The sequence below is a fragment of the Lacimicrobium alkaliphilum genome (genome assembly GCF_002591895.1).
Taxonomy (GTDB): domain Bacteria; phylum Pseudomonadota; class Gammaproteobacteria; order Enterobacterales; family Alteromonadaceae; genus Lacimicrobium; species Lacimicrobium alkaliphilum.
Map to the genome: position 1 here is coordinate 56991 of NZ_NISX01000013.1, position 57551 is coordinate 114541.

Here is a 57551-nt window from a genome sequence, read left to right on the forward strand (position 1 = left end):
CATAGTCTCTGCTTTCCAGTGGAATATACACCAGATCATCGTCGCTATAGCCGTCGTATACGGCCATCAGAGTACTAGTGTCGGCATCATAAACCTCGATGAGTATTTCGTAGTCGTCGCTGACAAACCCTTCTACCAGTGTTGTTTCAACTTCAAAGACATCGTTACTGTCTTCACCGTATAGGGTGAACATGGAGCTGTCGTGATACTCGCGAAACTCTTCATCGACACCCAGATACAGTACAGCATACACAGCCGCACTGTTGTAATAGGTATCAGCATCAAAACTCACTGTAAAACCTGAATAATAACCGTCATGATCCTCGTCCAGCTCGAGCGTTACCCAGGCGTCATAGATCCAGATATCTTCAGTGCCGTGATATTCGGGTCTGCTTGTGGTTGATTTTGCCTTTGAGTCTGCAGCTAAACTATTTCTCTGACTGGTATTGCTGGCCGTAGTGTTGTTGAGTTTCTGTTGTGACTGGTACTCTGCTGAATCTGCTTTCCAGGTCTGTGCCTGACCGATAGTACTGAGCGTCATAAGACTGATAAAAATAATGCTTTTCATGTTATGCCTCCTGGTTTGCATAGGCAAAGTCTGGGCGACAGGAGGTGAACGGAAACTGAATCCAGTCTGACCCAGGCTTCAGAAAGCATGATTAAGCCAGACTGCTGTAAACGAAAGAGGTCGATATTCTATGGTAAGTTAGTACCAACTAACGATGTTAGTGTTTACTATTTTCCAATAGATGCGTATACTCCCAATAGTTCATTAGCCGGTATTAAACCTGTTTTTAATCCGAAAGGTGCAAACACCGCATTGAGATTATGTGCTGTTGGATGGCTTCGATCCTGCTCCAGATCAGACAGAGATCTTCGGCTGATACCTACTAATTTGGCGTAATCAGACTGTGTCATCTCGAGCAAATCTTTGCGCATTATTTTAAGCATCTGGCCCAGAGTCAGTTCATCATTATAATAACTATTGAGTAATTCCGTGATCAGTTCGTAGTCTTCTTGATGAGCAAATATTTTCACATTGTTATCTTCTATAGTGCGGGAATATTAAAAACGAACAGAACAAAATCTGCATGAAAGTTAATATTTAACCTTGTCTATTCTAGCACTTTATGTGCAATTATTTACACTAAAAGTGTAAATGCATTTCTTCTTTTATCCTTCATTGATAAAGGAGAACACGGTTTAATTTGGTTAGGGTAATGCACTACCTGATCTGAAAAGTATACTTTAACCTATTGATTTAAAAGTAATGTGAAGTTATTTGCACTCATGGTTACTGTGAAAATATCGGACGAAAACGCAACTGATGAATGGCGAGCAGGATACCCAGACAAGTGGTCTGCACGAGCAGAGGCTGGATAAGGTTTTTACGCTGGTAAAAAGCACCGGGGCAACACAGGTACTGGATTTAGGCTGTGGTTCGGGCTCTTTCCTATGGCGTTTACTCAATGATTATCAATTTCAGGATGTCGTTGGTTTGGAGCTATCCGGCGAGTCTTTGCGCCAGGCAAGAGCAAAACTTTCTGTATATCTGAATTCCGATTTTCCCAAAAATAATTCTGCCAGCATGAGGCTTAAACTGATTTGTGGTTCGTATACCGAAGCGAATCCTGAGTTGGCCGATTTTCAGATTGCCGTCATGATTGAAACAATAGAACATGTTCATCCTGGGCAACTTTCCGTGGTGGAACGTCAGGTATTTTCCCAATTACAACCCAGGCAATTGATTCTGACGACGCCCAACAGTGAATACAATTGTCTTTATGGTTTGCAAGCCGGAGAGTATCGCGACCCGGACCATAAGTTTGAATGGGATAGAGCAAAGTTCAGAAAATGGGCCAGAGGTGTGGCCAGCAGAAACCAATATCAGGTCAGATTCCTGGGCATCGGTGAGGAGCATTCCGAACTTGGGCCACCCTCTCAACTCGCCTGGTTTGAAAAAATTATTTGATAAACTGTTTTAGAATTAGATTCTTGATACGAAATCGCGGATTGATGGATTCAGATTGATACATAGAGTACAGTTGCACGATGTAAACCGGGTAATCCTGACCTATGTCAATAGACCTGAAATCGTTCGACGCCCGGCTGATTAATCTGATGCTCGATACTGTCTTTGCAGTCGATGCAGATAATCAGATAGTTTTTGTCAGTGACGCCTGTAAGTCGCTGTTGGGTTATGATGCCGAAGAGTTGTTAGGTAAAGCTATCACAGACTATATGCATCCTGATGACCTGGAAACTAGCCGTTCCTCCATTGTTAGGGTCATGAGTGGCAAGCCTCATCTGGATTTCCGCAACCGATATATCCGCAAAGATGGCGGAATCGTTCATATTCTCTGGTCTGCCCGCTGGTCGGAGCAAGACAAGCTCAGAATCGGTGTTGCAAGGGATGTGACAGCGCTGGTGCAGGACGCCATTTTCTCTTAACCCCACTGTGTTTTGAAGCGACAGAATTAAATCTGTACCACCCTTTATTAATCAACAGATTAAAACGGCGAACTACTGTTGATTAGTCAATACCTGTGAACCTTACTCAATATTCTGGATCTGCTCGCGCATTTGCTCAATCAGCACTTTTAGCTCCACTGCGGATTGAGTGATATCAGCATTGATAGACTTGGATGCCAGAGTATTCGATTCGCGGTTAAATTCCTGCATCATAAAGTCGAGACGCCGGCCGATAGCTCCGCCTTTTTTGAGAATCTTACGGGTTTCGCTGACATGGGAATCAAGACGGTCGAGTTCTTCGGCCACATCCATGCGCTGAGCCAGCATAATCATTTCCTGTTCCAGCCTGCCAGGGTCCAGTTCGACTTTGGCTTCGGCAAAACGGTTGCTGATGCGTTCTTTCTGCCACGCCATCACAGCCGGCATTTGCTTGCGCACATTAGCCGTCTGTTCTTCTATGGCGTCAATGCGCTGTTCTATCATGGTTTTTAGATTATTTCCCTCTGCACCTCTGGCATCGAGAAAATCCTGAAGACATTGATCAAATGCACTGAGAATCTCTGCCTGGACCTTATTCATGTCGGCTTCTTCAGAGGAGATCACCCCTGGCCATTTCAAAACATCAAAGGGATTGATACCACTGGATTGTCCGTGAGACTGAACCCAATCTGCTGCATCGATCAGTTGCTTTGCCAGCGGCTCATTGAGGGTGACTTTGCCTACGGCGCCATCATCGGCCTGATAACGCAGCGTGCATTCCACTTTACCCCGCTGAAGGGCTTTACGGAAACGTTCTCTGAGAACAGGCTCAAGGCTTCGAAACTGTTCCGGCAGACGAAAGTGAGTCTCCAGATAGCGCTGGTTAACGGAGCGAATCTCCCAAATAGCATTGCCCCATTTGGCTTTGTGCTCAATACGGGCAAAGGCTGTCATGCTATGGATCATTTGCAGAAATTCCTTGTTGGTTTTGGCCGCCAGTATAACCTATTGTCAACAGAGTGACAGACATGCACGAACAAGACCCATCGCTTATTCTGGTATGCAAATCACTAAAGGTGACGAAACTGACACTCAGAGGTTACTTGGGTATAATGCCAGCCAATTCGACCTCAAAATCAAGGATTCCAGAATGCGTCCAAGTGGCAGAACCGCTAATCAGATCCGCCCGGTAACCATAACCCGGCAGTTTACTCAGCATGCGGAAGGGTCCGTACTGATTGAGTTTGGTAATACAAAAGTTATTTGTACGGCAACCGTTGAAGAGGGTGTGCCTCGCTTTATGAAAGGCCAGGGTAAAGGTTGGGTGACGGCGGAGTACAGTATGCTACCGCGTTCAACCCATACCCGCAGTCAGCGCGAAGCTGCCAGAGGCAAACAGGGTGGGCGCACGTTGGAGATTCAGCGCCTAATCGCCAGAGCTTTGCGCGGAGCGGTGGATTTGAAACTACTGGGTGAGAATACCGTGATCATCGATTGTGATGTGATTCAGGCCGATGGCGGTACCCGCACTGCGTCAATTACCGGTGGCTGTGTGGCGCTGATGGATGCCCTGACCTGGATGCGTAGCAAAAAATTGATTAAGGCCAACCCGATGAAATATATGATTGCCGCAATTTCAGTGGGCATATATAAGGGTACGCCTATCGCTGACCTGGAATATCTTGAAGATTCTGCCGCTGAGACGGATATGAATGTAGTCATGGCCGACTCCGGTCAGTTGATTGAGGTTCAGGGTACAGCCGAAGAGGCTCCCTTTAGTTTCGATGAACTGCAGGAGATGATGGAGCTGTCAAAGCACGCCTTGCGGGAATTGTTTGATATCCAGCGCGCTGCCTTAAACTGAGGGTACCCGTATGCAGGACTACCAAAAAGCCTTTATCAAATTTGCCCTTGAACGGCAGGTATTGAAGTTCGGCCAGTTTACGCTCAAGTCAGGCCGTACCAGCCCCTATTTTTTTAACGCTGGGTTGTTTAATACGGGGCTCGATCTTGCACGTCTTGGCCAGTTTTACGCGGCGGCGTTGATCGACTCCGGTATTGATTACGATCTGCTGTTTGGCCCGGCGTATAAAGGTATTCCTATTGCTACCACTACGGCTGTAGCACTGGCCGACAAACATGGTATTGATAAGCCTTACTGCTTTAACCGCAAAGAAGCCAAAACCCACGGTGAAGGTGGCAATCTGGTGGGTAGTCCCCTTCACGGAAAAGTAATGCTGGTAGATGATGTGATCACCGCAGGTACTGCCATACGGGAGTCGATGGACATTATCCAGGCGCATGGTGCCAGCCTTGCCGGCGTGCTGATTGCTCTGGATCGTCAGGAAAAAGGCAAAGGTGAGCTTTCCGCTATTCAGGAAGTGGAGCGGGATTTCGGCACGAAAGTGGTTTCCATTGTCAGTCTGGAGGATGTCAGCCGTTATCTGGAACAGAGGCCTGATATGAAAGAGCATCTGGCTGCCATCTCTTCCTATCGGGATCAGTATGGCATCTGATTTCGACCATGCTGATCATAAGCTGGATACACTGGGGCTGCGTTGCCCGGAACCGGTAATGATGGTGAGGTTGCAGATGCGTAAACTGAACAATGGTGAGACCTTGTTGGTGTTGGCAGATGACCCCGCTACCACAAGAGATATACCCAGCTTCTGCCGTTTTATGGAGCATCGGCTGGTACACACCGATACAGAAGGTCAACCTTATCGTTACCTGATCCAAAAAGGGCTTTAGAACTTAAATCTCGTTCAATAGGTTCTGCCAACACAGCCTAACAGCAGCCGTCTGAGCCGACAGGCACTGCCGTGATCGCGGCAATGCAAATCTTCAGCGTGCAGATGATGGCGGCTCAACAGCCTCAGCAGGGTATCCTGATGAATGCGCAGATTGATAAAGGGATCCTGTCCTGTAACCTTTGTCGGATGCTCGTTGTTTTTAGCGCTGGAAGCCATGAGTGCCTTCCTAGTGTGTACTGATATTGATGGGTAAATGCCCGGATTCCGCTTTGGATTTGTCATGCCACAGCTCCCGCATTTTACCAGTGACAAGCGCAATACATCTGAACAGGGCTCCCAGCCGTGGCTTGTCACCCGTTATCAATTCTTTATTCAGCCGTTGATAACATAAATGTAAAACCTGCAGTGCTTTGTCATTATTCTCCAGTTTATCGAAGGTATCGCTGAGCAATATAGCGGAGGAAGTATAAATGACAATGGGATGCAGAGATTCAGCGTATTTATCGAGCAGAATTTCTGCAACCTCAAAGGCACTACCTGCATAAGCCAGTGCCACTGGCCAGGCATGATACTTACGGTGATGCTGCGTTGCTCCGAGAGACTGGTAGAAATGAACACGAGCGAACTCCGGATGGCGGTTAAACCAAACCCGATGAGAAGGGCAAAGAAAGTGAATCTGCATATCAGGCTCCTTGAAATACTCAAAGTACAATATCAAGTCTACCTAAATGATAATGATTATCAATAACGAATGTAAATAAAATAATAACACTGCGAGGTTTTCAACGAGGCTCGGGAAACGTGGGCGTAATGCTCAGGAAGGAACTAATGTCTGCCCTTCATCCCTGGACATCGCCGGGAACTTGTTCCTTACAATCCCGGCATACGACCGCCATGGAGGGCGGAAGTGCAGGTCATGCATGGAGCGATTACCTGCCCGTCCATCCCTGGACATCGCCGGGAACTTGTTCCCTACAATCCCGGCATACCGTCCATCCCTGGACATAAAAAAGCCGGCGCAAAAGGCCGGCTGTTAAATTCATATGATAATTCGTTGTGTTATTGCATAGCCCTTAGCATCCAGGCGGTTTTCTCGTGGATGCGCATCCGATCTGACACCAGTGCTGCAGTGGATTCATCATCCGCATTCTGCGCCATTTTCAGTACTTCACGAGAAGTTTTAACGACCTGTTCATGGCTTTTGGTGAGAATTTCAACCATGGCGCCAGCCCCCGGTACATCCTCGACTTCCTCTATAGATGTCAGTTTGGAAAAGGCCTTGTAGGTGCCGGGCGCAATCACTCCCAGCGTACGAATCCGTTCTGCGATATCGTCTACCGCCTCGGCTAATTCAATATAATGTTCTTCAAACATCAGGTGCAACTCACGGAACTGCGGTCCGGTTACATTCCAATGGAAGTTATGGGTTTGCAGGTACAGGCTATAGGAATCTGCCAACAAACGTTTCAGCCCTTCAGCGATATCCTGTCTGTCCTGTGTCGTAATACCAATATCTATCTTACTCATCTAAGTCTCCTTTTTGCGGGACATCTGGCTAAAGTATTTCAGCCAGAAAGTGAATTGGCTAATGGATCATAGCAATAGACTTAATCGTTTTTATTAATCGAGCTCAATATTTTTGCAATAAAAACTAATCAATCAGGGATTACAGCCTTCTCAGATTGGAGATAAACGGTGATTCGCCAGGGACGGATAATCGCGGCAATGCCTGTTTTACAAAGTCCAGAGCAAAGCGGGAGGGAAACGTAGTGGTAAACTTGACGATCTTGTCTTCCTGTACGAAAAAGAAATACGAGGCATAAAAAGGCTCGAGGCCATCTTTTTCTATCTTGGCATCCAGGTAGTAACCATTGAACTCTTTGTCCATCATGTTCCAGCTCAGGCGGATGTCATCGGTCATATGCAGCGGGGGGAGATTGAGGTCTGTTGCAAAGTCAGTGAGATTGTCTCTGAGTTTTTCTGTTTCTTCCTCCAGAATGGCATGAGTATCTTCAATATCACTGGTAGGAATAGGATAAACAGAGACCTCAATTTTATCATTGCTAAACGAGGGATCGCGGTAGGTCAGCATCGAACCTTCCAGCGGGTCGTTATATATTCGCCGTTCACTTAGTGAGAAGTTAGACACCTGTTCTGGGGCCTTGAGATCATCCTCGTAATCTTCTGACTTGAGGTTATGAGCGAGAAAGCCTGGACTAAACGCTTTTTGTTTTATGGCATCCTGCAAAAACTGACTAACCAGTTCTCCTGCAAAGGCTGCGTCATCACGTTTGCCGGTGCGGGAAATGATGTACTCATAATTTCTCAGTGGTAATCCTCGCCAGGCCAGCGTTACACGAGCCTGCATCTTGTTGCGTTTTTCCCTGTAGCTAAGGCTTGTAATCAGCAACTCATAGTCGGCGCCAGCCTCATCCGCAATAACCATCGGAAATAATGCCGTCTGTTGCAGGCTTTGCTGGAACAGAGCAGGATCCAGATCGTTTATCCTGCAATTCTGACGAGCCGGCTTGCGCTCACAGATTCGTTGTAATTCTGTGGTAGCGTCCTTATAGAATACCCCCAAAGCTGGCATCTCCTTTGCGTTGGCAACAGGAGGTAACTGAGCCTGCTCCTTCGTTGAGCTACAGGCTGTCAGAAACAGAACCAGTAATGGTGCTGCGAGTTGTATTCGGGGGGAAAATTTCATCCTTGAGCCTCTGATAATAGTGCGATGATGGATTCTATAAGCTGATGATTAAATATACTACAGATACTTGCCTCACAAAGATAATATTGAGCGTTAATCCCTGAACGCCCAATAGTGTTTTCATAAGCCTTTGGATCAGTTCATTTTAATAATTTGTCCATCTTTCATCACGAAACTGATATTGGTCATCAGGTTGATATCATCAACTGGATTACCTTTTACCGCTACCAGGTCAGCGAGTTTCCCTTTTTCGACGGTACCCAGGCTGTCCTGTACACCCAACAGCTCAGCTCCATGGTAGGTGGCGGCACGAATCGCTTCGATTGCAGGCATTCCTGCCTCCGTCATTAATCTGAATTCCTGACCGTTATCACCATGGGCCGATACGCCTGAATCTGTCCCAAACGCGATATTCACCCCGGCTTTATAGGCTCTGGAGAATGTTTCTTTAATTAACGGTCCGATGGTAGCGGCCTTGGGGCGCACCAGGTCCGGAAAGAATCCGTCAATTTTTGCTTTTTCAGCTACCCAGTCACCGGCCAGAACCGTAGGTACATAGTAGGTTCCATGCTTCTTCATCAGCGCAATGACTTCATCGTCCATATAAGTGCCGTGTTCAATAGAATGAACTCCGGCCTTTATGGCTCTGATCATGCCTTCTTTGCCATGTGCGTGCACGGCCACTTTCATATCGTAATCTTTGGCGGTATTGACGATAGCTTCCAGTTCATCGGTCATAAACTGTGGATTCTGGCCGCTTTTAGCCACACTCAGTACACCACCTGTGGCAGTAATTTTGATCAAATCGGCACCGTCTTTATAGCGTTGTCTTACCGCTTTTCTGGCATCCGCCACGCCATTAACTACCCCTTCCTGTGGGCCTGGATCGCCCATTAATACCCTGGCTCTTCCGTTGGTAGGGTCGGCATGGCCACCTGTAGTGGCGATGGATTTGGCGGCTGTATAAATGCGGGGGCCCTGCACCAATCCATTATCAATGGCCTTTCTTAATGCCACGGATTCATTATAGCTGTCTCCGAGGTTACGGATGGTGGTGAATCCCGCCTGCAACGTTTTATCGGCGTAATGTACGGCTTTAAAACTGTAATCTGCTTCATTAAGGGTGAAACGCTCCATATAAGCGCCCGGACCTTGCTGTGAACTGATATGAGTATGCATATCCATCAGGCCAGGCATCACGGTACTGTCTGAAAGATCCACAAGCTGATCATCATTTCCGGCTTTGGCGAAGCCTTGTTTAATATCAATGATGCGATTTTTGTCGACAATGACAGTCGCCTTTTCCAGGACCTTATTGTCTTTGGCAGTAATCAGCTTGCCGGCATGAATATAAGTAGCAGCATGAATGCTCAGGCTGCCAGACAACAGCGCCGCACTCAGGATAAGAGGAGTCATTTTCATATTGTTATTCTCTATGGTCAGTTAAGTGTTCCCGCTTCACATTAGGCCAGTTGTTGTGCCAGATCAAAGTCCGTTGTCGCAGTAAACAGTAGAATCAGGGCATTTCAATAATGGCGATGGTGAAGAATAATGTCGGTACTACAAGGGCAGCTTTTAAACAAATACAATCTGAGTGGCCCCCGCTACACTTCTTATCCAACCGCATTGCAGTTAGGCGACATTGACCCTGAAGTACTGGTTAGCAAATGCCGTGAAGCAACAGCCGGGTCTTTGTCCCTGTATCTGCACATCCCTTTTTGCCATTCTCTGTGTTACTACTGTGGCTGCAATAAGGTGATTACCCGTCAGGTTCATAAAGCTGAAGTCTATATGGGCTACCTGATGCGGGAAATCAGTGAGCAGAGTCAGGCCTTTACTGATAAAAAAGTCACCCAGATCCACTTTGGAGGAGGTACACCAACCTACCTGAGCGATGAGCAATTCACCAGACTGATGGCCCACATAAGAACAGCTTTCAGGGTCAGCGGGAAGGCGGAAATCAGCGTGGAAGTTGACCCGCGGCAGATGGCATTACCTCGCTTGCAACATTTATATGAGTTGGGTTTTAACCGCCTCAGTATCGGAGTTCAGGACTTTAACCCGGCGGTACAGCAAGCGGTTAACCGGGTTCAGGATGAGAGTCACATTTTTGCTCTGGTGACACTGGCCCGTGAGCTCGGTTATGCCTCTGTCAGCCTGGACCTAATCTATGGCTTACCACACCAGACACCGCAAAGTTTTGCTGAAACAATTGATAAAGTTCTGCAGATACGCCCGGACAGGCTCTCGGTTTTTAATTATGCACATATGCCAGATAAATTCGCTGCACAGCGCCGCATCGATGACAGCGTACTTCCGGACAGTGCTCAGCGCACTGCTATTTTTGGCACGGCCAGTGAATTACTCACCAAACAGGGTTACCTTTGTATTGGTATGGACCACTTTGCTTTACGGGATGACGAACTGGCAATCGCTCAGGAAGAAGGTTGTCTGCATCGTAACTTCCAGGGATATACGACACAGGGGGAATGCGACCTGCTTGGCCTTGGTGTCTCTGCAATCAGCCAGATAAATGGTTTGATCGTACAAAATGAAAAAGATCTTAAAACCTATTACAGGGCTATAGATGATGCCGGTAGCGCAACGGCGAAAGGCTACGAGCTCAGTGATGATGACAAAGTGAGAGCGGAAGTCATCAAGCAATTGATTTGTCATTTCCGGCTTTCATTTCAGTCCATTGAACAATCTTTTAACATTCGCTTTGGTGACTATTTTGCTGAGGAAATGCAGCGCTTAAAACAAATGGTTGCGGATGGCCTGTTAGATGTATCAGACAAAGAAATTAAAGTCTCCCAGGCAGGTCGGGCGCTGATCAGAGCAATCTGCATGCAGTTTGATCGCTATCTTCCGCTTTCCCGGCAAAAGGCATTCTCGCGCATTATCTGAGCTGCATCAAAAACTACCCGCTGGACACCTAATGCAGCAAATAGTGGCACGCCCTGAGCTGATCCTGCTCTCTCTCAACTTACTGTATCGGTATTAGCCAATCTATGCCGACGGACTTAAAATTTGCGGAACTTGTCTGGTAACCTACTGGTTTATCGTAATTTTTTGCTATGCTAAGGGGCTGTTTTGATGATTTTTACAGCAATAGGCCCCTTAAATGCGTCGCAATCAATCCCTGATTAATGAAGAGGTACCGTTCTCAGAGCAAGAGGAGCTGGTTTCCACTACCGATTTACGCGGTATTGTTACCTATGCCAATGACGCTTTCTGTCGTGTAGCCGGGTATGACAAAGATGAACTGGTGGGTAAAAATCATAATCTTGTACGCCATCCGGATATGCCCAAACAGGCGTTTAAGGATTTGTGGGACAAGCTCAATCAGGGCAAGGCCTGGCGGGGAATGGTTAAGAACCGTTGTAAGGATGGCCGTTATTACTGGGTTGATGCCTATGTCACACCGGTCTACCACAACAATGACAAGGTAGGGTATCAGTCAGTCAGGACTAAGCCGCAGCGTCAGTTGGTGGACAAAGCCGAACAGGCATATCGGGCGATTAACCGCGATAAGTTCAATGCCAGAGAAGTTGCCATCAATCAGAAATACCTGTTGGCTGGTGCCATAATCCTTACGGTATCTGCTTTGCTGTTCTGGTCTGGAGGAGTTTGGAGTGGCTTGTCAGGGTTGGTAATGGCCGCTGCATTGGGCGGCGTTTTCTGGGCCGAGATTATCCGCTCTCCGGCACGGGCAGCGTCTCTCCGGCAAGATTATGACAGCATCAGCCGCTTTATATATAGTGGTAAAGGCAGCCAGGGCGTATTTGATTTTCACCTGGGGTTGGGTAAAGCCAGATTACGCACGGTACTGGGCCGTATGCAGGATGCTTCGGCAAGTCTGGCGGGCGTGGCTCAACAGACCAGCACATCGGCTCATACTACCGCTCAGGGTATCGAACAGCAGAAGTTTGAAGTACAACAAATTGCCACTGCGATCACCGAAATGGCGGCAACCAGCCAGGAAATTGCCCGGAATACGGTTGAGACCTCAGGCAAAGTCAAAAATGCCAATGATCTTTGCGCCGGAGCTAAAGACAGTGTACTCAAAGGCAAGGGCAAGGTATCAAGCCTGGCGGAAGTCGTGGACCGGGCTGCCAGTTCTGCAAATCAACTGGTTGAGGAAGCCGATAAAGTTGCCAGTGTAATGGGCGAAATCGAAGCCATCGCTGACCAAACTAATCTGTTGGCGCTTAACGCTGCCATTGAGGCCGCCCGCGCCGGTGAAAGCGGACGGGGATTCTCTGTGGTGGCAGACGAAGTCAGAGCGTTGTCTACCCGGACTCAAACGTCTACCTCGAATATTCATAGTAGTTTGCAGAACATGCGTAACACACTGCAGCAATGGGTGGGCAGTATGGAGCAAAGCAGAGAGCAGGCCATGGAATGCGTCAGTGACGCGACAGAATCTGCCACCGCGATGGAAGATATTTACCGGGTAATGGCAGAGATATCCGATTACTCAGCGCAGATTGCTACGGCGTCCGAACAGCAGGAAAAGGTTTGTGAAGAGGTCAGTCGCAATATCGGCAATATTACCCAGGTTGCTGATGACAATACTCAGGTGGCACAGGGTATGGAGCGAAGTTCAGAAGAGCTGCGGGGCAATATCGATAAAATTGCCGCGATGGTTAAAACCTTCGGCGATTAATGATGTGTCACGTCATTCAGAGCAGGCCCAGGCTGAACGGATAGTCACCGCTGTGCAGCATCAAATGGGTTTTTCCCTGTTGTTGCTGCGGCTGGCCTAAATCAACGAGCTGGTAAAACAGGTTCTGATGCAATCGGCCATACAGGTTTCGCCTCACCAATGCGTAGGGTAATAGATCCCCGTTGACTCTGTCCTGTTGAAGTTCAACGGGATGTTCCCGGCTGACGATAAAACTGTCTCCGATATTTGAAGTGAACACTAACTTATCTTCTTCTTTGCGCCAGTTAGTAATAACAAAAGGTACATCTTCAACTTCGATAGCAACTTTTTCCACCGGCGTGACGAGGAAATAACGGTCCCTTTCCTTTTTCAGCACCCCGGCAAAAAGTCGTACCAGCGCCTGGCGTCCAATGGGCGACCCCATATAGTGCCAACTGCCATCATGTTTAATGGTGATATCCATTTCACCACAATAAGGCGGATCCCACTTATCCACTGGCGGCAACTTTTCATCTGCTGTCGCCAGTTGTTTCTGGATCTGTTCGAGTTTCATACTATCGGTTTGCGAGAACGTCCCGAATTTCCCTGAGCTTAGCCTTGATCACCCGCATATTCTCCGGGCCGGTTCGCAGCAGCTGTTTCTGTGGTGCAGAGAGCGCTTCCAGGCGTTCATCTTTGTATTTATACATCACACTTTCTGTTGTCACTTCCACAGGCATGGGAACCTCGGGTGTATCCAGCAGATGATCAATGGCTTCTGTCAGCACATTGTCAAAATCCTCTGAGCCAGCACTGATCTCGGCAAAAATGTCTCTGATTGCCGGTTTATAGTCTTCATAAATGGCAATCATCTGTTCCGTTTCCATGCTCTCCATCGCTTCAACATAGGGGGTGTAGCGTTTATAACTGGCAGCGTCTATCCATTCTTTACCAGCCTGGCGATACACCCTGAATTCCTGAGCTGGTGGTTGCAGAACCTGGTGATTGGCGGCCAGTTTCTGATCAGCCAGATTGGCACTGAAAACCACAAAACGACGTAACAGCTCTTCATCTACAATCAGCCGGGCTATGGCTTCATAGGTTCCGGTTTCAACAATGGCGGTTTTAATTGCGGCATCGCTGATATCCAGTGGCTCCGGCTCTGGCACGGGTTCCGGCTCAGGCACGGGTTCAGGCTCGGGCATGGGTTCAGGTTCAGGCATGGGCTCCGGCTCAGGTACTGGCTCCGGTTGTGGTATTTGTTCCTGTTCCGGCTCCGATGGTTCTGGCAGCGGAGCGTCATCTTTAGGCCAAAGAAATAGCGCAACAAGCAGGACGATTACCAACCCTGCAATAGCAAAATGGGGAAGCAGAGATTTTTTTTCAGTATTGTCATTGTCTGTCATAACAACTCGCCTTTTCAGCTGGATGGAGATACCCAAATGATCTCAAAAATTTAAACAGGAATCTGAGGTTACCTGAACTATAGAGTCTATCAGTTAAGACTGAGAATGCACCTTGTCTGTTACACAATCCAGCCATTGAAGCGAAATAAAGATGCCATATTACCTGATTCGTCTGAACTGATAATTGGATTGAAGAGTATATAAAAAGGGTAATATAAGGAGAATATAGTGAACATTCAGTTGGCTCTTTTACGTCAGGATAACCCCGTTATCGAAAAAGTATGGGTACTGTCCTTCGAAATGAGTGTGTATTTGGTGAAAATTTCAGTCGATGGCAAGCATGGCCTGGTCTATGATAATCATGGCAAGGCGATGAAGTTCACCAGTCTTGGCCAGATTCGTGATGTATTTGCCGATTTCGTTATTGTTCAGGCTGAGTTGGTTCATCAGTCAGCATATGGTGAAATGATTGGCGCTGCGGAAGAGCCTGACAACACCATGAGGCTACCGATTCGCCTGGGTCAGAATCTTTGACTGTAAAGTTTTAAGTATACAGTTTTTTACGGGTGAGCGATTACCTTATAACCAAACGGCCTTGTTTATCACTTTTATAAGAGTATCCTAATATAAGGATTTGACTTCTGGAGGATAAATGTCTGAATTTAACTGGCAACGGGCCGTAATTAAAGTGGGTAGTGCACTGATTTCACCAGATGGGCATCAGTGCAGTGCCAAATACTTACTGGCCATCGCCAGGTTCATTACCGAGAGTCGTGAACAAGGTAAACAGGTTATCATCGTGTCATCGGGTAGTGTGGCTGCGGGCCGCAGTGTTATAGCGCACAAGACGCATCCCTCTATCGCTGAGAAGCAGGCCATGGCCGCCGTAGGGCAGATGCAGATGATGGAAAACTGGTCCCGTTTCTTTGATTTTCCCTGTGCTCAGGTATTGCTGACCTATGATGATTTTCATGACAGATCCCGTTATGTAAACATTAAAAATACAGTCAGAGAGTTGTTGAACAACAACGTGCTACCTATCGTAAACGAGAATGACACCACATCTGTCGATGTTCTCAAGGTGGGTGACAATGACAATCTTGCCGCGTATGCGGCAATGGTCGCTGAGGCCGATACGTTGGTCATCTGTTCTGATATTGATGGCCTGTATGATGCAGACCCACGTATTAATCCTCAGGCAAAACTGATCCCAGTGGTTAACAATATTGATGGCACTATTTATGAGCTGGCTGGTGGCCCCGGCAGCAAAGTGGGCACGGGTGGCATGCGTACAAAAATTGAAGCAGCTGATAAATGTGCAGAGAGTGGTATTCAGACTCTTATTGTTAATGGCAGCAAAGGTGAAGTCTTCGATGCGCTGCTTGACGGCCGTATTCCGGGAACCCGCTTTGTGCCTGGAAAAACACCGGACACGGCAAAAGAACAGTGGCTCAAACATACGCTTATTGCCACTGGCCGTATCGAAGTGGATCAGGGGGCCAAAAAAGCCCTTATTCAGACGGGCGCATCCCTGCTGCCTGTTGGTATCAGTGGTGTGGAAGGTGATTTCACTGCCGGTGACGCGGTAGAAATCTGCCACAATAACGTACCTTTTGCTAAGGGTGTTGCCCTCTACAGTGCTGCAGACCTGAACGCCATTAAAGGCTTATACAGTGACGATTTCGAGAGTGTCATTGGTTACTCTTCAGGTGAAGCTGCTGTACACCGGGATGATTTGGCACTGCTCTAGAGCCTGTTCGTATCCCTGAATTTATTTTTCAGCCTGCCGGCATTTGCCGAGCGGGCTGTTTTCCGACAAAGGAGAAAACATGACATTTTCAATTAAGCAGATGGCGCAAAAAGCGAGAGTCGCTTCCCGCCAGTTAGCAAAACTGACCTCAAGCAAGAAAAATGCGGTGTTGCATAGCATCGCTGACAATCTGGAGTCGATGACGGACAGTATCCTTGAAGCCAACAAGAAAGATCTTGAAGCGGGTCGTCAGGCCGATTTGGCTGAATCCATGATCGACCGGCTGACACTGAGTAAAGACGCGATAGCCAATATTGCCGATGCAGTGCGCCAGATTGCAGCGCAGGATGATCCTGTAGGCAGTATCCGGGACATTCAACGCCAGCCAAGTGGTATTGAAGTGGGTAAAATGCGCATTCCTCTGGGTGTTGTAGCGATGATTTATGAATCACGCCCGAATGTGACAATTGATGCGGCGGCTCTGTGCTTTAAAGCCGGTAATGCAGTGGTGTTGCGTGGTGGTAAAGAAGCGCTGCATTCCAATCTGGCGCTGGCAGAATGTATTAAAGCGGCATTACAGGCTCATAGTGTTGATCCCAACGTGGTGGTGGTAGTGCCGGATCCTGACCGTGCAATCATGAACGAGTTAATGACTCTGAATGAAGAGATTGATCTGATCATTCCTCGGGGCGGTGAAGGCTTGATCCGATTCGTGTCTGAAAACAGCCGTATTCCGGTTATTCAGCATTATAAAGGTGTGTGCCACCTTTATGTGGATAGCGCTGCGGATGAGGCCAAGGCACTGGGTCTGCTGCAAAATGGTAAAACTCAGCGTACCGGAGTGTGTAATGCGCTGGAGACATTACTTGTGCATAAGGATATCGCGCCGAGTTTCCTGCCAATGGCTGCTGCAATGCTGGCTGAACATAAGGTCAGAGTGCATGCCTGCGAACAGAGTATTGACTATTTTGAGGGTGCAGAGCCCGCCACGGAGGAAGACTGGGATACAGAGTACCTGGCATTGGAGATTGCTGTGCGCGTCATTGATAGTTTCGATCATGCGGTTGAGCATCTTGAGCAATACAGCTCCGGTCATACTGAAGTGATTGCCACCCAGGATTACTCCCGTGCACAACAGTTTATCCGCAGTATTAATTCCGCTGTGGTAATGGCCAATGCCTCGTCTCGTTTCTCAGATGGCGGTGAGCTGGGCTTGGGGGCAGAGATTGGTATCTCTACCAGTAAACTCCATGCTTATGGCCCGATGGGCGCAGAATCCCTGACTACCGAGAAGTTTATTGTTCTGGGTGACGGCCATATTCGCCAGTAAGCCCGCCGTGTAAAAAGTCTCAGGGCACCATTCGGTGCCCTTACTCATTGTCGCTGCTCATTCTTTTCCCTCCCAAAGTCAGCAGGAATAAGTAACCTTTCCCATATCTTAATTCGCTTATATTCCATCTGATTTTCAGGTCTGCTTTGATATCGGCACAAAAGTCTCTAGAATCCGTTGCATAATTCAGATTTGAGATCACCCATGCCTGTTATCAAAGAACTGTTTGAGAAAAATCGCCAATGGGCAGAACGGACCGTTGAGTCAGAGCCGGATTTTTTTAAGAAGCTTTCTGAGCAGCAGACCCCGGAATATCTGTGGATTGGCTGTGCTGACAGCAGGGTACCGGCTAACCAGTTGTTGGATCTGTTGCCGGGCGATATTTTTGTTCATCGTAATGTGGCTAATCTGGTCATTCATACTGATCTGAATTGTCTGTCTGTGCTCCAGTATGCCGTTGAAGTGCTCAAGGTTAAGCATATTATCGTCTGTGGTCACTATGGTTGTGGTGGCGTGGAAGCGGCGCTGGCAAACAGGCAACTGGGCCTGATTGATAACTGGCTGGCTCATATTCAGGATATTGCGACTTATCACTGGCAGGCATTAGAGCCATTGCCGCAGGAAGAGCGGGTGCAGAAGCTCTGTGAGTTGAATGTGCTGGAACAGGCACGCAATATAAAACGCACCTCTATTGTTCGGGACGCGCTCGCCCGTGGCCAGGATTTGCGAGTCCATAGCTGGATCTACAGTCTGCGTAACGGTCGTCTAACGGATGTGGAAGCCAAATATCGCGAAGCTGAACAGAAGTAAAACGGATGTCACAGAGAATTGCCGGACTGTTTATTTACCCGATTAAATCTACCCGTGGATTGCAACTATCCCGCTCAGTGGTAACTGCTGAAGGGTTGGCCCTGGATCGACGTTTTATGCTGGCTGATCGCAAAGGTCGCATGCTCACTGGCAGGGCATTGCCAAAACTGGTGCAGGTAAAAGCCACGCCGCTAAGTGACGGTCTGCTGGTCACTCACCCGAATATGCCGCCTCTTGAACTGCACTATCCGCAGTTCTCTGGCGATGGCATTGAAACCCATGTGTGGAAGGATAAATTCAGCGGCCTGGCGACCCATCAGCAGGCGGACGACTGGTTTTCAGCGCTGTTGGGCCGTGATTGCCAGCTGCTCTATACCGGCAATGAATCCCCGCGATTCAGTCAAAGTGCGGATACTCATGTCAGTTTCGCCGACGGATATCCGTTGCTGGTGATTTCACAAGCGTCACTAGAGGCACTCAATCAACGTTTAGCGCAGCCCCACCGGATGGAACAATTCAGACCTAATCTGGTCGTGACAGGAACAGAGCCCTTTGCTGAGGACAACTGGGAGCGGATCCGCATCGGTGAGGTGGAGCTGCGCCTGGACAATCCCTGTAGCCGCTGTATTTTCACTACCCGGGATCCGAAAAACGGAGAATTTATTGGCAATCAGGAACCACTGAAGGCACTTTCCCTTTTTCGTAAAGAACAGAACGGCAAAATCAATTTTGGTATGAATGCGACGGTGATCAAAGGCGGGTTACTGGAGCAGGATTCTGAAATAGAAGTGCTGGAGACAAGAGTTGCTGAGCATTATGTAGCGTCGAATTGATTCGACCATCGCTATTAGCCTGGTATTAAAACTCAGCGTTCTCTGCGACTCAGCGGTGAGATTCTGCAAAAAAAAGCCCGGCCAAATTGACCGGGCAACAGGTGCCAGGCACCTAACGACAGAAAATGGGAGTAATTTTCTGCAGACTTGCTTAACTGTTTTCCACAATGGCTTTCATATCTGTCATATAGCCGCGAAGGGTATCCCCTATTTTCTCAACAGGATGCTGACGAATGGCAGCATTAACCTGCACCAGCGCTCTGTTATCTACACTGTGAGAATCCAGATTCAGCCCCTTGCCTATCAGATCCGTATCGATTTTTGGCATAAACTTCTCCGCCAGCAGCGGCATTGCTGCATTGGCAAAAAGGTAGTTGCCGTATTCTGCGGTGTCTGAAATGACAACGTTCATCTCGTACAAGCGCTTACGGGCAATGGTGTTGGCAATTAGCGGAGTTTCGTGCAGCGATTCGTAATAAGCTGACTCTGGCAACATGCCGGATTCCACCATCACATCGAAAGCAAGCTCAACACCCGCCTTGATCATAGCCACCAGCAAAATACCTTTGTCGAAGAATTCCTGCTCATCAATCTTGCCATTGTATTCAGGTGTTTGCTCGAACGCACTCTGACGAGTCTGTTCCCGCCATTTGAGCAAATTGGCATCGCCGTCAGCCCAATCCTGCATCATGGTGCGAGAAAACTCACCGCTGAGAATGTCATCCTGATGTTTTTCAAACAAAGGGCGAAGCAAGGTTTTGAGCTCTTCTGACAATGCCTGAGCCTTAAGCTTGGCCGGATTAGACAGTCTGTCCATCATATTGGTGATGCCACCAATCTTCAGTGCCTCAGTTACCGCCTGTAATCCATATTGTATCAATGCAGCTGCGTAGGCCCTATCGATGCCATCATCCACCATCTTATCAAAGGCAAGCAGTGCCGCAGTTTGCTGCATACCGCAAAGGATTGTTTGCTCGCCCATCAGGTCAGATTTCACTTCCGCTACAAAAGACGACTCGAGCACCCCTGCTCTGTCACCGCCTGTAGCCGATGCCAGGGCTTTGGCGATATCCAGGCCCTGACCCTGGGGATCATTCTCAGGATGTACAGCAATCAGTGTCGGAACGCCGAATCCGCGTTTGTATTCTTCGCGAACTTCAGTGCCCGGGCACTTAGGTGCACACATGACTACTGTGATGTCGTCGCGGATTTGCTGGCCTTCTTCGACAATATTAAAACCATGAGAATAGGATAGCGTGGCGCCTTTTTTCATCAGCGGCATAACCGCTTCAATCACATTGGCATGCTGCTTATCCGGGGTCAGGTTGTAGACCAGATCTGCCTGGGGGATAAGCTGTTGGTAGGTTCCTACAGTAAAGTCGTTACTGCTGGCGCGAACATAAGATTCACGCTTCTCTTCAATGGCGCTCTGACGCAGTGCGTAGGCCACATCCAGACCAGAATCGCGCATATTCAGACCCTGATTCAGGCCCTGAGCGCCACAACCGACGATGACAATTTTCTTGCCTTTAAGGAAATCACAACCGGAGTTGAATTCTTCCCGGTCCATAAAACGACAGCGACCGAGCTGGTCCAGCTGCTCTCTGAGTTTCAGAGAATTAAAATAATTTGCCATTTCTTGCTCCAAATGCCCTGACAAAATTTCAGGACTGAGAATCTTCTTCTTACAAGCCAGTGACGTACTTGTATGTTGCAGCCGATAATAGACTAGCCACCACGTTGAATAAAATGATATATATGCAACATAGTGTTGCAATAACTGAAATATACTATGGATATCCGCTCTCTTCAGCTGTTTCAGCATCTGGCTACCAGTTTGCACTTCGCGAAAACGGCAGAAGCCATGTTTGTCTCTCCCTCCACACTCAGCCGCTCTATTCAGAGGTTGGAACAGGAATGCGGCACAAGTCTTTTTGTGCGTGATAATCGCAATGTGCGGTTAACTGCTGCGGGCAGTCAATTACTGGATTTCAGTAGCCGGACCTTACGGGAATGGCAGGATGTTAAGACAGCTATTCAGCGGCAGAGCCAGGTGGTACAGGGAGAGCTTTCGCTATTTTGTTCGGTTACTGCCAGCTATAGTCACCTGCCCGCATTGCTGGAACGTTTTCGCCACCGCTATCCACAGGTTGAAATAAAACTGACCACCGGCGATCCGGCTACATCGGTAGAGAAAGTCCGCACTAAACAGGTTGATCTGGCTATTGCGGTTGAATCGCCGGAATTTGCTGATGAACTCAGTTTTCAGCATCTGGATACTTTGCCGCTGGTGCTGATTTGCCCTTCATATCTGGGATTTACCCAATTGCAGCAGATTGACTGGCGAAAGGTAGCAATGGTGCTGCCGGAGTCCGGTCCTTCCCGCCGAATAGTTCATCACTGGCTGGCAGAGCGCGGTATCAGGCCCAATGTGTATGCTTCTGTGGCCGGAAATGAAGCTATCGTCAGTATGGTGGCGCTGGGATGCGGTATTGGAATCGTGCCGCGCCCGGTGGTAGAGCAGTCGGTGCTGGCGAATCAGATCAGTATTATTTCCCTGCCGGATATTGAGTCATTTAAACTGGGCATCTGTTGTCTGCATGAACGGTCATCAGAACCCCTTATTCAGGCACTGATGGCACAGATATGAACCTGGCCGGTACATTCGCCAGTTAACTCCCGTTCAGATACTATGCACTTCCCTGATACGGATTGACCCTGACCATGCTTTGGATTCCCTTTACCCTGATGGCCGCTTTTATGCAGGCCTGGCGCAATGCTTTTCAGAAAAAACTCAGTCATGAGGTGTCGGCCAGCGGCGTGACGCTGGCCCGCTTTGTGCTGGCTGGGCCTGTGGCGGCATTATATTTGTGGGGGCTGTATCAGATTCAGCCAGCCTCTGCCCCGGTCTTTACGGCCCCTTTGCTGGGGTTCATTCTGGGGGCGGCACTGATGCAGATCCTGGCGACCGCACTGATGGTGACTTTATTCAAGCGACGCAACTACGCTATCGGTGTTGGGCTGGCTAAGAGTGAAGCGGTACTGGCTGCGGCTCTTGGTGTGGCCTTTTTTTCCGCGTCACTGAGTCTGCTCGGCTGGCTCGGTGTTCTGATGGGCGCCATCGCCATACTGCTGCTCAGTGGCATTAATCGGGTCCGCACCTGGTCATGGGATAGTTTATTGCTGGGAATTGGCAGTGGGCTGGCCTTTGCATTAACGTCCCTGTGGGTTCGCCAGGCCAGCCTGGAACTGGGTTTACCCTTTCCACATGGTGCCGCCTGGGTGCTGTTGCTGGTCTTGTTGTTGCAGACATTGTTGTTAACCGGCTGGCTGCTGATGACCGACAGAGATACGTTGGTTGCCCTGTGGCGGCGACCGGGACTTACCCTGATCATAAGCCTGCTCAGCTGCCTGGGTTCAATTGGCTGGTTTACTGCCATGAGTCTTGAGACGGTGGCACTGGTTAAAACTCTGGGGCAGGTAGAAATCTTTTTCAGCCTGCTGATCTCCCGTTATATGTTTCGGGAATCACTGGCCAGAGCTGATAAATGGGGATTGTTATTGATTGTAGTGGCGGCGATCTGTGTGGTCTGGGCCTGATTGCCGTTTATCTGTATCGCCAAACCCTCGGCATACCCTCTTTCTGAACATCGCCGCTCATTCGCATCCATGCGACCGCGGCATACCGTCCTTTTGAAACAGGCCTCCTGCCTTTTTCAAAAGTCCAGCTTCGGCATCCTTGCCTCCGCGCTGTTCGCTGAAAATGCGTTGCATTTTCCGGGCGCTTACAGCCCCTGGACATAAAAAAACCGGCGTTTGCCTAATGCTTGTCAGTTAAACAAATCTGGCTTTTGTATGTTGACTTAAACGAGACATCGACCTCCCTGTCTTTTATGTCTCTCGTCCCTTCGAGCCAGTTACCTTTGTAAGGACACAAAGGTAACCGACAAAATTTTCTGGAAAAATTTTGAACATCCGAAGGATGGCCTTTGGTGAAATCTAGGGAAGGATTTCATAAAAGTCCCTCGCTCAGGACAGCTTCTGATTCCGTTTCCGAAGCAGGCTTACTGAGCGCACCGGCTTTCGCCATGACCGAACTTTGTGTGGCGTTAGGGGCGTGCTTTCTTTGGGTTACCTTGCTTTACACGAGTAAAGACAATTTGGTCGGGAACCAAATTGGACAGCTTTAGCTGGCCTGAAAGGCATTGGGCAGGGATGCCCAATGCAAAGGTAACTGGCACACCAGGGACGGTGCGTTATATCCGCAGGGACAGCCAGGCTATCTGTCTGACTAAAGCGTTTACAGAGATATAAAAATGCCAGTCAGCTTAACTGACTGGCACTTTTACAAGTCGGGTTATTGCTATCTTTCGCGCACTACCCGCAGGCCGATGTAGTTGGCTCTGAATTCAGGATCAAGTTCCATACGGGTCGAGACTCTGGCCAGGCGTGGCGCAAAGTTCCAGGCCCCGCCACGTACTACCGCGCCGTTACCTGCTGAACTGTTTATGGTCCATTCCCATACATTGCCGACGGTATCAAACAGACCGAATTTATTGCGGTCGAATGATGAGATGGGTGCCGCCGCGATATTCGACCACTGGCTGCCACACCAGCCGCAATTTGCGTTGCCGGTACCGACGCTGTCACCCCACCAGTAATCTGTTTCTGTACCGCCTCTGGCGGCATATTCCCACTCGATTTCAGTAGGCAGGCGATATTTCTTACCGCTCGCTTCGGTGAGCCAGTTTACGTAGGCCTGAGCGTCGCGTTGACTGATACAGACTACCGGATGTTTGTCACTGTTGGCATAACCCGGCGTGCGCCAGTTCAGTTGCTCCTGCCACACTGGCGCGCCCTGGTCGTAATAGGCGCAGCCCTTGTCTTTTTCGGCATCGGTAACATAGCTGGTTTCTTCAACAAAACTGCGGAAGTCGGCTACGGTGATCTCGGTTTCACCGATACCAAAGGAGTTATCCAGCGTCTGGGTTTCCACCGGCCGTTCATTTTCCAGTCCGGTGCCAGAGATGTCGCCCATACGGAACGAGCCCGCAGGTACCACGATAAGTTGTGGTCCGGGCTTATCTCCATGCAGAATATCCTGCACCTTCTCGCCTTTGTTAAAGGCAAACTGAGCGCGCTCAAGTTCTACTTTTAAGGTGGTACTTTCTTTTAATTCAATGGCGTCGGTGTAGGTTTCATATCCACGTTTGACCACCTCTATATCATGGGGCCCGGCTGGCAGCATAATTTGCAGACGCGTGGAGCCATAGCTGACACCATCAATAAAGACTTCATCGTCGTATACATTCGAGCGGATAGTCAGTTCATACATCACTGATTCGTCAGTGTTAATCTGACTATCGTCCCGGGGGACGGTAATCACTTTGGCTACCTCAGGAGGTGTGCGCTCTGCAACACAATAACGACTATCCAGCCCAAGTAGCTGACAGGCCTGAGTGCGTCTGAGGCTACCCTTAACATCCACGTTCATTTGTACGGCATAGTTACCAGCACCGCTGAAGCCATCACGTGCAACTTCACTGCGCAGAATCTGCACAAAGACATCGGAGTATGGGCGGTGTTGCCTTGCGGCAGCTGCTTCGGTAAGACCATCATATAGCTGGTCAAGAAAACGCTTGGAGGCTTTCTGTTTGGCCAGAGACTTACCTCTGTCAGTACATTTACCCAGTGTTTCATCTCTGTCACAGGTGATTTCGTGATTTACGGTAACATTGTCCTGGCGATTAAATTCTTTAACCAGACGATCCACCCGGGCGTTATTCAGCTGCTCTTTGAGGCTTTCAATCTTATTCAGCAGGCTGTGTTTGGACAGGCGCAGTTGCTCTACGTCCAGTAACTTTGATTGCCACTCTTTGTAACTGGTGGTAATGGCATCTTTGTTCTCTTTATGAGCGCGTACCGCTGCCAGATAAGATTCACGGGCTTCATTGATATCGATGCTGGGATCTTCGATCGTGCGTTCATACTGCACGTTCATTTCGTTCAGGCGTAGCTGGCGCGTGTGCTCCAGTTCTTTGCCTTTTTCTCTTAACGAGGCCAACTCCCGCTCAAGCTGTGCGGCCGCAGAGATCTCATTCTCCAGGGTCCGGTGATAGCTGTCGTATTCGCTTTGGTTGGTTTGAATTTGCTGTTGTATTTCCTCTACGGACAAATTTTCCGCTGCGATCAGGCCCGCCGAATGTATCAGGGCTATCGCTAGAGCAAGGTGTGCTATTCGCTTCATTATTCCATTCCAAACGGGTCGCCAGCCGGCAAACTGCTATTATTTTTTTGGGCGTAGTGTTACATCAAACGGCGACGATTAATTGTATGTCTAATTGTCGCAGTAAGGCCCTATGCTATTGAGTTGTCAAGTAAAGCGCAAGTATCATAGATGCTTATTGGCGATTAAATAACATAAGTAAATAAACCTGTAGCCTTTGTTATTGGCTGAGCAGCTGATTCAGCAAGCGGTCAAAGGAACGGTATTGCAGGGCCTCAGCCAGATGGGATTTATTGATTTGCTGCTGTTGATCCAAATCAGCAATGGTGCGGGACACCTTGAGAATACGATGAAAGGTGCGGATAGAAAGACCCAGACGCTCACAGGTATTGACCAGAAACTGCCGGTCACCCTGAGTTAGCTCACAATCCCGTTCCAGTTCAGTGTTATCCAGCTGTGCGTTGGCTTTGCCGGCACGTTTCAGTTGCAGTCTTCTGGCGCTGAGAACACGAGCCCTTACCACTTCACTGCTATCGCCTTTATCTTTAATTTGTTCCGCAAATTGGCCAGAGGGTAATTTTGGTACATCCACCTGCAGGTCAATGCGATCCAGAAAGGGGCCGGAAATACGATTCAGGTAACGTAATATCTGTTGCGGATTACTGCGTTTATCCTCGCTGCTACCTGTAGGACTGGGGTTCATGGCTGCAATCAACTGGAAGCTGGCCGGAAAACGGGCCTGACGAGCGGCTCTTGATATCGAGACTTCGCCTGATTCAAGGGGTTCGCGCAATACATCCAGCACTTTGCGTTCGAACTCCGGCAGTTCATCCAGAAACAATACGCCATTGTGGGCCAGGGAGATTTCTCCGGGTCTGGGGATGCTGCCGCCTCCCACCAGGGCCACGGCTGAGCTGGTATGGTGGGGATGGCGAAAAGGCCGTTGTCGCCATTGTTTTGGATCCACGGGTCTGCCGGCAATGGAATACACGGCGGCGGTTTGTAAGGCCTCCTCCTCGGTCATGGGCGGTAATATTGCAGTGAGACGGTTGGCAAGCATGGTCTTGCCGGTCCCGGGGGGACCGGTAAAGAGCAGATTGTGCCCGCCGGCTGCGGCGATCTCCAGTGCCCTTTTGGCCGCTGCCTGACCAACAATATCGCGCAGATCCAGCTGCACAGAAGATTCTGTCGTTAAGGTTGCGGCTGAGGGCTTTGCCAGTGGCAACACCTGCTGACCAATCAAATGATGATACACCTCCAGCAACTGAGAAGCCGGATAAAGTCGGGCCTGGCGGATGAGTGCCGCTTCTGTGGTGTTTTGCTGCGGTAAGATCAGACTACGGTTTTGTTTATAGGTCGCATAAGCCAGCGGCAGGGCTCCCTGAATAGCCCGCAGTTCACCGGTTAATGCCAGTTCACCGGTCAGTTCATGGCAATCCAGTGCTGACTGCGGAATCTGGCCTCCGGCGGCAATGATGCCAATGGCAATTGCCAGATCAAAACGTCCGCCATCTTTGGGCAGATCCGCCGGTGCCAGATTCACCGTTATTCGTCTGGCGGGAAATTCAAAGCCAGAATTGATCAGGGCGCTGCGTACCCGATCCCGGGATTCACGCACGGAGGCTTCCGGCAGGCCGACAATGTTAAAGGCAGGTAAACCGTTCGCCAGATGAACTTCCACCCGGATTGGCGGAGCTTCCACGCCAACACAGGCGCGGGTATGAGCGATGGCCAGAGACATGAATGCATCCTTTCGGTATTTGATTTCTCCTTACCTAGTTATAGCAACCTTTTGCTATCTGTGTGTTTAAATGCCGAAGTCAGTGGCTGCCTTTGAATACCGGTAATTGCCAATGCCAGCGTATGGCGGCGAGTCGCAACCCCAGGGTGACCAACAACCCCGTTATCATGGCCTGGCTGGTACTGCCATCAAGCCAGGTGCAAAGCACATATAGTATGCCGCCGATGATGCAGGTGGTTGCATACAGCTCACCTTTAAGAACCAGGGGGATCTCGCGGCAGATCACATCACGGATCAGGCCACCAAATACCGCGGTCATGGTACCCATGACTATGGCAATAAAGGGGCCCGTGCCATAGTTCAGCGCTTTTTGTAGCCCCATGACATTAAAGAAGGCCAGCCCCAGAGCATCGGCCACCAACAACAGCTGGTAGGGAAATTTGTGGGTGATACGCAGCCACACAATGGTCGTAAAGGCGGCAATCAGAATGGCGTAAAGAAAGTCCGGCTGCTGAACCCAGAACACCGGCAGATCCAGAATCATATCTCTTAAAGTACCGCCGCCAATGGCAGTGACAGATGCCAATACCACGACACCAAAACCGTCCATATATTTTTTATAGGCCATTAATGTGCCGGAAATGGCGAATACTGATACGCCAAAAAGATCGATCCAGTGCAGCCATTGGGCCATATTATTCGTCCGGGTTAAGCTATGTGACTACGCAATACTCTAACCTTAGTCACTGAAATAACAATAGCTTTGCTGCTCGAAAAGGGTCAGTCAGGCTAAGTGATAATGAGTCATTCTGTCCTAAATGGTGGCGGTTAATGAAAGGGTATTAGGATAATCCTGATGAATATTCTGAAATTAATTCTTGATCTGTCCTTTAGCGCCATGGTACTTCTTATAGGCAGTGACGTAACTTGACTAAAATAGGGCAAAAGCCTTTTTATGAACCAATTCGCAAACCTTCTTCTTACAGTCGTACTGGTCGTGGTGATTATTCCATCTCCGCGGGGGAAGCGTTTGGCCTGAATTAAGTCCAGATTCAAAAAAACCCCCGCACGAAAGTCCGGGGGTTTTTTATTGCCTGAGGGTCAGGCAAACCGGCAACTAAACTAACAGAGACAAGAACATGACAGGCGCACAGGCAATCTTAAAATCGCTTATTAAGCACGGTGCAGATCGGGTTTTCGGCTATCCGGGTGGGGCCATTATGCCTCTTTACGATGCATTGCTGGATTCGCCTGTGCGCCATTTTCTTTGTCGTCATGAACAAGGCGCAGCCTTTGCCGCTATCGGCTATGCCCGTGCTACGAACAAGGTGGGTGTGTGTATTGCCACTTCAGGCCCCGGCGCCACTAATCTGCTCACCAGCCTTGCCGATGCCAAGCTGGACTCGGTGCCACTGGTCGTGATCACAGGCCAGGTCGCCCGCACGTCAATGGGCTCCGATGCGTTTCAGGAAGTGGATGTGTTGGGCCTGAGTCTGAGTATCTGCAAACACAGTATGCAGGTGATGGAGCCGGCAGATTTACAACCAGTGTTGAACCGCGCCTTTGCGATTGCAAAAGAGGGAAGGCCAGGACCGGTTTTAGTGGATATTCCCAAAGATATACAGCAGGGTTTTGTACCAGAGGATGTTCCGGAACAACCCGCTGAACAACCCTTGCCGCAAGCCAAAGACACGGCCATCCATGCGGCGAATCATTTGCTGGAACAGAGTCAGCGTCCAGTTGTGTATATCGGTGGTGGTGTGAGCATGGCCAATGCCGTACCGCAGTTGCGCGATTTTCTTAACCGAACCGGTTTACCTCAGGTCAGTACCCTGAAGGGGTTAGGCAGCGCCGAGAATCATCATTCTCATTACCTTGGTATGTTGGGGATGCATGGACTGGCGGCGGCAAATCTTGCGGTGCAGGAAGCCGATTTACTGTTAATTATTGGTGCCCGGCTAGATGACAGGGTGACAGGCAAACTGGAGGAATTCGCACCACAAGCGAAAATCATTCATGTGGATATCGATCCGGCGGAAATCCACAAGCGCCGCCATGCTGATGTCAGTATCCTCGGTGACCTTCAACAGATTCTGCCGGCGCTCGATTGCCACAGCCAGAAATCCTCCTGGCTGGAGCGGGTAGAAAAGTTAAAACAACGAAAAGCATTCAGCTATGCTGCGCATCAGGCTGGCGAAGATATTGATGCGCCATCGCTGCTCAGAAGCTTAAGTGATCTCAGTGAAGAGGATGCCATTGTCAGTTGTGATGTGGGTCAGCATCAGATGTGGGTGGCCCAGCATATGCAGTTTTCACATCCTACCCGTCATCTGAGCAGTGGCGGCCTGGGCACCATGGGTTTCGGTCTGCCAGCGGCTATTGGTGCTCAGGTGGCTGAGCCCGATAAGCAAGTGATGGCCGTATGCGGGGACGGCTCTTTTATGATGAATGTACAGGAGCTGGGTACCCTGCGCCGTTACCAGATGCCGGTAAAAATTCTGATTCTGGACAACCAGCGTCTGGGCATGGTGAAGCAGTGGCAGGAGCTGTTTCATGATGAGCGTTACAGTGAAACGGACCTGTCGGATAACCCGCCATTTAGTCAACTGGCACAAGCCTTTGGTATAGCAAGCTGTGAAATTACCGATGCGGCTGAGGTGCCAGCGGCACTGAAAACCATGCTTGAGCACCCCGGGCCGTATCTTTTACACGTGCGCCTGGATCACAAGGCCAATGTCTGGCCGATCGTACCGCCCAATACCGCCAATCATAAAATGTGGGAGCAAGCCCGATGACCTACGACCTGGAATTATTTTTGTCTGATCAACCCGCTGCGCTCGAGCGCGTTTTACAAACTACCCGCTACCGTGGCTTTAAAATAAGCCAGCTGCAGATGCATAACAGTGGTGCTGGTTTACAGTTGTCGATGCAGGTATCCGGCCCACAACCCATTAACATACTGACGACCCAGCTACATAAGTTGTATGATCTGGCCTCACTGAATATTGAGCAAACATTGCCACAAACGGCATAACAAGGAACTATCATGGCTAAGAAACAAGCTGAGTTTATCTGGTTTAACGGTAACATCATGCCCTGGCAGGAGGCGACGGTACACGTCATGACCCACGCCATTCACTACGGTTCTTCCGTATTTGAAGGGGTGCGGGCCTATCATACCCCCCATAAAGGAACCTGTATTTTCCGTCTGCAGGAGCATACTCAGCGGTTGCTGGACTCGGCAAAAATCTATCGGATGACCATTCCTTACACTGCAGAGCAGATCGATCAGGCCACCAAAGACATCATCAAAAAGAACAATCTCAAGTCTGCCTATATTCGCCCTATCGCCTTTTATGGCGATATCGGTATGGGCTTGCAGGTACCTTTCGGGCAGGAAACGGAAATGGTCATCGCCGCCTTTGAGTGGGGAGCATACCTGGGTGAAGAGGGTCTGCAAAACGGTGTTGATGCCGGCATAACTTCCTGGAACCGACTGGCCGCCAATACCATGCCAACAGGTGCCAAGGCCGGGGGCAATTATCTGTCTTCACAGCTTATTTCCATGGAAGCCAGACGCCACGGTTATCAGGAAGGTATCGCTCTGGATATCAATGGTTACCTCAGTGAAGGGGCCGGTGAGAACCTGTTTATTATGCGTAACGGGGTGATCTCAACACCACCAAGAACCGCTGCCATTTTGCCCGGAATCACCAGAGACACAGTTATTACGCTGCTGGCAGAGATGGGCTATACCGTAGTCGAAGAAAACATTCCCCGTGAAGCGCTGTATCTTGCCGATGAAATACTGATGTGCGGTACCGCAGCGGAAGTGACGCCGGTGCGCAGTGTCGACGGTATTAAAGTGGGTAACGGTAGCCGTGGGCCCATCACCGAAAAAGTGCAGTCGGCATTTTTCGGCTTGTTTGACGGTACCACAGAAGACAAATGGGGCTGGCTGACGCCGGTCGAGTAAATAGTTAGCGGATCATAGCCCAGCAACCTTTGAATTGGCAATCTGCCAACCAATAACATCAGGTTATCAAAGGTGCTGGATATACCCGGATGTAGCGAAGCGAAATCCGGGTTGGGATCTATCAACTATGCGAAACACACTAACTGAAGAATAACCTTCAGTGACAGCAATATAAGGGTTAAGCAATGCCAAAATTACGTTCAGCGACCACCACACAAGGCAGAAACATGGCCGGCGCCCGGGCGCTGTGGCGCGCCACGGGTATGCAGGAAGCAGATTTTGGCAAGCCTATTATTGCCGTTGCTAATTCTTTTACACAATTTGTACCCGGCCATGTGCACCTTAAAGATATGGGCCAGCTGGTGGCCCGCAGTATCGAAGCGGCCGGTGGTGTGGCCAAGGAGTTTAATACCATAGCGGTGGACGACGGCATTGCTATGGGCCATTCCGGCATGCTCTACAGTCTGCCATCGCGGGAAATTATCGCCGATTCGGTAGAGTACATGGTCAACGCGCATTGTGCAGACGCACTGGTGTGTATATCCAACTGCGACAAGATAACGCCTGGGATGCTGATGGCGGCATTGCGCCTGAATATCCCGGTGGTGTTCGTCTCAGGAGGGCCGATGGAAGCGGGTAAAACCAAACTCTCTGACCAGATTATCGCACTGGACCTGGTGGACGCCATGGTCGCCTCCGCAGATGACAAAGTCAGCGATGAAGACAGTGAAGCGATTGAACGCTCCGCCTGCCCTACCTGTGGATCATGCTCTGGCATGTTCACAGCTAACTCGATGAACTGCCTGACTGAGGCACTGGGCTTGTCTTTGCCTGGTAACGGTTCGATGCTGGCCACTCATGCAGACCGCGAAAAGTTGTTTGTTCAGGCTGGTGAAGTAGCAGTGGATTTGTGTAAACGCTATTACCAGCAAAATGACGAAACGGCCCTACCACGTAATATTGCCGGCCGGGCAGCTTTTGAAAATGCCATGAGCCTGGATATCACCATGGGCGGTTCGTCAAATACGATTCTGCACCTGTTGGCGGCCGCCCAGGAAGCCGAACTGGACTTCACCTGTGCCGACATTGATCGCTTGTCACGCAAAATACCCCATTTGTGCAAGGTGGCCCCGGCTACCCCCCAATACCATATGGAAGATGTGCATCGCGCCGGCGGCGTGATTGGTATTCTGGCCGAACTGGAACGGGGCGGTTTGTTGCAGAGTGACGCACCCCATGTGCTGGGTAAAACCATTGGTGAAGTGATTGCACAGTGGGATGTGGTGAATACCGAAAATGAACCGGCCAGAGAATTCTACCGGGCCGGGCCTGCGGGTATCCGTACCACCAAAGCCTTTAGTCAGAATTGCCGTTATCCGACTCTGGATACCGACCGTGAACAGGGTTGTATCCGCAATATGGAGCACGCCTTTAGTCAGGAAGGCGGCCTGGCGGTACTGTATGGCAATCTGGCCGAAGACGGCTGTATTGTGAAAACCGCCGGGGTGGATGAAAGTATTCTTAAATTTACCGGCCCGGCACGTATTTTTGAGAGTCAGGACGCTGCGGTGACCGGCATTCTCAACAATGAGGTGCAGCCCGGCGAAGTGGTGATTATTCGTTATGAAGGCCCCAAAGGCGGCCCGGGCATGCAGGAGATGCTCTATCCTACGTCGTACCTGAAATCCAAAGGCCTCGGCAAAGCTTGTGCACTGATCACTGACGGACGTTTTTCCGGAGGCACCTCGGGCCTTTCGATTGGCCATGTGTCACCGGAAGCCTCAGCAGGCGGCAACATTGCTTTAGTTGAACCAGGTGATCAGATCGCCATTGATATTCCTAACCGGCGCATTGAGTTATTAATCAATGCTGAAGAACTGGCAAAACGGCGTAGCGAAATGGACGCTTCCGACAAGCCCTGGCAACCGGCCGACCGTGAGCGCCATGTGTCTCTGGCGTTAAAGGCCTATGCCATGCTCGCTACCAGCGCCGACAAAGGTGCCGTGCGCAATAGGGCCCTGCTGGAGGGGCAGCAGTAATGGTGTCAGAAGCCGACTATCTGAAAAAAATTCTGCTCTCGCCCGTTTATGATGTGGCTGTACAGAGTGATCTGGTGCGCCTGGATAAACTCTCGGCGTCGCTGGGCAATGATATCTGGCTTAAGCGCGAAGATCAGCAGCCGGTAAAATCCTTTAAACTGCGCGGCGCCTACAACCGGCTCTGTCAGTTAACGCCGGAGCAAGCTGCGGCGGGCGTGATCGCCGCTTCGGCCGGTAATCACGCGCAGGGCGTGGCGTACTCGGCGCGTATCAAGCAGATGAAAGCTGTGATCGTGATGCCGGAGACCACGCCGGAGATCAAAGTCGAGGCGGTGCGCACCTTTGGCGGTGAATACGCCGAAGTGGTGCTGCACGGCACCAGTTTTGATGCTGCCAGCAAGCATGCGCGGGAACTGGCGGATAAGCAAGGGCTTACCTTTGTGCCGCCTTTCGATGATCCTGATGTGATTGCCGGGCAGGGCACTATTGGCCGCGAACTGCTGGAGCAGAATCCCCATCTGGATACCCTGTTTATCGCCGTAGGTGGCGGTGGCCTGGCCGCCGGTATCGGCGTGTACCTCAAGCAACTTAAACCGGATTTAAAAATTGTCGCGGTGGAATCGGAAGAATCCGCCTGCCTTAAGGCGGCCATGGAAAAAGGTGAGCCGGTGGATTTGCCTTCAGTGGGCATCTTTGCCGATGGCGTGGCGGTTAAACGTATCGGCACCGAACCCTTTCGTTTGTGCCAGCAGTATGTGGATGAAGTGATTACCGTTTCCAGCGATGAGATCTGTGCGGCAATTAAAGATATTTTCGACGATACCCGGGTCATCGCCGAGCCTGCCGGTGCGTTGTCGGTGGCCGGTATCCGCAAATATGTGCGTGAAAACGGTACTCAGGGCCATAAAATCGGCGGCATACTGTGCGGCGCCAATATTAATTTTCATACTCTGCGTTATGTGTCTGAACGCTGCGAGCTGGGTGAGCAGAAAGAAGTGGTGTTTGCCGCCAAAATCCCCGAGCGCCCCGGTGCGTTCAGGCATTTCTGTGAGTTACTGGGTGGGCGCGCCATCACCGAATTTAACTACCGTTTTGCAAGCAATAAAGAGGCGCATATTTTTGTCGGCCTTAAACTGCGCGAAGGCCGGGAAGAATTTAAAGCCATCGCCCGGAGCCTGAATCAGGCCGGATATCAGCTGTTTGATCTATCCGACAATGAAATGGCCAAGCTGCATGTGCGTTATATGGTCGGCGGCAGACCACCTAAGCTACTCAACGAACATATCTTTTCCTTTGAGTTTCCCGAGCACCCGGGCGCACTGATGAAGTTTCTGGATACCCTGGGCGAGCGCTGGAACATTACCCTGTTCCACTACCGCAACCACGGCGCCGCCGAAGGCCTGGTGCTGGTAGGCTTTGATATTCCGGCCGATTCACGGGCCGATTTTGATCCATATCTGACTCAGTTGGGGTATCAGTTCGAAGAACAAACCACTAATCCTGCATACCGCTTCTTTTTATCGGATCTTAATGGGGTGTTTGATTAAGCCCGATTTAATGTCAGTAAATCAGGTATTGAGCTGTTGGAATGATTTAACGCGAGACCGCCAATTGGCGCGATGTATAGGGAAATCGTCAAGTTGCGGAATTTTGGACAGTTTAGCTTACATACTTAGTAACATCATAAAATTGACTAAGAAATCAGAACTACGCTATGTTAAGAGAAGTGCTGAAAATCATGGGCCATAAAGTAAATCAATGTTTTTCCGATAAAAAACATATTGGTAAAGTAATTGAATAATATATATACTACGCGGCCGTTTATGTTACTAACCAAGGAGAATTGCAATGTCTGCAGCACCAGCGAAAAACCACGACTTTCAGCTGTTTAATCGCAGCAGCGATGATGTTGTGCGTGCTCGCGCATTCCTTGGTAATCACGCCAGAATCATTGAAAAAGCCTTAACAGAGGCAACCGAAAAACATCGTGAAACTATTAAGGAATTAGCGAAAGTTTAGCTATATTCTCATGGAAGAGGATAAAAGTTGTCCCGGTATACGGTATCTTTCATGTCAAGATATAGAGCTAATCAATGAGGCGGTCATAAAGTTCACCCCCAAGGAACAGTGTGGGGTGATGAGCCGCCATAGCTTAGAGTCTCTCCAGCAAAGTCCCAATCTCTACCGATATTATGAACAATGTGAAGACATATTTACCTTAGCTGCAGTTTTATTCATTAAAATAAACAAAGCCCACGCCTTTCATAATGGGAATAAGAGGACGGCTTTCATAGCATCGGTAATCTTTTTGCGGGCAAATGGATTCATATTTGAACCCTCATTGGAATCTGTGATGGACGTTTCTATAAAGGTCGCGATAAACGAGCCTGATTACGATAATCCTCACTTACTATCAAGCTGGTTCAAGGCTTTCTGTAGAGAAGTCGAGGGCATGGAGCTCAACGAAGTTGAAGATGGAATACAACAATCATCTTCTCAACTTAGCTTGTTGAAGTCATTGGACTAGCTTCTTATCGACAATATCCCCTATTATTAATAATGTCATATACTCCTTACTCCCCCGCCAGATACTCCTTAATGGCGTTTAAGAACGGTTCGCCGTAGCGGGCCAGTTTGGTCTGGCCGACGCCGCTGACTTCAAGCATCTGGGCGTTATTGGTGGGCAGTTTTTCCGCCATATGAGACAGGGTCATATCGCTGAATACCACAAAGGGCGGTACCTGATCTTCCTCGGCAATGGCTTTGCGCAGTTTCTTCAGTCTGGCGAACAGGGCGCGGTCGTAGTTGCGGTTATCCAGTTTGGCTTTTTTACCCAGATTCAGGTTCATTCTGGGTACGGCAAGATTCACTGCCATCTCACCTTTTAACACCGCCCGTGCCGCTTCGTTGAGCTTAATGACAGCGTTTTGGGTGATATCCACCCTTGCCAGGCCCTGATGAATCAGCTGGTTTATCAGGTTATGCCACCAGGCGTCTGACTCCTCTTTACCAATGCCATAGGTGCTGAGCTGGTCATGACCGGCATCAATAATACGTTTGAGTTTTTTACCCCTGAGTACATCAATCAGATACTGGCTGGCGGCACTTTGCTCCAGCCGGTAGATACAGGACAGCACTTTTTGCGCGGCTACTGTGCCGTCGAAGCGTTTGGGCGGATCCAGGCAGATATCACAGTTGCCACAGGCGGTGGCATTGTATTCGCCAAAGTAATTTAACAGCACCTGGCGGCGGCAGGTCTGGGACTCGGCAAAGGCCTCCATGGCGGCAAAACGCTGTAACTCTACTTGCTGGCGCTGCGGGTTTTCGGTCATGCTGATCCATTCACGAATGCGCGCCACATCTTTTTCATCAAATAGCAGCAGCGCCTCGGCCGGGCTGCCATCTCGCCCGGCACGGCCGGTTTCCTGATAATAGGATTCGATAGTACGGGGCAGATCGTGGTGGGCCACAAAGCGCACATTGGGCTTATTAATGCCCATGCCAAAGGCCACGGTGGCCACGATCACATCGATATTATCGGCAATAAAGTCACGCTGAATGATCTCTCGAATTTCTGGCTCCATTCCAGCGTGGTAACCGGCGCAGTTAATACCGCGGTTGGCCAGTTTATAACTCACATCATCTACTTTCTTGCGGCTGTTACAGTAAATAATGCCGCTGCCTTCCTGCTCGCGGATATAGCGCTCTAACTGATCAAGCGGCTTATACTTTTGTACCTGGGTGTAACGGATATTGGGGCGATCAAAGCTGCCCTGATGCACAAAGGGTTGTTGCAGATTCAGCTGTTGCAGAATGTCGGCGCGGGTAGCAGGATCGGCGGTGGCAGTCAGCCCCATTACCGGCACACCGGGGAAAAAGTGTTTAAGCTGGCCCAGGGCCATATAGTCCTGGCGAAAATCATGGCCCCAGTGAGATACACAGTGAGCTTCATCCACGGCGAACAGGCTGACCGATAAATCCTGCAGGCGCTGAATAAAATAGGGCTGCATCAGCCTTTCCGGTGCCACGTAGAGCAACTTAATCTGACCGTCTCTGACCTTAGCCATCACCTCTGATTGTTGTTGCGGCGATAAGGCCGAGGTCAGGCAGGCCGCCTGTACGCCGGAGGCCTTCAGGGCATCCACCTGATCTCTCATCAGTGATATCAGGGGTGAAACCACTACCGTCAGCCCTGGTAACAACAGGGCTGGGATCTGATAACAAAGGGATTTACCACCGCCGGTGGGCATCAGCACCAGGGTATCGCGACCTTCCACACAAGCCTGAATCACTTCCTCCTGCCCTGGCCGAAATGCCTTATAGCCAAAGATATCGCTCAGAATTGCCAGTGGTGACTGTTCAGCTAAGGGGGAGGCAAGGGCTTCTGACAAAGGGGCTCTGTGTGGCAGTTAAAACAGGCCCACAGTTTACCGGGGCACAGAGGTTGTTACCACCTTGGCGGCCGAATTGTTATGATAGACATACTAACAGGTCATACCAGAGGCAGTGATGGCGACACCACAAATAGTACAGAGCAACGAACTGGCTGAATATGTGGCCAGAGTTTTTCGCGAACAAATGCCATTTAACAAAATGCTGGGGCTGCAAATCAGCCAGTTTGACGGTGAGGGCGTGGAAGTGCGACTGCCCTGGCATGATGGTCTGATGGGTAATCCCCTGCAAAAGATTCTGCATGGCGGTGTCACCGCTGCAATTCTCGATACCGTAGGAGGGTTGATGGCCATTCTCCATATGGTAAGGGATATGCAGGATCTGAGCATGGAGGACTTTCAGCGTCGCCTTGGCAGAATGGGTACCATCGATATGCGCGTAGATTATCTGCGCCCTGGCAAGGGCAAAGAATTTATCGCCACCGCCAGCGTGCTGCGAAAAGGCAGTCGTGTCGCCGTATGCCGGATGGAGCTGCACAATGAAGAGGGCGAGCATATCGCCTTTGGCACCGGCACCTATATGGTGGGGTGAATGGCGTCTTACATCGCGGGATTAAGCTTCTGCGTGACTAAATTTGTCTTTGTTGACAAGTATGCCGTTTTTTAAGAGTCTGTTGCAGCACGGCAAGGGAAAGCCATAGGCTATCCCTGCCTTATAAAAAGTAAAAAAAGGAAGTATCCATGTCGAATTACAACGAATATAAAGTCATTCATATCGCTGAAGGTGGCTGTGGCACGATTTTACTGGGGGCCAGTGGTCTGCCACTGAAAAGAATGGAGTCCACACTCAACAAGGAGGCGGCAGATGGCTGGCAGGTGGTTTTCCAGGTTGTAGAGAAGAAACGCTTTTGGCTATTCTGGACCAGAGAAGCGGTGATCGTTACGCTCGGCAGGCAATAATATGTTTGTAAGGGGCCTCAAGAAAGCCATCAGGTGGTATCAGTCTAAGGGAGGATCCAGGCACTTTTTTAATACTGAATGCAACTTCATTCCAAGTTGTTCTGAATACACCTATCAGGCTATTGGTACCTGTGGACTCATCAAAGGGCTTTATTTGGCGGGTAGCCGGATAAGACGCTGCAGCCACCCGGATTGTATTGAAAAAATTTATGACCCGGTTAATAAGGAAAAACCATGTCACTTGAGCAATTAAAACTGGAAGAAGATGATCTGCGCAAAGAAATAGCAGCTCTGTCACAGGATCAGAAAAAGGCTTACTACCAGACAGAAGAGAAACTGGTAAAAGATCCTGATACATACGCAGTACTAAACTATTTTTTTCTGGCCGGCTTACACCATTTTTATCTGGAAAAATATGCTCATGGATTGGTCAACCTGGTCGTCATGCTGTTCGGTCTGCTGTTTATTCAGAGCTTTGGCATTGTTCTTTTTGTTGTCATCATCCTGATCGAGTTGCCACAGCTGTTCCGCAGTCAGTCTATTGTGCAGAGATATAATAATGAAGTGATGAAAAGCACACTCAGGCAGGTACAGAACATTGCCTGATTCCGGGCAGCGTAATCCTGGCCATATGCAGCCCGATAATCGGGTCCGGAAATCATGGCTGTTTATTGTGGTATCTATGCTGGTGGGGTTGTCTCTGCTTGGTTATAAAACCTATACCACCCTACTGCCTGCTGCGGCTGAATATATTGCCGAAAAAATTCCAGCTGAAATTTATCAGATCATTGGTGAGTCAACATTAGAAGACCTCGACGCAGGTGAGTTCGCTCCCAGTGAGCTGGCAGAGGAGCAACAGAATAAAGTGACAGAGCAGTTTAATCAGTTGCTCAGTGAAATAGAGTTTAAGCCGGATGAACTGAGCCTGCATTTTCGCCAATGGGATCAGCATATCAACGCCATCACACTTATGGATGGCTCAATAGTTATAACAGATGAATTGGTTAATACCCTGAACGAGAGACAGCTCAATGGTGTGTTGCTGCATGAAATTGCTCATATTCACTACAATCACCTGATGGAAAAGACGGTTCAGTCGTCTTTATTCTACGTGATGATATCAATGCTCCTCGGAGATACGGGGCTTATGGGCGACTTACTGATTGAGAGCTCTGCACTGGGTTATAACCTGACGTATTCAAGAACTCTTGAACAGCAGGCGGATGCTTTTGCGGCAAGCAAGCTGATTGCCCTGTACGGTACTGCCGAGCCCATGCTGGGTGTATTGAAACTGTTATCAGAACAACAAAAGCCACAGTATCAGTGGTTAAGTACCCACCCTTCCTATTCACAGCGGGAGAAAACGTTCGGCGGCATCACGCCTTAGGTTATCAATTACTTTTTCTAATCCTTGCTGCTAAAAGCATTCGTTTGCTTTGCAGGCCTTTATCACCGAAGATAAGCGCCTGTTCCACCGGTGAAAAAACACTCAATGTCTGATAAATCTGCCCGTACCGGAGTCTTGCTGGCCATCGCTGCTTATAGCATGTGGGGTTTTGCGCCCATGTATTTCAAGTTGCTACTTGAGGTGCCGGCGCCGGATATTCTGTTGCATCGGATTATCTGGTCGATGCTGATACTGGTGGTACTGGTCATCGCATTGGGGCAGTTTGTTAAAGTCCGCAAGGCCCTGCTCACCCCGAAGGTAATGAAGATCCTGCTGGTTTCCGGTTTGTTACTGGGTGGCAACTGGCTGCTGTTTATCTGGGCGATCAATAACGATCATCTGCTGGATGCCAGTCTGGGCTATTATATTAACCCCTTGTTAAACGTGGCCTTAGGGCGGATTTTTCTGGGTGAACGGTTGCGTCGGATGCAGAAGATCGCGGTGGGGCTGGCGCTTTTTGGCGTAGGAATCATGATCGTGTCTTATGGACAGGTGCCCTGGATAGCACTGGCGCTGGCAGGCAGCTTTGGCATCTATGGACTGCTTCGCAAACAGGTGGATGTGGATTCGATGCCCGGTTTGTTTCTGGAAACCTTATTGATGATGCCGATGGCGATTGCTTACTGGATCTGGTTTGCCAGCCCCGCCAGCAATATGTTTGAAAACACCAGCGCCCTGAACCTGACCCTGATGTGCGCCGGTATTGTCACTACCGCGCCGTTGTTATGTTTTACCGGTGCCGCCCGGCGGATTATGTATTCTACACTGGGGTTCTTTCAGTATATCGGCCCCAGTATTATGTTTGTGCTGGCGGTATTTTTATACCAGGAGCCATTGCATCAGGAACGACTGATGACCTTTGCTCTGGTATGGGCTGGTCTGGTTCTGTTCAGTTTCGATTCCTACCGCCACTTTCAGCGTAATCGTAAAGCCAGAAAAGCAGCTATGGCGGCGGGCGCCTGAGATTGTTGTTTGCTTGCTTATGCGCTCACAGGGTACTACCATAGTAACACCCCGCAAGGCCTCGAGAGTTACTATGTCTACAACTTCATTGAAACTGCCAAAGGATATAAAAGAACTAGCGGCCGAAGCTGCGAAGCACCAGGGTGTTACTCCCCACGCATTTATGGTCGATGCGATCCGAACGGCCGCCATCGCAGCGGAAAAACGTGCCGCCTTCGTATCTGATGCGGTTGCATCAAGAGCCGAAACTCTGGAGTCCAAAAAGGGCTACTCTGCGACTGAGGTGCACAGCTATATAAGAGCCCGCGCGCGCGGTGAAACGATCTCTGAACCAAAGGCCAAGCCTTGGCGCAGCTGATCTATTCACGGTGTGCGCTTGGCGATCTTAAAAGGCTCACTGACTTTCTCCTCGAAACGGATTCGGTCGCAGCTCTGGAAACAACAGAACTAATTCTGGAAGCAATACAGGTTCTGGAGAATCATCCCTTTGTAGGACGTCCTGCTGAACAGGATATGAGAGAACTGGTTATATCCCGTGGCCAGAGCGGTTATGCTGCTCTGTACAGTTACGAGGAAGCGCACGACACAGTGCTGATTCTTGCCATTCGACATCAACGGGAAATGGGCTATGTCGAGGAATAGAGGGGCCCGATGGTCGGTTTTTTTACGCAGGAGTCAGCCTGGCATAGCTTAATACCAGCCATTTATTGCCCACCTCGCTAAAATTCACCTGTACTCTGGCATGCTCTCCGGAGCCTTCATAGTTGAGTACCGTGCCCTCACCAAATTTGGGGTGAACAACCCGTTGGCCCAGGGAAAAGCCGGTGGAATCAAAAGCAGAGTGGGAGGTGGCAGGAGCAAAGCGATTCTGTACCGGCCGTGATACCTGAGTATTGCGCAGGCGAATCTCTTCTATGCAGTCGGTTGGGATCTCACGCAAAAAACGTGAGGGAGTATGGTACTTTTCCTGGCCATAAAGTCTGCGACTTTCAGCGTAAGTGATGACCAACTTCTCCATAGCCCTTGTCATGCCAACGTAACAAAGACGGCGTTCTTCCTCCAGTCGCCCTGGCTCTTCTGCACTCATCTGGCTGGGAAACATGCCCTCTTCTACGCCGCCAATTAACACCAGTGGAAATTCAAGACCTTTGGCGCTGTGCATGGTCATCATCTGCACCGCATCCTGATGGCTGTCAGCCTGAGATTCACCGGCTTCCAGTGAAGCATGGGCCAGAAAAGCAGACAGCGGCGTCATATTTTCAGCCTCTTCAGGCATTTCAAATTGTTTGCAGGCGGTAACCAGTTCTTCGAGGTTTTCTATGCGTGCCTGGGCCTTTTCACCCTTTTCCGCCTGATACATGGCATACAATCCCGAGCCTTTTATGACGTCTTCGGCTTGCTGCTCCAGAGCCAGTTCCAGGCTGTCCTGTTGTAGCCTGAAAATCAGATCGACAAAGCCCTGCAAGGCATTGGCGGCACGACCTGACAAGCGTTTTTCCTGCAACATCTGCAATGACGTCTGCCATAAGGACTGTTCCGTTACTTTGGCGGTTTCACGGATTTGCTCCAGAGTACGCTCGCCTATTCCGCGGCTTGGGGTATTCACAACCCGCTCAAAAGCAGCATCGTCGAGCGACTGGTTGATCATACGCAGGTAACCTAAAGCATCTTTGATTTCCTGGCGCTCGAAGAAGCGCAGGCCACCATAGATTCGATAGGCAAGCCCTTCGTGCAGCATGGCTTCTTCCAGTACCCGTGACTGGGCATTGTTGCGGTACAGCACGGCACAGTCAGACAGAGCGCCGCCTTTGTCATGCCACTGGCGGATCTGTGCCACAATAAAACGGGCCTCGTCGAGGTCGTTAAAGCCGGCATAAAGAGAAATAGGCTCGCCATCCACACCGTCGGTCCACAGTTCTTTTCCTAACCGGCTCTGATTGTTCTCAATTACCGCATTGGCGGCCTTGAGGATTTTGCCGGTGGAGCGGTAGTTCTGCTCCAGGCGAATGGTCTGTGCGCCGTCAAAATCACGCAGAAAGTGCTGGATATTGTCCACATTGGCACCGCGCCAGCCGTAAATAGACTGATCATCATCACCCACAATCATCATATTATTGTTGGGGCTTGCTAATAGCCGTAACCAGGCGTACTGGATATTATTGGTATCCTGAAACTCATCTACCAACACGGCGCGGAAGCGCTGTTGATAATGCTGTAAAACACGTGGGTGGTTAACCCAAAGCTCGTGGGCTCTTAGTAACAGCTCGGCAAAGTCCACCAGCCCGGAACGGTCACAGGTGTCCTGGTAGGCCTGGTAGATCTCTTTCATTCGCTGTTGTGCCGGATCGCCGTGAGTTTCAATGTGTTGTGCCCGCAATCCCTCGTCTTTATTGCCGTTGATATACCACTGAATTGGCTTGGGCGCCCAGTGTTTTTCATCCAGATTCAGTGCCTTGAGTACCCGGCGGATCAGGCGATATTGATCATCAGAGTCGAGAATCTGGAAGTTTTCCGGTAGCCGGGCTTCTTCATAATGAGTACGTAATAGCCGGTGCGCCAGACCGTGAAACGTACCGATCCACATGCCCTGCAAGGAGGAGTGCATCAGTTTTTCCACGCGGGCACGCATTTCCCGGGCAGCTTTGTTGGTAAAGGTAACCGCCAGAATACCAAAGGGGGAGATACCTTCCACTTCCATCAACCAGGCCATCCGGTGCACAAGTACACGGGTTTTACCACTACCGGCGCCGGCCAGTACCAGCATATCTCCGGGCGGTGCGGCGACGGCCTCACGTTGCTTTTCATTAAGGCTGTCGATGAGTCTGGATACATCCATGGTGTGTTATCTCATAAGTAGTGGCGCGTAAACTGCGGCAAGTATAACAGCTGTACTGTGTTTTTATACACCAGAAGCCCTGAACACTGTTCCACTTTGATACTAGTTGTTTACCAGCTGCAACAGTTCTTCAAGTCGGTCAAGCTGCACATGGGGTAATACGCCGGCGGGTTCATCACTGATACTCATGGGTCGGTTCGCAGCAAACCAGGCTGCCTGGTAGCCTGCATTGAGCGCCCCGGCAATATCGTTTCTCAGGCCATCGCCAATATGCAGAATTTGCCTGGTGGGAATGCCGAGATGTTGCTGTGCTGCGTTAAACATGCAGGTATGGGGTTTCATCGGCTGTTTCATGCTGGCGTGATAACAGGCGCTGAAATATCCGGCAATACCAATTTTCTCCAGGTTGACATTACCATTGGTAATGGCCACCAGCGGTAACTTTTGCGCCAGTTTATCAAGTAAAGAACAGACGCTCTGATCTACTTTAAAATCGCTGCGCTGCGCATAGAAGTAGTCAAACGCCACTTGTGTTGCCGTTGCCAGGGTTTCGCTGCGATAACCGCATGAATGCAGGCCCTGATAGAGCTGCTGCCGTCTCAGCTCGCCCATATCGTTGTGCAGGTCCGGTCGTTGTTGTAACAACTCTGCTTTGATCTGGCGCCAGAACTCAATGCCATGTGTGGCGGTATCGGGGTATTCGAGATGCAGAAAGTCTAATAGCGCGCGTTCCGCTCTGACCATGATCCTGTGGTTGTTATACAAGGTGTCATCAAGATCGAACGACAACGCCGTAATAGGCTGTAGCGGGCGGTAAATAATCATATATCAGCTTTTACTCTTCCTGGCTCTGGGGTGGGCTTTGTCATATACCTGTGCCAGATGCTGAAAATCAAGATGGGTATAAACCTGGGTGGTGGTGAGATTAGCATGGCCAAGTAGTTCCTGGACACCACGCAAATCACCGCTGGACTCCAGCACATGGGTGGCAAATGAATGGCGTAATTTATGGGGGTTCAATGGTTGGTTTAGCCCTTGCCTGATCGCCCACTGCTGCATCCGCTGGGCGATTTGCCTGGCGGTAATCCGCCGCCGTTGTTTGCTGATAAAAAGCGCTTTTTCTTCAGCCGGAGCCAGCTCACCTCTGACTTTCAGCCAGGCCTGCAGGGCATCCCGGGCAATCCGGCCTACCGGCAGCAGACGTTCTTTATTGCCCTTACCCCTTACCCTTAACTGGTGCTTTCCATCTTCCAGATTGTCCAGGTTGAGGCCGGTCAATTCAGCCAGTCGCAATCCACAGCTGTAGGTTAGTTCCAACATGGCTTTGTCACGGATCCCCAGTACATCTTCTCCGGGGTTGAAATCCAGCAACTGGCTCATTTCATCTACATGTAATTGTTTGGGCAGTGGGCGGCCTTTCTTCGGCGCCTGAATACCGGTTGTGGGATTACTGGTCAGTTCACCCTGTTGCAGCAGATACTGGCAGAAAGTACGCAAAGCGGAGAGTTTCAGGGCGATTGAGGCCGGGCTGTGGCCTTTTTGTCTGGCCTGATTGAGCAGTTGGCGAATATGTTGCGGGCTGAGATCTGCCCAGCTTTTCAGGGCCAGTTGCTGATGAACATCCTGCAGTTGCTGTGCGTACGTATCCAGGGTTCGTTTTGCCAGATTGCATTCGTTGCGCAGGTGAGCAAAAAAATCTTCCAGCCGTTGGTCATTGCACCCTGTGGCTGATTCGACCATCACATCAGTATTCCGCGAGCTGAGGAACCACCAGAGTCAGAAATTTCTGCAACTGAGTAATCAGCAGGGTGTCCATGCCGGGGTGAAAATGATGTGGCTCGTCACTGCCTACAGCCAGCAGCCCCATTTCACCACGCTCACCCAGCAACATCATGGCCACAGAACCGACGGGGCGATTGTTAAACAGCATTTTTTGTTCCTGCTGGCTGAGCCGGCCAAGATAATAAATATTGTCATTGAAGCGTTTTTCCATCAGATGGCGCTTACTGGCTTCTGGCAGGTCATCATCAAAGCCAAACAGCTTCAGCGACAATGTTTGCAGATCTAATTGATGTAACAGTACCTGTTCCAGGGTTTTGCGGGCATCAAACAGTGTCCGGCAACGAAACAGGCGCAGATTAAGATCGGCATAGATACGATAAATCCGCTCATTTTGTTTGGCGGTGGCCATCAGCTCATTGATTTGCATTTGTAGCTGGCGAACTTTCAGACGCAGTTGCTCCGCCTGACGCTCTACCAGAGAAACGGTACCTTTTTGCTTATGGGGTAATCTTAGATTGTCGAGAATTTCGGGAAAATAAAAGAAAAAATCCGGGTTGGCCAGCAGGTATTCCTTGACGGCTTCCGGTGCTAACGATGTTAACTCCACTGCTGGTGTGGCTTTTTCTTGTCTCGACATGTCACTCATAGGCTGATACTTCCATCAAATACATGCTCTGCCGGCCCCGTCATCTTTACTACCCGATCACGGCCCTGCCAGCGTATGGTCAGCGTACCACCCGGAAGGTCGACCCTGACTTCTGATTCCAGTTTTCCCCAAAGCTGCCCTATCACCGCAGCGGCACAAGCGCCACTTCCGCAGGCGAGGGTTTCGCCACTACCACGTTCATATACACGTAGTTTGATATGAGAAGGTGAGATGATTTGCATAAAGCCCACATTCACCCCTTCAGGGAATCGTTCATGTTTTACCAATAAAGGTCCCAGTGTTTCAACTGGTGCCTGATCAATATCCTCCACTTCCATCACGCAGTGGGGATTGCCCAGAGATACGGCACCACAAAAGATGGTTTGCTCGTCCTCGCGGATGATATAGGTGGCCTCTTCCTTATTGGCTTTAAGGGGGACTTGCGCAGGTTCAAACTGGGGTTTACCCATATTAACCGTCACCTGACCATCCCTCTCAAGATACAATACCATTCGTCCGGCTCTGGTGCCTACGACTATTTTGTTCCGGTTAATCAGTCCTTTATTACGCACAAAGCGGGCAAAGCAGCGCGCACCGTTGCCGCACTGGGATACCTCAGTGCCGTCGGCATTAAAAATACGGTAATGAAAGTCCTGATCGGGATCATAGGGAGGCTCCACCAGCAACATCTGGTCAAAGCCGATACCGAAATTGCGATCTGCTAGCTGTTTAATCTTGTCCTTAGAAAAAAATACGTTCTGGGTAACGTTGTCGATAACAATAAAGTCATTACCCAGTCCCTGCATTTTAGAAAAATGAATCTGCATCGGTACCACTTATTTTAAGTAACAGCTTTACGTCCATCCGGGATCAACGGTTAAAACATCCATTCCTGTTAAGCCGATCCCGGTTTGTTGGCTTTAGCTCTGTTACTGAACTCTGAATAAGTCGTAGTTTACGGAACTTTATGCTCTCCTTTCCAGAGATCCTTGAGTTTTTCTCGTTCACGAACCAAATGACATTGTTCGCCATCCACTAATATCTCTGCTGGCCGGCAGCGGCTGTTGTAGTTCGAGGCCATGGTAAAGCCATAGGCTCCGGCGCTTCGCACTGCAATCAGGTCACCCTCGTCGATCGCCAGTTGCCGATCTTTACCCAGAAAATCCCCGGTTTCACATACTGGACCGACCACATCATAGGTGTAAGAGGTTCGCTGGAGCCCCCGATCCACTTCAACAATATCCATCCAGGCGGAATATAATGCCGGGCGGATAAGATCATTCATGGCGGCGTCTATGAGGGCGAAGTTCTTTTCTGCTCCCTGCTTGAGAAACTCTACTTTGCTGACCAGGATACCGGCATTGGCCATGATCGCCCGGCCCGGTTCAAAGATCAGCGGCAGATGACGCCGTTGTTGCATACGATCGACAATGGCCTTTACATAGGCATCGGGTTGCGGTGGCTGTTCATCTTTATAGGTGACGCCCAGACCGCCACCCACATCAAGGTGTTCGATTTCTATACCCCGGGCGGCTAATTCGTCAACCAGTTCCAGTAATCTGTCCAGTGCATCCACAAAGGGGCCCACTTCGGTCAACTGTGAACCTATATGGCAATCCATACCCACAATTTTCAGGTGTGGCATCTGGGCAGCCTGGCTATAGACGTCCACTGCCTGCTCACGTTCAATACCAAATTTATTGGCCTTAAGGCCAGTGGAAATATAAGGGTGAGTTTTGGCGTCTACATCGGGGTTAACCCGCAAAGATATCGGGGCCTGCTTACCCACTTCACCTGCAACTTTATTAATACGTTTGAGCTCTGAGGGTGACTCAACATTGAAACATTTAATCCCCTGCTCCAGCGCATAGGCAATCTCATGTTCGGTCTTACCGACACCTGAAAAGACCACTTTAGCCGGATCGCCACCGGCTTCGAGCACACGGGCCAGTTCCCCGCCGGAGACAATATCAAAACCCGACCCCAGCTTGGCCAGTACGCTGAGCACGCCGATATTGGAGTTAGCTTTCACCGCGTAGCAGATAAGGTGAGGATGATCACCAACGGCATCATCAAAGGCGCGCCAATGACGCTCGATGGTGGCACGGGAATAGATATAGCAGGGGGTACCGTAGTCGGCCGCAATCTGGCTGACCGGTACATTTTCTGCCATCAGCTTTTGTTGTTGATGTACAAAGAAATCCATCTAATTCTGCTCTTTTTCACTGGTGGGTTGAGTCTCAGTTTGTTCGCTTTTATCCGGCTTATTGTCAGCGGCCGGTTCGGGCATAAACAATGGGCCTTTCTGGCCGCATCCTGCCAATAAAAGCAGGCTCACTGCGGCTGTCAGTTTTAACCTTTTCACGGCGTCACTCTACAGAGGTGTCAGATCGGCTATGATGGCATTGCCGGGACAAAAAGCAAAGTGCGAAAAAGACCAAAATCGGTCCCGAAACGCCTATCTATCGGGGCTTCCGATGCTTTCTAATGGTCAGGGCTTTATAACGGCCAGGTCCGATGGAAAGGTTCCAGTGCGTTAAAGAAACGATCCCGGAATAAGACAATGGGTTTGAGAGGGCAAAATCTGCGCCCGGTGACTGCAGAAAAGGCTGGGGTTAGAGGGCTGCTATTCTTTATACTACGCGCATTATTGAATGACAGGATTTTTACACGATGTCTTCTGCAAACAAGGTAACTCTGACGCCACCCGGTACACCTTTTCATATGGCAGAAACGGCGACTCAGCCGTTGGCTGATTGTCTGCACCTGATAGGATTCGGTTTTGACGGCACTGCGTGCTTTCGCAAAGGCACCCGCAACGGCCCGGATGCGTTGCGTGAGGTGTCTGAAGATATCGAGAGCTATTCCCCCTACCTGGATGCGGATTTGGAGCAATGCCGTTTTGTGGATATGGGCAATCTGCAATTAGGTGTCAGCGATGATGTGGAGCAGCAGTGGCAAAGTGCTACCGATGACTTTGAGCGGTTGTTTGGCGCCCGGGATCTTGAAAAAGACAACATCCGTATTATGACCTTAGGGGGGGAACATTCTATCTCCTATGCGCCAATCAGGAAGTACCTTGAGCAGTACCCTGATCTGGTGGTGGTGCATCTGGATGCCCATGCGGATCTCCGCGATGGCTATGAAGGCTATCATTTTTCCCATGCGTCCATTATCCGCCGGGCGCTGGATCATTTTGGCCCGGATCACCAGTTGGTGCAGTACGGCATCCGCTCAGGAACGAAAGAGGAATATCAGTGGATGCGTGAAAATAAAACCATCCGCACTTCCAGAGACAGTTTTCTGGAGTCTATCGATGCCATTGCCACAGACAGGCCTGTGTATCTGACTCTGGATCTGGATTATTTTGATCCCAGCTTCTTGCCCGGCACCGGCACCCCTGAGCCTGGCGGCGAGGACTTTCACTCTTTTGTTAAACTGATCAAACTGCTCAGTAATAAGAAACTGGTGGGCTGTGATGTAGTGGAACTGTCTCCGGAAATCGACAGCTCCGGCAACAGTGCCGTATTTGCTGCTAAGGTGGTACGTGAACTGATTCTTTGTATGCAGGCCTGAGCAGTGTTGCGCAACGTGTTTTAATTTTTTGTGTCGACAAAAAGCGAAGTAAGCAGAGTCGACTTTATTTGGGAGAGAACAGATTGGCGAACTGGACAATTGAAGATGCTGAACGGCTTTACCGGGTAAAACGCTGGGGCGGTGGTTATTTTGAAATTGGAGAGAACGGTAATCTGCATGTTACTCCGGCGTTCGACAACCCCGATGTCAGAATTGATTTCAATACGGTAATCGAAGAGATCAAGCAGGAAGGCGTACAGTTTCCTGTGGTGGTGCGTTTTCATGACATTCTGCGCTCGCAGGTCGCGTTGTTAAACCAGACTTTTCGTCAGAGCATTAAAGAAGCGGAGTATCAGGGGCAGTATCAGGGGGTTTATCCGGTCAAGGTCAACCAGATGCGTGAAGTGGTGGAAGAGATTGTCGATGCCGGCGCGCCTTATGACTATGGCCTCGAAGCCGGGTCCAAGGCCGAACTGCTGACGGTGCTGTCGTTCGAGACCAGTGAGAAATCGCTGACCATACTCAATGGTTATAAAGATGAAGAGTTTATGCGCCTGGCCCTGCTTGGCCGTAAGCTGGGGCGCAACATCATCGTGGTCGTGGAAAAGTACTCAGAGTTATTATCGCTGGTACGTATCGCTAAAGAACTGAATATCGATCCCATCATCGGTGTGCGTTCGAAAATGACCGTAAAAGGCCGGGGCAAGTGGGAAAGTTCTGGTGGCGACCGGGCCAAGTTTGGCCTGACCATTGCCGAGATCATCAATGCGGCCAAATATCTGCAGGAGCAGGGGTTGGGTCATTGTCTGAAACTTCTGCATTTTCATATTGGCTCGCAGCTGACTGATATTCGGTCTGTCAAAGACGCCGTTGCCGAAGGCGGGCGTATTTATGCTGAGTTGCGTAAGATGGGCGTCGACATGACTCATGTGGATGTCGGTGGCGGCCTCGGGGTGGATTATGATGGCACTCAGTCCACCAGTGACTCGTCGCGGAATTACAGCATGCAGGAATATGTGGCCGATGTGGTTTACGGCATGAAAGAGATCTGTGACCTGGAAGAAGTGCCTCACCCGAACCTGGTCAGTGAGAGCGGCAGGGCCATCACTGCCCACCACAGTTGCGTGATCACCCAGATCGTGGGTGAGATAAAGAACAGTGACATTCAGTTTGATACACAGGCTAGTGAAGACGAACACGTGCTGGTCAGCAACATGCGTGATTTGGTACCTGCATTTGATAATGGCAGCAACCTTCAGGAGATTTTTAATGATGCATCGCAATGGAAAGAGCAGGCCATCGAGGCCTTTAAACTGCGTGTTATCTCATTAGAAGAGCTGGCCAAACTGGAAACCCTGTACTGGCAGATTATGGCGCGCCTGAATCAGGAGCTGAAGCAGGTTGAGTTTGTGCCGGAAGAGCTAAAAGGGCTGGAATACGCCTTATCGTCTCAGTACCTGTGCAATTTCTCTATCTTCCAGTCTGCCGCTGATACCTGGGCCATTGATCAGGTGTTACCTGTGGTACCCATTACGCGAATGAACGAAGAACCTTCCGTGAATTGCTCGCTGGTGGACATTACCTGCGACAGCGACGGTAAAATCGACCAGTTTATTGGCGAACAGGGAATTTCCGATGTACTACACCTGCATAAACTTAAACCCGGTGAAGAGTACTACGCTGGCCTGTTTCTTACCGGCGCCTATCAGGATGTGATGGGAGATATGCACAATCTTTTCGGCCGTCTGAATGAAGTGCACATCTTCAGTGATGATGATGATCCGGCTGATTTTTATATCGAAGAAGTGGTCACAGGTTCGTCTGTAAGTGGTGTGTTGTCGATCATGCAGTATAACCCTTCGGCCATGGCCAAGGACGTAAAACGGGCTATCGACAGGCAGGTGGCAGCGGGCAATATTAAACCCAGAGAAGGGGTGAAATGGACAGATTTCTATGAAGACTGCCTGCACGGTTATACCTATCTGAAAACCGGAAAATAACAGGGTAAAAATGACACAATATGGTGTGGGAATACTGATCTTTGATGACGTGGAAGTGCTGGATTTCTGTGGTCCTTTTGAAGTGTTTTCCACAACCCGTCTGAAAGAGCCTCGTCAGCGTCAGGACCCCAGCCCTTTTGAGGTATTGTTGCTGGCTGAGAAGGACGGCCCAGTAACGACCAGTGGCGGCATGCAGGTAACCCCTCATACAACTCTGGAGCTTTGCCCGGCACTGGATATTCTGATCGTGCCGGGTGGCTGGGGCACCCGCGAACTGGTCACAAATCAAAGGGTTCAGGACTGGCTGGTGGAGCAGGCACCGCGAGTCAGTACGCTGGCATCGGTTTGCACCGGTTCGATGGTACTGGCTCAGGCAGGCCTGTTAAAAGGCCTTGAGGCTACAACCCACTGGCGCTCACTCCAGCGCATGCAGGATAACTTTGCCGACGTCAAAGTCGTTTTTGATAAACATTTTGTGTTCGGGGAAAAGATCTGCACCAGTGCCGGTATTTCGGCCGGAATCGATATGTCTCTGAAAATGGTTCAGCACTATATTGGTGAATCGGTGGCCCGGGCCACTGCCAGGCATATGGAGTACCCTTTTCCCGATTCAGATAAGCGCAGAATCACTGTTTAGCCGGATTGTCTGATTCTGCTGACTGGCAGACCACACACAGTGCCAGGCTACTTATCCTTTGGGCAACAAATCGGTAAGGAGCAAGGCGATACCCAGGAATGACATAAAGCCCGCAATATCGGTAATGGTGGTGAGAACAATAGACGAGGACTGAGCCGGGTCCATACCTAACCGTTTCAGCCCCATGGGTACCAGTGCGCCGGCACTGCAGGCAATGACCAGCGAACTGACCATGGCCAGACCCATGACTAGTGCCAGGCCCACTGACTGGCTCCAGAAATACACTGCTGTCGCACAGGTGACGGCAATGATGACGCCATTGAGAAACCCCGCTCGCATTTCTTTAAATAGCACTCTGGACCATTGCCTTGTGGTGATTTCGCGCAGGGTTAGGCCACGCATCGTCACCGCCAGTGCCTGCGCACCGGCGTTTCCGGACTGGCCTGCGGCTACGGGTAACAGAATGGCTAGGGCAGTCACTTCCGCAATCAGATTTTCAAACATACCCACCACGGCGGCGGCCGCGAAGGCTGTCAGCAGGTTTATCTGCAGCCAGGGCATACGCCGGGTAACGGCAAACCAGCTACTGGACAAGGCTTTTTCTTCTTTGCTAACCCCCACCATCGTTTGCATATCAGTAGCCAGATCTTCTTTTGTCGACTGGTACACATCGGAGTAACCAATCTGCCCGACAAGCAGGCCCTGTGCATCCAATACCGGTATCGTCTGCGTATGCTGACCCTCGAATGTTTCCACTACGGTATCTTTATGATCAAGCACACTGAGCGTGACCTTAACCGGCATAGCGATATTGCTCAGCAAGGTAGCGGATGAGGAGGTAACCAGCTCGGTAAGTTGTACCTGGCCAGTTAATTGTTGTGACGGGTCAAGCAGAAAAAGCGTGTTTGGGCAGGCCTCTTTGCTTCTGCGCAGTCGGGCCAACGCATCGGCCACTGTGGTATCAGCAGAAAATGCCTGAACATTGGTTGTCATCATTCTTGCGGCACAGTCTTCCGGATAGCTCAAAAGTGTGCGGTATTCTTTGACCAGGGCACTATTGTTGGCTTCCAGTAAGGTAAACAGTTTATCCTGTCTCGCAGAGGACAGACGGCTGAGCAGACTGATCGCCAGATGACTATCGAGAAAAGCGATCAGGCGCGCGGCAAAATCATCATCAAAGTGTTCAAAGCAACCGTCAGAGCACCCCGGAGGTAAATGTTTCCAAAGACCGGCAACCAGATGCATGGGCTGTTGCTGCAATAATCCGGCCGCCTGGTTGGCTGGCATCATTTCCAGGTAGCGCGCACTTCTGGAAGGATAGTCTGCCATAAATACATGATTCAGCTGTGCGGCAGTATCGTCGAGGTGATCAAGAGATTGCATCTGTTTTCTCCTTACCCTTTTGTCTGAGGACTAAACAGGTCCAGTAATGCGCCGATTGAGGCGCCATACAGGTTAAGCACCTCGTAAGGTAAAGCGGCGTGTCTTTGCGTTCCCTGTTTATTCAGCGCATGGCGGATTTGATGATGGTGAATCACCCCGATTAATTCATTGTCATAGTTGACCACCGGCATGCTGTCACGATGACGCCAGTCATCAAGGTCTATTGCGGCGCGCAATTCTGTAAATCCGTTGAGACCAGAGGAAGGCTGTTCTACAAGTCGTGAAACCAGCGTCGACTCGGACGCATGCAGTAATCTGTAGAGACTCACCGGGCCAATTAGCTGGCGCTTCTGATTGACGACGAAGCAGTGTTGCAGATTTGCAGCCGTACTTTTTCTGATGCGTAAAACGGCATCCTGCGCATGCATGGTGTCGGTGATCATCAGCAGGTTGGTTTCCAGCCAGGCTCCGACAGTGTACTCGGGATAACTGAGCAACCGCTGACAGGCGGACTTTTTTCGTGATGACATCAGTGCGAAATAGAAGGACCGTTTACGGTCATCAAAATGCCGTAAAATAGTGGCAATATCGGCACTTTTTAGTTCAAAAAACAGCCTTGAACACTGTTCGTCAGACAATAATGACAAGATACGGGACGCATGATCCGGCACCATGGCTGTAAGCCCCTGAGCTGCCACATCTGCAGATGCCTGAGAGAGCAGCCCGGCAGCCTTTTGTGGTGTTTCACGCTCTAACTGCCGCGCGGCAGCCCGCGGCTGCTCTTTAAGAAAATGCAGAGCCAGATTAAGATTAGCGGTGGTCATGTTACCCCCGGGGCGTCAGGTTTTCAGATGCGCTCGCCGGTGTGTCTTTTTTGAGCACACAACTGTTGCTGTCCATCCAGTGTTTACCGGGAATCAGGGTTCTGCCTTGCTGGGTTTCCAGTACCAGCATGCTGTCGGTAATCTCCAGCAACACGCCCTGTATGTCGCCGATGCGTATATGATCCTGCAATTTACAGTGTTTTCTGGCCTGCCGGGTGCCGACCAGATTCGCCACCAGATCTTTACTGCCCAGACCAAAAGCCAGTGCCAGTCCGCCACTGAGCACGGCTAACAGCACCACCACCAGGCTGGTAATAAACTGAATGTTGATCCCCAGTTGTTCAACACCGATCACCAATGCCGTAAACATTACGGCATATCTGACCAGGCCAGCCAGTAAGATAACCTTTGGAAGCCGGGCGGATTCAGCAGTGGCTTTGGTCATTGAACTGAGCAGGTTCGCAAGGACAATACCACCGAGCATAATTAACAAACCAGCCAGTAGCCTGGGCAGATAAGTAAGAAACTGGCTCAGCCAATTCGCGAAAAGCTCCAGGCCCAGTGTTGATGTCGCCGCAGCCAGAAAAAACAGGATAACAATCCAGAACACAACCCTGGCAGCAATGCGTCCATGATTTGGCTTGATGTGGACTGAACGGTGCAACGCTGACAAGGGTTTAATCAGCGCCAGCAAACGATTGATTAAACTGACCATCGATCGCGTCAGCCGTGACAGCAGCCAGGCAATGACCCAACCAGCCAGCACCAGCAACAGTGCGCCGAGTATTTGCGGCAAATAGGCGATGAGGTGCTCAGTTAAGCGAGCGTAGAGGTCAGTTATAGCCTGTTGCCAATGGCCTGTTGAAGGTGTGGTTGTCATCAAGGACTCCCCCTGCATTGCTTGCTGTTTCACCCAAGATACTCTGAGCATAACGTGTAAGTATAGGTATAAATGCTGTCTGTATTCTTTTTGCCATGGGCCGCGGATAACAATTGGCAACAGGAGAACACAATTCACTACAAACTGATGAAGAACAGCGCGATGCAAAGCTCTAAGCTGCAGTCATTGTTATTATATTGGAGCGAAACGATGAGCAGCAGAAACAAGCAACTGGCAATAGGTCTGGCGATGATGATGACCTGTACTCAGGCTGCCTGGGCCACGGTAGTAGAAGTGCAAACGGTGCTGGGCAACTTCCAGATCAACTTGTTTGATAATAAAACGCCGGCCACGGTCACCAACTTTCTCGGTTATGTGAACTCAGGTGCCTACTATAACAATGTGGTGCATCGCAGTGTGCCGGATTTTGTGATGCAGGCCGGTGGGTTTACCTATAATGATGAGTTTCCTCTCGATCAGGTAACCAGAGGCCCCGCGGTGGCTAATGAGCCGGAGCTTTCCAACCTCAGGGGCACCATCGCGATGGCTAAGTCAGCCGGTGATCCTGACAGTGCCGCGTCGGAGTGGTTTATTAATCTGGCCGATAACAGCGCTAACCTGGATGTTCAGAATGGTGGGTTCACTGTATTCGGTCAGGTACTTGGAGAGGGTATGGAGGTAGTGGATGCCATTGCCGAACTGCAAACCTATGATGCTGGTGGTGCATTGAAAGAGATTCCGCTACGGGATTATTCTGAAGACCAGGAAGAACTTAAAGCAGAAAACCTGGTACTGATCACCGATATTGTGGTGGTTGATGCGAATACTGACACCCATCCGGAATTACAGCCGACACCAAACACTCTGATTGATGAGCAAAAGGACAGTGGTGGTTCAGGCTCCTCTGGCGGCGGAATCAGCTGGGGGGTGTTGGCTTTGTGTCTGGTCGCTATTCTGCGAGGCTGGCCTTCTTCTCGTCGTCATTTTCGCGGATAGGCTTGAGTACGTGCTCTTTATAATTCTGCCAGAAGTCAGGGTTGTTTTTGGTGAACCAAAATCCAATGCTGCTCAGGTAGGGTTCTGACCTGAGCACTTCCACCAGCGCCGTATCAATTTTTTCAATGGTGCGTTTGCCCCATTCGGTGTTACTACAGCCTATAGCCCCGATAATGGGGCTGTTCTGGTTCTGAGCAATCGGCAGATAGTAAAGATTTTCCTTTTCTGTCAGTTCAAAATAACGGCCGATTACCGGGTAGTCGAGGGTATAATCCAGCCTTCCAAGTGCCACCATATTAAGCGCCAGCGTGGACTTACCAGACAATACCCTGTGGTTCGGCTGACTTTCACTGAATTGGTCAAGTAGCGGTTGTAACTCATCTCCATATGCCCTGCCAAGGGGGCGTCCAAATTGTAAGGACGGATCCTGTAACAGGGCTGCAAAATCAACCGGTTGACCATATCTCTGACCAATCAACCCGGCAGAAGAGGCACTGGCGATTAGCTGATGGGGCTGGTAATACAAGGTGGCAGCTGAGTAGCGGGTAATCGGCGTGTCAGGGCGCTGGATCATGCAGGGAAAACATAGCGGCGCCCGTTTCTCTCTGAGTCTGGCGATTCGCGCCGGGGGAATGGTCAGGACTTCATGTTCCGAGTCTGGCATTGCCTGAATCATTTCTTTCACCAGCACATCGCAAAAACCCTGGCTTTGATAATCACCATCGAGAATGTGAAACGGCGGGCCATCGTTAACCGCCCAGGTAACCTTGTGAGGCTCCGGGGAAATAAACGGTTCGGCTTGAAGAGTCAGGCCTGACAAAGATATCAGAACCAGTGCTAACAAGCCTTTGGTATATTCCATATGCATCCCTTTTCCAACAGCCGGGCTGTTGCGTATTCGTCGCAGTTGCGATGAACGCATAGCTCAGCATGACCCCTATTATAAATCATTACGCCCACTTCGAAGGCAAGGATCGTAGTTGATTAAAGTACATCTGCCTTATTTTTTAGGCCACTTGTCGATGATTGTTTGGTTGAAACTTACGCATTTTGCCGCAAAGCGCTATCTTGCCCGGCTTCCCTGGTTTTGAAACTATACCCAGCGGTTTGTGAGGTATATAAATTAAGGTGACCTATGACGTTACGTAGTCTTGTTTTGCTGTTGTATGTGTTTTCGGCCCTGGTATCGGCTGATGCCATTCGCCAGAGCAAAGGTAATTTTGAAGATAAGTTCAGACAACTGGATGAGGTTTTGCCCACGGCAAACGTTTACCGCAATGCTGCTGGTGAACCCGGCCACCAGTACTGGCAGCAGCAGGTAGACTACAAAATCAACGTCACTCTGGATGAATCCCGTCGCCGTCTGCAGGCTACCCAGCAGATCCGGTACCAGAATAATTCCCCGGATACGCTGCGTTATCTGTGGCTGCAGCTGGACCAGAATAAATTCAAACCAGACTCAATGGCGGAACGCAGTACTGCCTTTGCCGGTATTGGTCGTCGCGGTCCGGCCACTAAAGCCGGCGATGGTGACAAGCCTGCTCGTCTTAGTCTGGGAGA

At 50.0% G+C, this 57551-nt stretch carries 60 protein-coding genes (2 of these 60 cut by a window edge); 34 read left to right on the plus strand and 26 right to left on the minus strand.

Annotation, left to right across the window (positions count from 1 at the left end):
• Both CDA54_RS13060 and CDA54_RS13065 read right to left on the minus strand, forming a co-directional pair.
• A protein-coding gene (locus CDA54_RS13060) for a choice-of-anchor H family protein (RefSeq protein ID WP_099035463.1) crosses the window boundary here: on the minus strand, positions 1-568 show its 5' portion. 113 nt of this gene lie to the left of the window's left edge; 568 of the gene's 681 nt are visible here — the first part of the coding sequence; it begins with the start codon at positions 566-568; its stop codon lies off the left edge, out of view.
• Positions 569-735: 167 nt separating this feature from the next.
• Positions 736-1038, minus strand: coding sequence for a helix-turn-helix domain-containing protein (locus CDA54_RS13065; RefSeq protein WP_218962408.1), 303 nt, complete (start codon positions 1036-1038; stop codon positions 736-738).
• 289 nt (positions 1039-1327) lie between these two features.
• Between CDA54_RS13065 and CDA54_RS13070 the strand changes: the two genes are divergently transcribed.
• Both CDA54_RS13070 and CDA54_RS13075 read left to right on the plus strand, forming a co-directional pair.
• Complete coding sequence (locus CDA54_RS13070; RefSeq protein WP_099035464.1) at positions 1328-1972, plus strand: methyltransferase domain-containing protein; 645 nt, start codon at positions 1328-1330, stop codon at positions 1970-1972.
• Between the two features lie 104 nt (positions 1973-2076).
• Positions 2077-2451, plus strand: coding sequence for a PAS domain-containing protein (locus CDA54_RS13075; RefSeq protein ID WP_099035465.1), 375 nt, complete (start codon positions 2077-2079; stop codon positions 2449-2451).
• Between the two features lie 102 nt (positions 2452-2553).
• Here CDA54_RS13075 and CDA54_RS13080 read toward each other — a convergent pair whose 3' ends face one another.
• Positions 2554-3417 carry a YicC/YloC family endoribonuclease gene (locus CDA54_RS13080; protein ID WP_099035466.1) on the minus strand — a complete coding sequence of 288 codons (864 nt, stop codon included), beginning with the start codon at positions 3415-3417 and terminating at the stop codon, positions 2554-2556.
• Positions 3418-3601: 184 nt separating this feature from the next.
• Between CDA54_RS13080 and rph the strand changes: the two genes are divergently transcribed.
• Genes rph through tusA form a run of 3 tightly spaced genes read left to right on the plus strand, consistent with a single transcriptional unit; the run spans position 3602 to position 5202 of the window.
• Positions 3602-4315, plus strand: a complete 714-nt coding sequence (rph, locus tag CDA54_RS13085) for a ribonuclease PH (RefSeq protein ID WP_099035547.1) — start codon at positions 3602-3604, stop codon at positions 4313-4315.
• Between the two features lie 10 nt (positions 4316-4325).
• Entirely contained in the window at positions 4326-4967 is a 642-nt protein-coding gene (gene pyrE, locus CDA54_RS13090; protein ID WP_099035467.1) for an orotate phosphoribosyltransferase, read from the plus strand.
• Positions 4957-5202, plus strand: a complete 246-nt coding sequence (gene tusA, locus CDA54_RS13095; RefSeq protein WP_099035468.1) for a sulfurtransferase TusA — start codon at positions 4957-4959, stop codon at positions 5200-5202. Before pyrE ends, tusA begins: the two co-directional genes overlap by 11 nt.
• Positions 5203-5216: 14 nt before the next feature.
• Here tusA and CDA54_RS13100 read toward each other — a convergent pair whose 3' ends face one another.
• The 5 genes from CDA54_RS13100 to CDA54_RS13120 form a co-directional block, all read right to left on the minus strand.
• Positions 5217-5420: a hypothetical protein gene (locus CDA54_RS13100; protein ID WP_099035469.1), complete on the minus strand. Its 204-nt coding sequence runs from the start codon at positions 5418-5420 to the stop codon at positions 5217-5219.
• Between the two features lie 10 nt (positions 5421-5430).
• Positions 5431-5886: a hypothetical protein gene (locus tag CDA54_RS13105; protein ID WP_099035470.1), complete on the minus strand. Its 456-nt coding sequence runs from the start codon at positions 5884-5886 to the stop codon at positions 5431-5433.
• Between the two features lie 377 nt (positions 5887-6263).
• Positions 6264-6731 (minus strand): Dps family protein, encoded by a 468-nt coding sequence (locus tag CDA54_RS13110; RefSeq protein ID WP_099035471.1) that lies wholly within the window; start codon positions 6729-6731, stop codon positions 6264-6266.
• A gap of 139 nt (positions 6732-6870) precedes the next feature.
• Entirely contained in the window at positions 6871-7911 is a 1041-nt protein-coding gene (locus tag CDA54_RS13115) for a hypothetical protein (RefSeq protein WP_099035472.1), read from the minus strand.
• 135 nt (positions 7912-8046) lie between these two features.
• A complete protein-coding gene (locus CDA54_RS13120) occupies positions 8047-9327 on the minus strand; it encodes a metal-dependent hydrolase family protein (protein ID WP_099035548.1) in 1281 nt (426 codons plus the stop codon).
• A gap of 135 nt (positions 9328-9462) precedes the next feature.
• Here CDA54_RS13120 and hemN point away from each other — a divergent pair, with 135 nt between their 5' ends.
• Together hemN and CDA54_RS13130 are read left to right on the plus strand one after the other, a co-directional pair.
• The gene (gene hemN / locus CDA54_RS13125; RefSeq protein WP_099035473.1) at positions 9463-10818 is read left to right on the plus strand and encodes an oxygen-independent coproporphyrinogen III oxidase; all 1356 of its coding nucleotides are present in this window, start codon (positions 9463-9465) and stop codon (positions 10816-10818) included.
• Between the two features lie 217 nt (positions 10819-11035).
• Positions 11036-12580, plus strand: a complete 1545-nt coding sequence (locus CDA54_RS13130) for a methyl-accepting chemotaxis protein (RefSeq protein WP_099035474.1) — start codon at positions 11036-11038, stop codon at positions 12578-12580.
• A 16-nt stretch (positions 12581-12596) separates the two neighbouring features.
• Here the strand turns inward: CDA54_RS13130 and CDA54_RS13135 are convergent, their stop codons facing one another.
• Positions 12597-13133, minus strand: coding sequence for a DUF1285 domain-containing protein (locus CDA54_RS13135; RefSeq protein ID WP_099035475.1), 537 nt, complete (start codon positions 13131-13133; stop codon positions 12597-12599).
• A gap of 1 nt (position 13134) precedes the next feature.
• Positions 13135-13965 carry a DUF3014 domain-containing protein gene (locus tag CDA54_RS13140; RefSeq protein WP_099035476.1) on the minus strand — a complete coding sequence of 277 codons (831 nt, stop codon included), beginning with the start codon at positions 13963-13965 and terminating at the stop codon, positions 13135-13137.
• Positions 13966-14193: 228 nt separating this feature from the next.
• Between CDA54_RS13140 and CDA54_RS13145 the strand changes: the two genes are divergently transcribed.
• From CDA54_RS13145 to CDA54_RS13165, 5 genes are all read left to right on the plus strand, one after another.
• Positions 14194-14499 carry a DUF6482 family protein gene (locus CDA54_RS13145; protein WP_229748159.1) on the plus strand — a complete coding sequence of 102 codons (306 nt, stop codon included), beginning with the start codon at positions 14194-14196 and terminating at the stop codon, positions 14497-14499.
• Between the two features lie 118 nt (positions 14500-14617).
• Positions 14618-15715, plus strand: a complete 1098-nt coding sequence (proB, locus tag CDA54_RS13150) for a glutamate 5-kinase (RefSeq protein ID WP_099035478.1) — start codon at positions 14618-14620, stop codon at positions 15713-15715.
• Positions 15716-15794: 79 nt separating this feature from the next.
• Complete coding sequence (locus CDA54_RS13155) at positions 15795-17045, plus strand: glutamate-5-semialdehyde dehydrogenase (protein WP_099035479.1); 1251 nt, start codon at positions 15795-15797, stop codon at positions 17043-17045.
• A 204-nt stretch (positions 17046-17249) separates the two neighbouring features.
• A complete protein-coding gene (can, locus tag CDA54_RS13160) occupies positions 17250-17855 on the plus strand; it encodes a carbonate dehydratase (protein ID WP_099035480.1) in 606 nt (201 codons plus the stop codon).
• Positions 17856-17860: 5 nt separating this feature from the next.
• Positions 17861-18688: an MOSC domain-containing protein gene (locus CDA54_RS13165; protein ID WP_099035481.1), complete on the plus strand. Its 828-nt coding sequence runs from the start codon at positions 17861-17863 to the stop codon at positions 18686-18688.
• 151 nt (positions 18689-18839) lie between these two features.
• Here the strand turns inward: CDA54_RS13165 and ilvC are convergent, their stop codons facing one another.
• Positions 18840-20324: a ketol-acid reductoisomerase gene (ilvC, locus tag CDA54_RS13170; protein ID WP_099035482.1), complete on the minus strand. Its 1485-nt coding sequence runs from the start codon at positions 20322-20324 to the stop codon at positions 18840-18842.
• A gap of 156 nt (positions 20325-20480) precedes the next feature.
• Here ilvC and ilvY point away from each other — a divergent pair, with 156 nt between their 5' ends.
• Both ilvY and CDA54_RS13180 read left to right on the plus strand, forming a co-directional pair.
• A complete protein-coding gene (ilvY, locus tag CDA54_RS13175; RefSeq protein WP_099035483.1) occupies positions 20481-21338 on the plus strand; it encodes an HTH-type transcriptional activator IlvY in 858 nt (285 codons plus the stop codon).
• 74 nt (positions 21339-21412) lie between these two features.
• Positions 21413-22288 carry a multidrug transporter gene (locus CDA54_RS13180; protein WP_099035484.1) on the plus strand — a complete coding sequence of 292 codons (876 nt, stop codon included), beginning with the start codon at positions 21413-21415 and terminating at the stop codon, positions 22286-22288.
• Between the two features lie 763 nt (positions 22289-23051).
• Here CDA54_RS13180 and CDA54_RS13185 read toward each other — a convergent pair.
• The 3 genes from CDA54_RS13185 to CDA54_RS13195 all read right to left on the minus strand — a co-directional run bounded on the left by CDA54_RS13185 (position 23052) and on the right by CDA54_RS13195 (position 27349).
• Positions 23052-24935, minus strand: coding sequence for a formylglycine-generating enzyme family protein (locus tag CDA54_RS13185; protein ID WP_099035485.1), 1884 nt, complete (start codon positions 24933-24935; stop codon positions 23052-23054).
• A 199-nt stretch (positions 24936-25134) separates the two neighbouring features.
• Positions 25135-26655 (minus strand): YifB family Mg chelatase-like AAA ATPase, encoded by a 1521-nt coding sequence (locus CDA54_RS13190; protein WP_099035486.1) that lies wholly within the window; start codon positions 26653-26655, stop codon positions 25135-25137.
• 79 nt (positions 26656-26734) lie between these two features.
• Positions 26735-27349, minus strand: coding sequence for a trimeric intracellular cation channel family protein (locus CDA54_RS13195; protein WP_099035487.1), 615 nt, complete (start codon positions 27347-27349; stop codon positions 26735-26737).
• A 445-nt stretch (positions 27350-27794) separates the two neighbouring features.
• Between CDA54_RS13195 and ilvG the strand changes: the two genes are divergently transcribed.
• From ilvG to CDA54_RS20015, 7 genes are all read left to right on the plus strand, one after another.
• Positions 27795-29450, plus strand: coding sequence for an acetolactate synthase 2 catalytic subunit (gene ilvG / locus CDA54_RS13200; protein WP_099035488.1), 1656 nt, complete (start codon positions 27795-27797; stop codon positions 29448-29450).
• Positions 29447-29689, plus strand: coding sequence for an acetolactate synthase 2 small subunit (ilvM, locus tag CDA54_RS13205; protein ID WP_099035489.1), 243 nt, complete (start codon positions 29447-29449; stop codon positions 29687-29689). Before ilvG ends, ilvM begins: the two co-directional genes overlap by 4 nt.
• A gap of 12 nt (positions 29690-29701) precedes the next feature.
• A complete protein-coding gene (locus tag CDA54_RS13210) occupies positions 29702-30631 on the plus strand; it encodes a branched-chain amino acid transaminase (protein ID WP_099035490.1) in 930 nt (309 codons plus the stop codon).
• Between the two features lie 185 nt (positions 30632-30816).
• Entirely contained in the window at positions 30817-32670 is a 1854-nt protein-coding gene (gene ilvD, locus CDA54_RS13215) for a dihydroxy-acid dehydratase (protein ID WP_099035491.1), read from the plus strand.
• Positions 32670-34217 (plus strand): threonine ammonia-lyase, biosynthetic, encoded by a 1548-nt coding sequence (gene ilvA, locus CDA54_RS13220; RefSeq protein ID WP_099035492.1) that lies wholly within the window; start codon positions 32670-32672, stop codon positions 34215-34217. Before ilvD ends, ilvA begins: the two co-directional genes overlap by 1 nt.
• 301 nt (positions 34218-34518) lie before the next feature.
• Positions 34519-34689 carry a hypothetical protein gene (locus CDA54_RS19615; RefSeq protein ID WP_180237216.1) on the plus strand — a complete coding sequence of 57 codons (171 nt, stop codon included), beginning with the start codon at positions 34519-34521 and terminating at the stop codon, positions 34687-34689.
• Positions 34690-34699: 10 nt separating this feature from the next.
• A complete protein-coding gene (locus CDA54_RS20015; RefSeq protein WP_099035493.1) occupies positions 34700-35197 on the plus strand; it encodes a type II toxin-antitoxin system death-on-curing family toxin in 498 nt (165 codons plus the stop codon).
• A gap of 46 nt (positions 35198-35243) precedes the next feature.
• On the opposite strand, the gene recQ is transcribed toward CDA54_RS20015, so the two are convergent.
• A complete protein-coding gene (gene recQ, locus CDA54_RS13230; RefSeq protein WP_099035494.1) occupies positions 35244-37061 on the minus strand; it encodes a DNA helicase RecQ in 1818 nt (605 codons plus the stop codon).
• Positions 37062-37179: 118 nt separating this feature from the next.
• Between recQ and CDA54_RS13235 the strand changes: the two genes are divergently transcribed.
• The 8 genes from CDA54_RS13235 (at position 37180) to CDA54_RS13270 (ending at position 41073) form a co-directional block, all read left to right on the plus strand.
• The gene (locus CDA54_RS13235) at positions 37180-37653 is read left to right on the plus strand and encodes a thioesterase family protein (protein WP_099035495.1); all 474 of its coding nucleotides are present in this window, start codon (positions 37180-37182) and stop codon (positions 37651-37653) included.
• Between the two features lie 149 nt (positions 37654-37802).
• Positions 37803-38021 carry a DUF4177 domain-containing protein gene (locus CDA54_RS13240; RefSeq protein ID WP_099035496.1) on the plus strand — a complete coding sequence of 73 codons (219 nt, stop codon included), beginning with the start codon at positions 37803-37805 and terminating at the stop codon, positions 38019-38021.
• Between the two features lies 1 nt (position 38022).
• Positions 38023-38274: a membrane protein insertion efficiency factor YidD gene (yidD, locus tag CDA54_RS13245; protein ID WP_099035497.1), complete on the plus strand. Its 252-nt coding sequence runs from the start codon at positions 38023-38025 to the stop codon at positions 38272-38274.
• Positions 38256-38627, plus strand: a complete 372-nt coding sequence (locus tag CDA54_RS13250; protein WP_099035498.1) for a TM2 domain-containing protein — start codon at positions 38256-38258, stop codon at positions 38625-38627. Before yidD ends, CDA54_RS13250 begins: the two co-directional genes overlap by 19 nt.
• Positions 38620-39408, plus strand: a complete 789-nt coding sequence (locus tag CDA54_RS13255) for a M48 family metallopeptidase (protein WP_099035499.1) — start codon at positions 38620-38622, stop codon at positions 39406-39408. The genes CDA54_RS13250 and CDA54_RS13255 overlap by 8 nt, the downstream gene beginning before the upstream one ends.
• A gap of 105 nt (positions 39409-39513) precedes the next feature.
• Positions 39514-40431 (plus strand): EamA family transporter RarD, encoded by a 918-nt coding sequence (gene rarD, locus CDA54_RS13260; RefSeq protein ID WP_099035500.1) that lies wholly within the window; start codon positions 39514-39516, stop codon positions 40429-40431.
• A 73-nt stretch (positions 40432-40504) separates the two neighbouring features.
• On the plus strand, positions 40505-40789 hold the full coding sequence (locus CDA54_RS13265; RefSeq protein WP_099035501.1) for a hypothetical protein: 285 nt from the start codon (positions 40505-40507) through the stop codon (positions 40787-40789).
• On the plus strand, positions 40777-41073 hold the full coding sequence (locus tag CDA54_RS13270) for a type II toxin-antitoxin system RelE/ParE family toxin (protein ID WP_099035502.1): 297 nt from the start codon (positions 40777-40779) through the stop codon (positions 41071-41073). Before CDA54_RS13265 ends, CDA54_RS13270 begins: the two co-directional genes overlap by 13 nt.
• Before the next feature lie 22 nt (positions 41074-41095).
• Here the strand turns inward: CDA54_RS13270 and uvrD are convergent, their stop codons facing one another.
• From uvrD to lptM, 7 genes are all read right to left on the minus strand, one after another.
• Positions 41096-43267, minus strand: coding sequence for a DNA helicase II (gene uvrD / locus CDA54_RS13275; protein ID WP_099035503.1), 2172 nt, complete (start codon positions 43265-43267; stop codon positions 41096-41098).
• 102 nt (positions 43268-43369) lie between these two features.
• Positions 43370-44092, minus strand: coding sequence for an HAD-IA family hydrolase (locus CDA54_RS13280; protein WP_099035504.1), 723 nt, complete (start codon positions 44090-44092; stop codon positions 43370-43372).
• Positions 44093-44095: 3 nt separating this feature from the next.
• Positions 44096-45007, minus strand: a complete 912-nt coding sequence (xerC, locus tag CDA54_RS13285) for a tyrosine recombinase XerC (RefSeq protein WP_099035549.1) — start codon at positions 45005-45007, stop codon at positions 44096-44098.
• A gap of 4 nt (positions 45008-45011) precedes the next feature.
• Positions 45012-45695, minus strand: coding sequence for a DUF484 family protein (locus CDA54_RS13290; RefSeq protein WP_229748158.1), 684 nt, complete (start codon positions 45693-45695; stop codon positions 45012-45014).
• Positions 45692-46522 (minus strand): diaminopimelate epimerase, encoded by an 831-nt coding sequence (gene dapF / locus CDA54_RS13295; RefSeq protein WP_099035505.1) that lies wholly within the window; start codon positions 46520-46522, stop codon positions 45692-45694. Before dapF ends, CDA54_RS13290 begins: the two co-directional genes overlap by 4 nt.
• A gap of 128 nt (positions 46523-46650) precedes the next feature.
• Complete coding sequence (gene lysA, locus CDA54_RS13300; RefSeq protein WP_099035506.1) at positions 46651-47901, minus strand: diaminopimelate decarboxylase; 1251 nt, start codon at positions 47899-47901, stop codon at positions 46651-46653.
• A complete protein-coding gene (gene lptM, locus CDA54_RS13305) occupies positions 47902-48060 on the minus strand; it encodes an LPS translocon maturation chaperone LptM (protein WP_099035507.1) in 159 nt (52 codons plus the stop codon).
• A gap of 308 nt (positions 48061-48368) precedes the next feature.
• Here lptM and speB point away from each other — a divergent pair, with 308 nt between their 5' ends.
• From speB to CDA54_RS13320, 3 genes are all read left to right on the plus strand, one after another.
• Complete coding sequence (speB, locus tag CDA54_RS13310; protein WP_099035508.1) at positions 48369-49271, plus strand: agmatinase; 903 nt, start codon at positions 48369-48371, stop codon at positions 49269-49271.
• A gap of 83 nt (positions 49272-49354) precedes the next feature.
• A complete protein-coding gene (speA, locus tag CDA54_RS13315) occupies positions 49355-51271 on the plus strand; it encodes a biosynthetic arginine decarboxylase (protein ID WP_099035551.1) in 1917 nt (638 codons plus the stop codon).
• A 10-nt stretch (positions 51272-51281) separates the two neighbouring features.
• Positions 51282-51908, plus strand: a complete 627-nt coding sequence (locus tag CDA54_RS13320; RefSeq protein WP_099035509.1) for a DJ-1/PfpI family protein — start codon at positions 51282-51284, stop codon at positions 51906-51908.
• 51 nt (positions 51909-51959) lie between these two features.
• On the opposite strand, the gene CDA54_RS13325 is transcribed toward CDA54_RS13320, so the two are convergent.
• From CDA54_RS13325 to CDA54_RS13335, 3 genes are read right to left on the minus strand one after another with little or no spacing between them, the layout of a single operon-like run.
• Positions 51960-53291 (minus strand): magnesium transporter, encoded by a 1332-nt coding sequence (locus tag CDA54_RS13325; RefSeq protein WP_099035510.1) that lies wholly within the window; start codon positions 53289-53291, stop codon positions 51960-51962.
• An 11-nt stretch (positions 53292-53302) separates the two neighbouring features.
• On the minus strand, positions 53303-54115 hold the full coding sequence (locus CDA54_RS13330) for a magnesium transporter MgtE N-terminal domain-containing protein (protein WP_099035511.1): 813 nt from the start codon (positions 54113-54115) through the stop codon (positions 53303-53305).
• A gap of 1 nt (position 54116) precedes the next feature.
• Positions 54117-54995: a mechanosensitive ion channel family protein gene (locus CDA54_RS13335; protein WP_180237217.1), complete on the minus strand. Its 879-nt coding sequence runs from the start codon at positions 54993-54995 to the stop codon at positions 54117-54119.
• 210 nt (positions 54996-55205) lie between these two features.
• Between CDA54_RS13335 and CDA54_RS13340 the strand changes: the two genes are divergently transcribed.
• Positions 55206-55991: a peptidylprolyl isomerase gene (locus tag CDA54_RS13340; protein ID WP_099035552.1), complete on the plus strand. Its 786-nt coding sequence runs from the start codon at positions 55206-55208 to the stop codon at positions 55989-55991.
• Here CDA54_RS13340 and CDA54_RS13345 read toward each other — a convergent pair.
• Positions 55945-56913 (minus strand): hypothetical protein, encoded by a 969-nt coding sequence (locus CDA54_RS13345; RefSeq protein ID WP_143452295.1) that lies wholly within the window; start codon positions 56911-56913, stop codon positions 55945-55947. The genes CDA54_RS13340 and CDA54_RS13345 overlap by 47 nt on opposite strands.
• Before the next feature lie 213 nt (positions 56914-57126).
• Here CDA54_RS13345 and CDA54_RS13350 point away from each other — a divergent pair, with 213 nt between their 5' ends.
• Positions 57127-57551, plus strand: the 5' end (the start) of a protein-coding gene (locus tag CDA54_RS13350) for a M1 family metallopeptidase (protein ID WP_099035514.1). Its footprint extends 2023 nt past the window's final position; the window shows 425 of its 2448 coding nt (coding positions 1-425); the start codon lies at positions 57127-57129; its stop codon lies beyond the right edge, outside the window.

Coding starts and splice junctions, on each gene's coding strand:
- CDA54_RS13070 (WP_099035464.1), top strand. CDS start 1,328: ATGAATGGCGAGCAGGATACCCAGACAAGTGGTCTGCACGAGCAGAGG.
- CDA54_RS13075 (WP_099035465.1), top strand. CDS start 2,077: ATGTCAATAGACCTGAAATCGTTCGACGCCCGGCTGATTAATCTGATG.
- CDA54_RS13080 (WP_099035466.1), bottom strand. CDS start 3,417: ATGATCCATAGCATGACAGCCTTTGCCCGTATTGAGCACAAAGCCAAA.
- rph (WP_099035547.1), top strand. CDS start 3,602: ATGCGTCCAAGTGGCAGAACCGCTAATCAGATCCGCCCGGTAACCATA.
- pyrE (WP_099035467.1), top strand. CDS start 4,326: ATGCAGGACTACCAAAAAGCCTTTATCAAATTTGCCCTTGAACGGCAG.
- tusA (WP_099035468.1), top strand. CDS start 4,957: ATGGCATCTGATTTCGACCATGCTGATCATAAGCTGGATACACTGGGG.
- CDA54_RS13100 (WP_099035469.1), bottom strand. CDS start 5,420: ATGGCTTCCAGCGCTAAAAACAACGAGCATCCGACAAAGGTTACAGGA.
- CDA54_RS13105 (WP_099035470.1), bottom strand. CDS start 5,886: ATGCAGATTCACTTTCTTTGCCCTTCTCATCGGGTTTGGTTTAACCGC.
- CDA54_RS13110 (WP_099035471.1), bottom strand. CDS start 6,731: ATGAGTAAGATAGATATTGGTATTACGACACAGGACAGACAGGATATC.
- CDA54_RS13115 (WP_099035472.1), bottom strand. CDS start 7,911: ATGAAATTTTCCCCCCGAATACAACTCGCAGCACCATTACTGGTTCTG.
- CDA54_RS13120 (WP_099035548.1), bottom strand. CDS start 9,327: ATGACTCCTCTTATCCTGAGTGCGGCGCTGTTGTCTGGCAGCCTGAGC.
- hemN (WP_099035473.1), top strand. CDS start 9,463: ATGTCGGTACTACAAGGGCAGCTTTTAAACAAATACAATCTGAGTGGC.
- CDA54_RS13130 (WP_099035474.1), top strand. CDS start 11,036: ATGCGTCGCAATCAATCCCTGATTAATGAAGAGGTACCGTTCTCAGAG.
- CDA54_RS13135 (WP_099035475.1), bottom strand. CDS start 13,133: ATGAAACTCGAACAGATCCAGAAACAACTGGCGACAGCAGATGAAAAG.
- CDA54_RS13140 (WP_099035476.1), bottom strand. CDS start 13,965: ATGACAGACAATGACAATACTGAAAAAAAATCTCTGCTTCCCCATTTT.
- proB (WP_099035478.1), top strand. CDS start 14,618: ATGTCTGAATTTAACTGGCAACGGGCCGTAATTAAAGTGGGTAGTGCA.
- CDA54_RS13155 (WP_099035479.1), top strand. CDS start 15,795: ATGACATTTTCAATTAAGCAGATGGCGCAAAAAGCGAGAGTCGCTTCC.
- can (WP_099035480.1), top strand. CDS start 17,250: ATGCCTGTTATCAAAGAACTGTTTGAGAAAAATCGCCAATGGGCAGAA.
- CDA54_RS13165 (WP_099035481.1), top strand. CDS start 17,861: ATGTCACAGAGAATTGCCGGACTGTTTATTTACCCGATTAAATCTACC.
- ilvC (WP_099035482.1), bottom strand. CDS start 20,324: ATGGCAAATTATTTTAATTCTCTGAAACTCAGAGAGCAGCTGGACCAG.
- ilvY (WP_099035483.1), top strand. CDS start 20,481: ATGGATATCCGCTCTCTTCAGCTGTTTCAGCATCTGGCTACCAGTTTG.
- CDA54_RS13180 (WP_099035484.1), top strand. CDS start 21,413: ATGCTTTGGATTCCCTTTACCCTGATGGCCGCTTTTATGCAGGCCTGG.
- CDA54_RS13185 (WP_099035485.1), bottom strand. CDS start 24,935: ATGAAGCGAATAGCACACCTTGCTCTAGCGATAGCCCTGATACATTCG.
- CDA54_RS13190 (WP_099035486.1), bottom strand. CDS start 26,655: ATGTCTCTGGCCATCGCTCATACCCGCGCCTGTGTTGGCGTGGAAGCT.
- CDA54_RS13195 (WP_099035487.1), bottom strand. CDS start 27,349: ATGGCCCAATGGCTGCACTGGATCGATCTTTTTGGCGTATCAGTATTC.
- ilvG (WP_099035488.1), top strand. CDS start 27,795: ATGACAGGCGCACAGGCAATCTTAAAATCGCTTATTAAGCACGGTGCA.
- ilvM (WP_099035489.1), top strand. CDS start 29,447: ATGACCTACGACCTGGAATTATTTTTGTCTGATCAACCCGCTGCGCTC.
- CDA54_RS13210 (WP_099035490.1), top strand. CDS start 29,702: ATGGCTAAGAAACAAGCTGAGTTTATCTGGTTTAACGGTAACATCATG.
- ilvD (WP_099035491.1), top strand. CDS start 30,817: ATGCCAAAATTACGTTCAGCGACCACCACACAAGGCAGAAACATGGCC.
- ilvA (WP_099035492.1), top strand. CDS start 32,670: ATGGTGTCAGAAGCCGACTATCTGAAAAAAATTCTGCTCTCGCCCGTT.
- CDA54_RS19615 (WP_180237216.1), top strand. CDS start 34,519: ATGTCTGCAGCACCAGCGAAAAACCACGACTTTCAGCTGTTTAATCGC.
- CDA54_RS20015 (WP_099035493.1), top strand. CDS start 34,700: ATGGAAGAGGATAAAAGTTGTCCCGGTATACGGTATCTTTCATGTCAA.
- CDA54_RS13235 (WP_099035495.1), top strand. CDS start 37,180: ATGGCGACACCACAAATAGTACAGAGCAACGAACTGGCTGAATATGTG.
- CDA54_RS13240 (WP_099035496.1), top strand. CDS start 37,803: ATGTCGAATTACAACGAATATAAAGTCATTCATATCGCTGAAGGTGGC.
- yidD (WP_099035497.1), top strand. CDS start 38,023: ATGTTTGTAAGGGGCCTCAAGAAAGCCATCAGGTGGTATCAGTCTAAG.
- CDA54_RS13250 (WP_099035498.1), top strand. CDS start 38,256: ATGTCACTTGAGCAATTAAAACTGGAAGAAGATGATCTGCGCAAAGAA.
- rarD (WP_099035500.1), top strand. CDS start 39,514: ATGTCTGATAAATCTGCCCGTACCGGAGTCTTGCTGGCCATCGCTGCT.
- CDA54_RS13265 (WP_099035501.1), top strand. CDS start 40,505: ATGTCTACAACTTCATTGAAACTGCCAAAGGATATAAAAGAACTAGCG.
- uvrD (WP_099035503.1), bottom strand. CDS start 43,267: ATGGATGTATCCAGACTCATCGACAGCCTTAATGAAAAGCAACGTGAG.
- CDA54_RS13280 (WP_099035504.1), bottom strand. CDS start 44,092: ATGATTATTTACCGCCCGCTACAGCCTATTACGGCGTTGTCGTTCGAT.
- xerC (WP_099035549.1), bottom strand. CDS start 45,007: ATGGTCGAATCAGCCACAGGGTGCAATGACCAACGGCTGGAAGATTTT.
- CDA54_RS13290 (WP_229748158.1), bottom strand. CDS start 45,695: ATGAGTGACATGTCGAGACAAGAAAAAGCCACACCAGCAGTGGAGTTA.
- dapF (WP_099035505.1), bottom strand. CDS start 46,522: ATGCAGATTCATTTTTCTAAAATGCAGGGACTGGGTAATGACTTTATT.
- lysA (WP_099035506.1), bottom strand. CDS start 47,901: ATGGATTTCTTTGTACATCAACAACAAAAGCTGATGGCAGAAAATGTA.
- speB (WP_099035508.1), top strand. CDS start 48,369: ATGTCTTCTGCAAACAAGGTAACTCTGACGCCACCCGGTACACCTTTT.
- CDA54_RS13320 (WP_099035509.1), top strand. CDS start 51,282: ATGACACAATATGGTGTGGGAATACTGATCTTTGATGACGTGGAAGTG.
- CDA54_RS13325 (WP_099035510.1), bottom strand. CDS start 53,291: ATGCAATCTCTTGATCACCTCGACGATACTGCCGCACAGCTGAATCAT.
- CDA54_RS13330 (WP_099035511.1), bottom strand. CDS start 54,115: ATGACCACCGCTAATCTTAATCTGGCTCTGCATTTTCTTAAAGAGCAG.
- CDA54_RS13335 (WP_180237217.1), bottom strand. CDS start 54,995: ATGACAACCACACCTTCAACAGGCCATTGGCAACAGGCTATAACTGAC.
- CDA54_RS13340 (WP_099035552.1), top strand. CDS start 55,206: ATGAGCAGCAGAAACAAGCAACTGGCAATAGGTCTGGCGATGATGATG.
- CDA54_RS13345 (WP_143452295.1), bottom strand. CDS start 56,913: ATGCGTTCATCGCAACTGCGACGAATACGCAACAGCCCGGCTGTTGGA.